The organism is Heyndrickxia acidiproducens DSM 23148, assembly GCF_000374345.1.
In the GTDB taxonomy this organism is placed as follows: domain Bacteria; phylum Bacillota; class Bacilli; order Bacillales; family Bacillaceae_C; genus Weizmannia; species Weizmannia acidiproducens.
The window spans coordinates 57,672-110,012 of record NZ_KB893979.1; the positions used below are offsets into that span (position 1 = coordinate 57,672).

Annotated in this window: 48 protein-coding genes, 1 other RNA gene, 1 pseudogene and 1 other annotated feature; of the genes and pseudogenes, 42 read left to right on the plus strand and 8 right to left on the minus strand. The window is 46.6% G+C overall.

The annotated features are described in order from the left end of the window. The first annotated feature begins 434 nt into the window (after nt 1–434). The 9 genes from C232_RS0102730 to yajC all read left to right on the plus strand — a co-directional run bounded on the left by C232_RS0102730 (nt 435) and on the right by yajC (nt 7,592). A complete protein-coding gene (locus C232_RS0102730; RefSeq protein WP_018661020.1) occupies nt 435–1,421 on the plus strand; it encodes an aminoglycoside phosphotransferase family protein in 987 nt (328 codons plus the stop codon). A gap of 200 nt (nt 1,422–1,621) precedes the next feature. Further along, nucleotides 1,622–2,344: a YebC/PmpR family DNA-binding transcriptional regulator gene (locus C232_RS0102740; RefSeq protein ID WP_018661023.1), complete on the plus strand. Its 723-nt coding sequence runs from the start codon at nt 1,622–1,624 to the stop codon at nt 2,342–2,344. A 143-nt stretch (nt 2,345–2,487) separates the two neighbouring features. Beyond that, entirely contained in the window at nt 2,488–3,036 is a 549-nt protein-coding gene (locus tag C232_RS18355; protein WP_018661024.1) for a BofC C-terminal domain-containing protein, read from the plus strand. Between the two features lie 93 nt (nt 3,037–3,129). Next, a complete protein-coding gene (gene ruvA, locus C232_RS0102750; RefSeq protein ID WP_018661025.1) occupies nt 3,130–3,735 on the plus strand; it encodes a Holliday junction branch migration protein RuvA in 606 nt (201 codons plus the stop codon). Nucleotides 3,736–3,757: 22 nt separating this feature from the next. Then, the gene (gene ruvB / locus C232_RS0102755; protein ID WP_018661027.1) at nt 3,758–4,756 is read left to right on the plus strand and encodes a Holliday junction branch migration DNA helicase RuvB; all 999 of its coding nucleotides are present in this window, start codon (nt 3,758–3,760) and stop codon (nt 4,754–4,756) included. Beyond that, nucleotides 4,753–4,959, plus strand: coding sequence for a DUF2905 domain-containing protein (locus C232_RS0102760; protein WP_018661029.1), 207 nt, complete (start codon nt 4,753–4,755; stop codon nt 4,957–4,959). Before ruvB ends, C232_RS0102760 begins: the two co-directional genes overlap by 4 nt. A gap of 62 nt (nt 4,960–5,021) precedes the next feature. Further along, on the plus strand, nt 5,022–6,050 hold the full coding sequence (gene queA, locus C232_RS0102765) for a tRNA preQ1(34) S-adenosylmethionine ribosyltransferase-isomerase QueA (RefSeq protein WP_018661031.1): 1,029 nt from the start codon (nt 5,022–5,024) through the stop codon (nt 6,048–6,050). 30 nt (nt 6,051–6,080) lie between these two features. Continuing rightward, nucleotides 6,081–7,220, plus strand: a complete 1,140-nt coding sequence (gene tgt, locus C232_RS0102770) for a tRNA guanosine(34) transglycosylase Tgt (protein ID WP_018661033.1) — start codon at nt 6,081–6,083, stop codon at nt 7,218–7,220. A 30-nt stretch (nt 7,221–7,250) separates the two neighbouring features. Further along, nucleotides 7,251–7,592 (plus strand): preprotein translocase subunit YajC, encoded by a 342-nt coding sequence (yajC, locus tag C232_RS0102775; RefSeq protein ID WP_018661035.1) that lies wholly within the window; start codon nt 7,251–7,253, stop codon nt 7,590–7,592. 60 nt (nt 7,593–7,652) lie between these two features. On the opposite strand, the gene C232_RS0102780 is transcribed toward yajC, so the two are convergent. Then, nucleotides 7,653–8,036 (minus strand): TIGR04086 family membrane protein, encoded by a 384-nt coding sequence (locus tag C232_RS0102780; protein ID WP_018661037.1) that lies wholly within the window; start codon nt 8,034–8,036, stop codon nt 7,653–7,655. Between the two features lie 179 nt (nt 8,037–8,215). Here C232_RS0102780 and C232_RS0102785 point away from each other — a divergent pair, with 179 nt between their 5' ends. Beyond that, nucleotides 8,216–8,863: a DUF421 domain-containing protein gene (locus C232_RS0102785; protein WP_026314451.1), complete on the plus strand. Its 648-nt coding sequence runs from the start codon at nt 8,216–8,218 to the stop codon at nt 8,861–8,863. Between the two features lie 241 nt (nt 8,864–9,104). Here the strand turns inward: C232_RS0102785 and spoVB are convergent, their stop codons facing one another. After that, entirely contained in the window at nt 9,105–10,649 is a 1,545-nt protein-coding gene (gene spoVB / locus C232_RS0102790) for a stage V sporulation protein B (protein ID WP_018661043.1), read from the minus strand. A 104-nt stretch (nt 10,650–10,753) separates the two neighbouring features. On the opposite strand from spoVB, the gene C232_RS0102795 reads away from it, so the two are divergent. From C232_RS0102795 to C232_RS0102835, 9 genes are all read left to right on the plus strand, one after another. Beyond that, a complete protein-coding gene (locus C232_RS0102795) occupies nt 10,754–11,077 on the plus strand; it encodes a post-transcriptional regulator (RefSeq protein WP_018661045.1) in 324 nt (107 codons plus the stop codon). Nucleotides 11,078–11,189: 112 nt separating this feature from the next. Then, nucleotides 11,190–13,457, plus strand: a complete 2,268-nt coding sequence (gene secDF, locus C232_RS0102800; RefSeq protein ID WP_018661047.1) for a protein translocase subunit SecDF — start codon at nt 11,190–11,192, stop codon at nt 13,455–13,457. A gap of 161 nt (nt 13,458–13,618) precedes the next feature. Further along, nucleotides 13,619–15,982 (plus strand): single-stranded-DNA-specific exonuclease RecJ, encoded by a 2,364-nt coding sequence (gene recJ / locus C232_RS0102805; protein ID WP_018661049.1) that lies wholly within the window; start codon nt 13,619–13,621, stop codon nt 15,980–15,982. Then, the gene (locus C232_RS0102810) at nt 15,973–16,494 is read left to right on the plus strand and encodes an adenine phosphoribosyltransferase (RefSeq protein ID WP_018661051.1); all 522 of its coding nucleotides are present in this window, start codon (nt 15,973–15,975) and stop codon (nt 16,492–16,494) included. Before recJ ends, C232_RS0102810 begins: the two co-directional genes overlap by 10 nt. Nucleotides 16,495–16,718: 224 nt before the next feature. Next, a complete protein-coding gene (locus C232_RS0102815) occupies nt 16,719–18,908 on the plus strand; it encodes a RelA/SpoT family protein (protein ID WP_018661053.1) in 2,190 nt (729 codons plus the stop codon). 14 nt (nt 18,909–18,922) lie between these two features. Then, complete coding sequence (gene dtd, locus C232_RS0102820) at nt 18,923–19,363, plus strand: D-aminoacyl-tRNA deacylase (RefSeq protein WP_018661055.1); 441 nt, start codon at nt 18,923–18,925, stop codon at nt 19,361–19,363. 172 nt (nt 19,364–19,535) lie between these two features. Beyond that, nucleotides 19,536–19,976 carry a MarR family winged helix-turn-helix transcriptional regulator gene (locus C232_RS0102825; RefSeq protein ID WP_018661057.1) on the plus strand — a complete coding sequence of 147 codons (441 nt, stop codon included), beginning with the start codon at nt 19,536–19,538 and terminating at the stop codon, nt 19,974–19,976. Nucleotides 19,977–19,984: 8 nt separating this feature from the next. Continuing rightward, the gene (locus C232_RS0102830) at nt 19,985–20,638 is read left to right on the plus strand and encodes a beta-barrel domain-containing protein (RefSeq protein WP_026314452.1); all 654 of its coding nucleotides are present in this window, start codon (nt 19,985–19,987) and stop codon (nt 20,636–20,638) included. Nucleotides 20,639–20,647: 9 nt separating this feature from the next. After that, nucleotides 20,648–22,507 (plus strand): DHA2 family efflux MFS transporter permease subunit, encoded by a 1,860-nt coding sequence (locus C232_RS0102835; RefSeq protein WP_018661060.1) that lies wholly within the window; start codon nt 20,648–20,650, stop codon nt 22,505–22,507. 46 nt (nt 22,508–22,553) lie between these two features. Here the strand turns inward: C232_RS0102835 and C232_RS0102840 are convergent, their stop codons facing one another. Next, on the minus strand, nt 22,554–23,834 hold the full coding sequence (locus C232_RS0102840) for an N-acetylmuramoyl-L-alanine amidase family protein (protein WP_018661062.1): 1,281 nt from the start codon (nt 23,832–23,834) through the stop codon (nt 22,554–22,556). A 167-nt stretch (nt 23,835–24,001) separates the two neighbouring features. Between C232_RS0102840 and C232_RS19955 the strand changes: the two genes are divergently transcribed. The 7 genes from C232_RS19955 (at nt 24,002) to C232_RS0102880 (ending at nt 30,676) form a co-directional block, all read left to right on the plus strand. Further along, entirely contained in the window at nt 24,002–24,178 is a 177-nt protein-coding gene (locus tag C232_RS19955) for a hypothetical protein (RefSeq protein ID WP_018661065.1), read from the plus strand. 90 nt (nt 24,179–24,268) lie between these two features. Next, nucleotides 24,269–24,503, plus strand: a binding site (T-box leader). A gap of 67 nt (nt 24,504–24,570) precedes the next feature. Continuing rightward, nucleotides 24,571–25,854, plus strand: coding sequence for a histidine--tRNA ligase (hisS, locus tag C232_RS0102850; RefSeq protein ID WP_018661067.1), 1,284 nt, complete (start codon nt 24,571–24,573; stop codon nt 25,852–25,854). Then, nucleotides 25,854–27,623, plus strand: coding sequence for an aspartate--tRNA ligase (aspS, locus tag C232_RS0102855; RefSeq protein WP_018661069.1), 1,770 nt, complete (start codon nt 25,854–25,856; stop codon nt 27,621–27,623). Before hisS ends, aspS begins: the two co-directional genes overlap by 1 nt. A gap of 75 nt (nt 27,624–27,698) precedes the next feature. Then, a non-coding RNA gene (ssrS, locus tag C232_RS19195) (6S RNA) lies at nt 27,699–27,886 on the plus strand. Nucleotides 27,887–28,057: 171 nt separating this feature from the next. Further along, nucleotides 28,058–29,059 (plus strand): bile acid:sodium symporter family protein, encoded by a 1,002-nt coding sequence (locus C232_RS0102865; protein WP_018661073.1) that lies wholly within the window; start codon nt 28,058–28,060, stop codon nt 29,057–29,059. Nucleotides 29,060–29,125: 66 nt separating this feature from the next. Continuing rightward, nucleotides 29,126–29,893 carry a tRNA threonylcarbamoyladenosine dehydratase gene (locus tag C232_RS0102870; RefSeq protein WP_018661075.1) on the plus strand — a complete coding sequence of 256 codons (768 nt, stop codon included), beginning with the start codon at nt 29,126–29,128 and terminating at the stop codon, nt 29,891–29,893. 288 nt (nt 29,894–30,181) lie between these two features. Then, nucleotides 30,182–30,676, plus strand: a complete 495-nt coding sequence (locus C232_RS0102880; RefSeq protein ID WP_018661078.1) for a hypothetical protein — start codon at nt 30,182–30,184, stop codon at nt 30,674–30,676. A 14-nt stretch (nt 30,677–30,690) separates the two neighbouring features. On the opposite strand, the pseudogene C232_RS20510 reads toward C232_RS0102880, so the two are convergent. Beyond that, nucleotides 30,691–30,762, minus strand: a pseudogene (locus C232_RS20510) (hypothetical protein); the annotation flags it as partial. Between the two features lie 213 nt (nt 30,763–30,975). Here C232_RS20510 and C232_RS0102890 point away from each other — a divergent pair. The 3 genes from C232_RS0102890 (at nt 30,976) to C232_RS0102900 (ending at nt 33,857) form a co-directional block, all read left to right on the plus strand. Then, entirely contained in the window at nt 30,976–32,061 is a 1,086-nt protein-coding gene (locus tag C232_RS0102890) for a CotH kinase family protein (RefSeq protein WP_018661082.1), read from the plus strand. A 140-nt stretch (nt 32,062–32,201) separates the two neighbouring features. Further along, complete coding sequence (locus C232_RS18360) at nt 32,202–33,131, plus strand: hypothetical protein (RefSeq protein WP_018661085.1); 930 nt, start codon at nt 32,202–32,204, stop codon at nt 33,129–33,131. Nucleotides 33,132–33,182: 51 nt separating this feature from the next. Further along, a complete protein-coding gene (locus tag C232_RS0102900; protein ID WP_018661086.1) occupies nt 33,183–33,857 on the plus strand; it encodes a hypothetical protein in 675 nt (224 codons plus the stop codon). A 49-nt stretch (nt 33,858–33,906) separates the two neighbouring features. Here C232_RS0102900 and C232_RS0102905 read toward each other — a convergent pair whose 3' ends face one another. Together C232_RS0102905 and C232_RS0102910 are read right to left on the minus strand one after the other, a co-directional pair. Continuing rightward, complete coding sequence (locus tag C232_RS0102905; protein ID WP_018661090.1) at nt 33,907–35,265, minus strand: arsenic transporter; 1,359 nt, start codon at nt 35,263–35,265, stop codon at nt 33,907–33,909. 252 nt (nt 35,266–35,517) lie between these two features. Further along, nucleotides 35,518–36,795 (minus strand): replication-associated recombination protein A, encoded by a 1,278-nt coding sequence (locus tag C232_RS0102910; RefSeq protein ID WP_018661092.1) that lies wholly within the window; start codon nt 36,793–36,795, stop codon nt 35,518–35,520. Between the two features lie 344 nt (nt 36,796–37,139). Between C232_RS0102910 and C232_RS0102915 the strand changes: the two genes are divergently transcribed. Continuing rightward, nucleotides 37,140–37,883, plus strand: a complete 744-nt coding sequence (locus C232_RS0102915; protein WP_018661094.1) for an SDR family NAD(P)-dependent oxidoreductase — start codon at nt 37,140–37,142, stop codon at nt 37,881–37,883. Between the two features lie 87 nt (nt 37,884–37,970). Here the strand turns inward: C232_RS0102915 and C232_RS0102920 are convergent, their stop codons facing one another. Beyond that, entirely contained in the window at nt 37,971–38,483 is a 513-nt protein-coding gene (locus C232_RS0102920) for a MerR family transcriptional regulator (protein ID WP_018661096.1), read from the minus strand. A gap of 438 nt (nt 38,484–38,921) precedes the next feature. Between C232_RS0102920 and C232_RS0102925 the strand changes: the two genes are divergently transcribed. The 6 genes from C232_RS0102925 to recD2 all read left to right on the plus strand — a co-directional run bounded on the left by C232_RS0102925 (nt 38,922) and on the right by recD2 (nt 45,579). Further along, entirely contained in the window at nt 38,922–39,593 is a 672-nt protein-coding gene (locus tag C232_RS0102925; RefSeq protein ID WP_018661098.1) for a YczE/YyaS/YitT family protein, read from the plus strand. Next, complete coding sequence (cymR, locus tag C232_RS0102930) at nt 39,590–40,009, plus strand: cysteine metabolism transcriptional regulator CymR (protein ID WP_018661100.1); 420 nt, start codon at nt 39,590–39,592, stop codon at nt 40,007–40,009. Before C232_RS0102925 ends, cymR begins: the two co-directional genes overlap by 4 nt. Nucleotides 40,010–40,026: 17 nt before the next feature. Next, on the plus strand, nt 40,027–41,172 hold the full coding sequence (locus C232_RS0102935; RefSeq protein ID WP_018661103.1) for a cysteine desulfurase family protein: 1,146 nt from the start codon (nt 40,027–40,029) through the stop codon (nt 41,170–41,172). A gap of 16 nt (nt 41,173–41,188) precedes the next feature. After that, a complete protein-coding gene (gene mnmA / locus C232_RS0102940) occupies nt 41,189–42,304 on the plus strand; it encodes a tRNA 2-thiouridine(34) synthase MnmA (RefSeq protein WP_018661105.1) in 1,116 nt (371 codons plus the stop codon). 152 nt (nt 42,305–42,456) lie between these two features. Next, complete coding sequence (locus C232_RS0102945) at nt 42,457–43,125, plus strand: tetratricopeptide repeat protein (protein WP_018661106.1); 669 nt, start codon at nt 42,457–42,459, stop codon at nt 43,123–43,125. Nucleotides 43,126–43,152: 27 nt separating this feature from the next. After that, nucleotides 43,153–45,579, plus strand: coding sequence for an SF1B family DNA helicase RecD2 (gene recD2 / locus C232_RS0102950; protein WP_018661108.1), 2,427 nt, complete (start codon nt 43,153–43,155; stop codon nt 45,577–45,579). A 20-nt stretch (nt 45,580–45,599) separates the two neighbouring features. Here the strand turns inward: recD2 and C232_RS0102955 are convergent, their stop codons facing one another. Next, nucleotides 45,600–46,055, minus strand: coding sequence for a YndM family protein (locus C232_RS0102955; RefSeq protein ID WP_018661109.1), 456 nt, complete (start codon nt 46,053–46,055; stop codon nt 45,600–45,602). Between the two features lie 426 nt (nt 46,056–46,481). Between C232_RS0102955 and C232_RS0102960 the strand changes: the two genes are divergently transcribed. The 6 genes from C232_RS0102960 (at nt 46,482) to C232_RS0102985 (ending at nt 52,020) form a co-directional block, all read left to right on the plus strand. After that, a complete protein-coding gene (locus tag C232_RS0102960; RefSeq protein WP_018661111.1) occupies nt 46,482–46,670 on the plus strand; it encodes a hypothetical protein in 189 nt (62 codons plus the stop codon). A gap of 92 nt (nt 46,671–46,762) precedes the next feature. Beyond that, on the plus strand, nt 46,763–47,854 hold the full coding sequence (locus C232_RS0102965) for an AI-2E family transporter (RefSeq protein WP_018661113.1): 1,092 nt from the start codon (nt 46,763–46,765) through the stop codon (nt 47,852–47,854). 354 nt (nt 47,855–48,208) lie between these two features. Further along, on the plus strand, nt 48,209–50,854 hold the full coding sequence (alaS, locus tag C232_RS0102970; protein ID WP_018661115.1) for an alanine--tRNA ligase: 2,646 nt from the start codon (nt 48,209–48,211) through the stop codon (nt 50,852–50,854). Nucleotides 50,855–51,011: 157 nt separating this feature from the next. Next, nucleotides 51,012–51,281 (plus strand): IreB family regulatory phosphoprotein, encoded by a 270-nt coding sequence (locus C232_RS0102975; protein ID WP_018661117.1) that lies wholly within the window; start codon nt 51,012–51,014, stop codon nt 51,279–51,281. After that, nucleotides 51,282–51,698 carry a Holliday junction resolvase RuvX gene (gene ruvX, locus C232_RS0102980; RefSeq protein WP_018661119.1) on the plus strand — a complete coding sequence of 139 codons (417 nt, stop codon included), beginning with the start codon at nt 51,282–51,284 and terminating at the stop codon, nt 51,696–51,698. It begins immediately after the preceding gene. A gap of 13 nt (nt 51,699–51,711) precedes the next feature. Further along, the gene (locus tag C232_RS0102985; RefSeq protein WP_018661121.1) at nt 51,712–52,020 is read left to right on the plus strand and encodes a DUF1292 domain-containing protein; all 309 of its coding nucleotides are present in this window, start codon (nt 51,712–51,714) and stop codon (nt 52,018–52,020) included. Nucleotides 52,021–52,341: the final 321 nt, after the last annotated feature.

A 52,341-nucleotide genomic window follows, 5' to 3' on the forward strand; every position in this document is an offset into this window, starting at 1 on the left:
ACCACCCTGTTACAAGCGGCGGTTACCCGATGCAGACTCCGCAAATGTACCCGCAGCCAATGCCCGGTATGGAGGATATGCCGGAGATGCAAGAGATGGAGGATATGCCGAATATGCCGGGAACACAAGGCATGCCCGGCATGCAGCATGGGGGAGCATATGGCGCAAATCCTGAAACGCTGCCGTATCTGCCGCCATATGGTATGCAGCAAAATGTGCAGAGCTATGTACCGTATCAAAATCCATACCAGCCAATGCCGTACCAGGCGCCATACGGCTACGGACAGCAGCCATTTGGCGGTTATGGTATGCAGCCTTATTACGGGGGCCACGGGGGCTGGAGCCAATACCCGACGCCATCCAGCCCGCAGCAGCCTTACAGGGACCAAAATCAGGCCGGCAAAAATCCAAATCCGTCAGGCGAAGATCAATAAATGGGCGGACGGAATAAAAATGAAGGGGACGATTTTCAAAAACGTCTCCTTCTTTATGCAGAAAAACGGCTGGATGAACCGGTAACCAAAATAAAACGGCTTCGAAAGCAGGTTTGGTTCGTTGAAACGAAACGAAAAAAATGGGTACTGAAAGAATTTTCGGATCTGGAGCGCCTGAACAGGCAGATCGTGCTGACGGAAGCGCTGCATCAGGCAGGGTTTAAGAGGACGTACCGGTTTTTGCCTGCTGAAGAAGAGGCTGTTTTTATGTTTGGCGGCAGGGTATGGGGCATCATGGAATACATTGAACCCGGGGCTGTCCCGCTTCGATACGAATCCGAAAAAGAGATTTTAGCAGCATACCGCCTGCTTAAAATCTACCATGGGGTGACTGCCCGGTTTCCGCGCGCTTTACAAACCGAATTTCCCCGTTTCTTTCAAATTAAAAAATGGCAGCAAAGGTACCGGGAATTTGCCGAACATGAGACAGAACTGCTGCAATACATGCCGGCCTATTATTTTGAATCCTATTTGTCCTGGGCGGAAACGGCATTAGAAGAATTGGAGGCAAGGCAGCGCGTTTTCCATCTGCCGCCGTATTGCATCACGCATGGGGATGTTGCCCACCATAATTTTTTAAAAGGGAAAGACGGGAAGCTGTATTTGATAGATTTTGACCTTGCCCGCATGGCCCCCGCCTGGACGGATGATTTACAATTTTGCAACCGTATCCTGCCCTCAATTTCCTGGTCGCTTCGGAAACTATTAAGCTGGAATATCGTTCAACAGGCCGCAGATCCGAACCTGTTCCTCAAAGCCCTGGCCTATCCGACCGATGTCCTTCGCGAATGGAACCGGTTCTTAAAAAGCGGCAGCCGGGAAAAGGAAAAACAATGGCCGGAGCTTCATGACCTCACCTTTTCGCAATTTGAAGAAAGAAAAGCATTTGTGAAGGAAATGAAAAGGCTGGGCGGATCAGGCGCGTAAATCGCACATCATAAGCCGGAAAAACTTGTAAAGAAAAATGCATGCATTTTGGTGCATAAACCAGATGAAAAAATTGGTGCATAAAACCGGATGAAAAAAAGGAATCGCAAGTTTACCAGGCATTTTCGTTTTCTTCCTATTTATGATATATTACAAATGTATGATTTTGTTTTTTGATTGAATGGAGAGGAGAATGAATTATGTCTGGCCATTCTAAGTGGAAAAATATTCAAGGCAGGAAAAACGCGCAGGATGCCAAACGCGGAAAGATTTTCCAAAAATTAGCGAAAGAAATCTATGTTGCGGCAAAAAACGGGCCGGATCCGGAAATGAATCCATCGCTCCGCCTCGTTATCGATAAAGCAAAAGCGGTAAATATGCCGAATGATAATATTAAACGCGCCATTCATAAAGCAAGCGGCAACCAAAATGCTGAAAACTACGAAGAAATCACCTATGAAGGTTACGGCCCGGGTGGTGCGGCGATCATGGTAACCGCGCTTACGGATAATAAAAACCGGACAGCTTCCAATGTACGCGTTGCATTTTCAAGAAATGGCGGAAACCTGGGCGAAACGGGCTGTGTTTCCTATCTGTTTGACCGCAAAGGCTATCTTGTCATTGAACGGGAAAATCTCGACATCGACGAAGATGATATGCTGCTGCAGGCCATTGAAGCAGGCGCCGAAGAAATGGAAACAAGTGATGAAGTATTTGAAATTTATACCGAACCGGAAAGCTTCATGGAAGTGAAGAAAAATCTGGAAAACAGCGGCTTTACTTTTGTTACTGCTGAAATCACAATGGTGCCGCAAACCTATATCACATTAGACGAAGAACAATCAGATAAAATGGAAAGATTATTGGACAGGCTTGAAGATGATGACGATGTCCAAAATATTTACCACAATGTCGAAGGATAATTTCAGGGCGATGTTTTAAAAAAGCATTTTCTGCAGGCAAGCTCCTGCAGAAAGTGCTTTTTTTGCTGCAAGAGGATATGCCTGCCAAAAACTGGCCACACTATAAACAGCCTTTTGATTTTTTTAGTAGGGGTGATTTGAAAATGTTGGCCTTGATCATTCGCACCGGTTTTATCATGGCATTGATTTTTGGATTATGGAATATTCCTGCCCGGGAGCAAAGCCATCCGCAGCCGTTCACCACAGATCGGGGCCGCTCTCATCCCGCAGCCGCTGCGGATCAGAAACCGTTCACAATTCTTTTGGAGCGTGTCTATTTGGACGGCGAAATGAGTGAAGAAGTGATTAAAACCAAAACATCCCTGGAAGAAGCACTCGATGCCTATCCTGACTGGCAAATTGCGGATATAGAAGAAGACCGGCTCGTGCTGCAGAAACAATTGAATGATATTTCACCGCTTTTAAAAGCAAATGGGTATTTTGGCGTGACAAAAGACGGGGTGTTGTCGATTTTTCAAGGCAAGCCGCAGGACAAAGACATTATCCATTCTTTTTTTCAGCTCAATATGAAAAAGCTGGAAAGCCGCCGCCAGCAAGAACTGAAAAACGGCATTCCAATTAAAACAAAGGAAGATTATCAAAAGCTCCTGAAGACATTCAAACCCTATTCCGCGTCCAAAAAGGAAAATTAAACAGCGGGCAACGGCGGGGCGCGATTCCCCAAAATCGGTGTGATCTATGGTACAATGATTGATAGCAAGTTTTTGAGGAGCGTGTGGAAAAATTTGTATGAATATATAAAAGGAACGATCGACAGCGTCTGTCCGGATTATGTTGTCGTTGATAATCAGGGGATCGGCTACCAGATTTTAACGCCAAACCCGTTTGTTTTTACAAAAAATATCGGGAAAGTCTGTAAAATATATACGTATCAGCATGTGCGCGAAGATATGATTGCACTGTTCGGTTTTGAAACGGCAGAAGAAAAAATGCTATTCAAAAAGCTTTTAAATGTTTCCGGAATCGGACCAAAGGGTGCGCTGGCAATTTTGGCGTACGGCCAGCCTGCGCAGGTGATTGAAGCGATTGAAAACGAAAATGAATCGTTTTTGACAAAATTTCCGGGCGTCGGGAAAAAGACGGCGCGGCAAATGATTCTCGATTTAAAAGGAAAGCTCTTGGATATCGTATCGGATCTGCCGGATCTGTTTAACCAGGAACAAACGGCTTTGAAGGCCGAAACCAACCGTAATTTGGAAGAAGCCATGCTTGCATTGCAGGCGCTCGGCTATTCGGAAAAAGAAATCGGCAAAGTATCCGCCGGGCTGCAGCAGGAAGGGCTGTCTACGGATGAATATATTAAACTAGCTTTAAAAGCCATGGTAAAATAGCTTGATGCAAGGAGGGGAGAACATGGATGACCGTGTTGTATCCGGCGAGACGAATGAACAGGAACTTTCGTTTGAAATGAGCCTGCGCCCGCAAACCCTGGCACAGTATATCGGCCAGGAAAAGGTGAAAAACAATCTCGCTATATTTATCGAGGCGGCAAAGCAAAGAAGCGAATCGTTGGATCATGTGCTGCTGTACGGTCCGCCGGGGCTTGGAAAAACCACGCTGGCGATGGTGATTGCCAATGAAATGGGCGTGAAAATCCGGACAACCTCGGGACCGGCAATCGAGCGGCCGGGGGATCTGGCGGCGATCCTCGCTTCTTTAGAACCCGGGGAAGTATTGTTCATAGATGAGATACACCGCCTGCCGAAAGCGATTGAAGAGGTGCTGTACCCGGCTATGGAAGATTTTTGCCTGGATATTGTCATTGGCAAGGGACAAGGCGCGCGCTCCATCCGGCTTGATTTGCCCCCGTTTACATTAATCGGGGCAACAACAAGGGCCGGGTCGGTTTCAGCGCCTTTACGGGACCGGTTCGGCGTAATCTCAAGGCTTGAGTATTATGACCAGGCACAGCTGACGGAAATTGTGTTGCGGACGGCCGATATTTTACAAACCGATATTAAGCCGGACGGGGCCGGGGAAATTGCCAGGCGTTCACGGGGAACACCGCGGATTGCCAACCGGCTATTAAGGCGTGTCCGCGATTTTGCCCAGGTCAAAGGCGACGGCACGATCACGCTTGAAGTCGCAGAGTATGCCCTCGGGCTGCTCCAGGTCGATCAGCTTGGACTTGACCATATTGACCACAAACTGTTGAAAGCGATTGTTGAACGTTTCCGCGGCGGACCGGTCGGCCTGGATACGATTGCCGCAAGCATCGGGGAAGAAGCGGGTACCATTGAAGACGTGTATGAGCCGTATTTGCTGCAAATCGGCTTTCTGCAGCGGACGCCGCGGGGCAGGGTTGCCACCCACTTGGTCTATGAGCATTTTCATTTGGAGGTGCCGAAATGAGCGGATTTGGAAAAGTGCTGATGACGATTGCGGCCGTTCTTTTTTTTATCGGCCTGCTCATGCAGTTTACAAAAATCGGGCGGCTCCCGGGCGATATTTTCATAAAAAAAGGAAATACCACCTTTTACTTTCCCATTGCGACTTCAATCATTTTAAGTATTGTCTTGTCTGTGATACTATATATAATCGGGCGTATGAAGTAATGTACGCTCCATGAAACGGAAACGAAAGCGTGCTCAACTAATCAATGAAGGGGAACCAAAGCATGAAACTGGATTTATTTGATTATGAACTGCCGGAAGAATTAATTGCCCAAACACCCTTAAAAAACCGTTCGGACAGCCGGCTGATGGTACTCGATAAAAAAACGGGGGAAATCGAACATACTGTATTTAAAAACATTACATCATACCTTCGGCCGGGCGACTGCCTTGTATTAAATGACACAAAAGTGCTGCCGGCAAGGCTGTTCGGCACAAAGGATGATACGGGTGCAAAAATTGAAGTGCTGCTTCTCAAACAGCAGGAAGGCGACCAGTGGGAAACCCTTGTTAAACCGGCAAAACGCGTAAAAGCCGGGGCAACGGTCCATTTTGGGGACGGGCGCTTGAAAGCGGTCTGCGTCAAGGAACTGGACCACGGCGGCCGGATCATGGAATTCAAATATGACGGGATCTTCTATGAAGTATTGAATGAACTGGGAAGAATGCCGCTCCCGCCTTATATTAAAAAACAATTGGACGACCAGGACCGCTATCAGACGGTGTATGCGAAAGAATTGGGTTCTGCCGCTGCGCCGACAGCCGGGCTGCATTTTACCGAATCCCTGCTGAAAGAAATTGAAGAAATGGGCGTGAAGATTGTTTTCATCACACTCCATGTCGGGCTGGGTACATTCCGCCCCGTCAATACGGATGATATTGAAAAACATGATATGCATGCGGAATTTTACCAGGTTTCCGAGGAAGCGGCGCAAACGATCATGGATGTGAAAAACAGCGGCGGGCGTGTCTTTTCTGTCGGGACAACATCAACACGGACGCTTGAAACGGTTGCGGCCGCCCATGACGGAAAGATTGTTGCTGCAAGCGGCTGGACCGATATTTTTATTTATCCCGGTTTTGAATATAAAGCGATTGATGCGCTGATTACGAACTTCCACCTGCCAAAATCCACACTGATTATGCTCGTGAGCGCACTGGCGGGCAGGGAGCATGTGCTGCATGCCTATGAGACAGCGGTGAAAGAAAAATACCGTTTCTTCAGTTTCGGGGATGCGATGTTAATCAAATAAAAGAGGTTATGCAAGGAAGGAGCAAAGTTTTTGGCTGCGATTACTTATGAATTAATTAAGACGGACAAGCAGACCGGCGCCCGTCTTGGCAAACTGCATACGCCGCACGGGACATATGATACGCCGATGTTTATGCCGGTCGGGACGCTGGCAACCGTGAAAACGATGTCCCCGGAAGAATTAAAAAGCATGGGGGCCGGTACGATTTTAAGCAATACCTATCATTTGTGGCTGCGGCCCGGCCATGATATTGTAAAAGAAGCGGGAGGCCTGCACCAATTTATGAACTGGGATCAGGCCATTTTAACCGATTCAGGCGGGTTCCAGGTCTTCAGCCTCAGTAAAATCCGCGAAATTAAAGAAGAAGGTGTCCATTTCCGGAACCATTTGAACGGGGACAAATTATTCTTGTCTCCTGAAAAATCAATGGAAATCCAAAATGCGCTTGGTTCCGATATCATGATGGCGTTTGACGAATGCCCGCCATATCCGGCAAGCCACGAATACATGAAGCAGTCAGTTGAAAGGACATCGAGATGGGCGGAGCGCTGCCTGCAAGCACACAGGCGCGCGGATATACAGGGGCTGTTTGGGATTGTCCAGGGCGGGGAATATGAAGATTTGCGGCGCCAAAGCGCACAGGATCTTGTCTCGCTTGACTTTCCGGGCTATGCGGTCGGCGGTCTATCTGTCGGCGAGCCGAAAGAAACCATGAACAAAATGCTGGAATTCACGACACCGCTTTTGCCGGGCAATAAACCGCGTTATTTAATGGGGGTGGGTTCGCCTGACTCATTAATTGACGGAGCAATCCGCGGCATAGATATGTTCGACTGTGTACTGCCGACGCGGATTGCACGTAACGGCACGGTGATGACAAGCAAAGGCCGGCTCGTCGTGAAAAATGCGCAATATGCCCGCGATTTCCGCCCGCTTGACGAGCATTGCGGCTGTTATACGTGCCGCAACTACTCCCGTGCGTACATCCGCCACTTGATTAAATGTGACGAAACTTTCGGAATACGCTTAACTACTTATCATAACTTGTATTTTCTGTTAGAATTAATGGAAAATGTAAGACAAGCAATCAGAGAAGACCGTCTTGGTGATTTTCGTGAAGAATTTTTTGAGCAATACGGATTTAACCGTCCGAATGCAAAAAATTTCTAATAAATACTGGACTGGAAAGGAGGAAGAAACATGGGGCAAAATATCGCCGGATTACTGCCGATTATTATTTTATTCATCCTGTTCTATTTCTTATTGATCAGGCCGCAACAGAAGAGGCAGAAAAATATTCAAATGATGCAAAACAATTTGGCAAAAGGTGACAAAATTGTGACCATTGGCGGATTGCATGCGATCATCGACTCCATCGATGAAAACAAAGTCGTGTTAAAATGCGGAGACGGGTCAAGGTTGACGTTTGACCGCTCAGCCATTCGCGATGTTGTGGAATCATCAGCCAAAAAAGCTGAACCGAAAAAACAGGAAGAAACAAAGACTGCGGAAAAAGCAGACAGTACGGCAAAATCAAAATAATAATGAATCACAGCACCGCCATTCAAATGGCGGTGCTGTGTTGTATAAACATCCTCTTCTTTATGCCTCCCGTGAGTGTCCGGAAAAAAGATTGACGCCTAATATCCCGCCCATCATTGCGGTTAAAATATAGCAAATATGGTAGATCAGCTGTTCAAAAGAAAAAATTTCATCATATCCCAGATATTGGACAAGAAAGACAATTCCGGTATAGATGATTCCGGTTAAAGTTCCGAGCAGCCAGCCTTTCTTCTTGCCTTTTCCGCCGCCAATTAAACCGCCGGTAAATAAAGCGATAAATGAAATCACTGTGACAAGGGTGTGCAGGGACTGTTCCGCCATATCCGTAAACTTTAATATAAGAGAAATGGCTAAACTGGCAATGGCGAGCAGCACAAAGATCACGCCGAGTCCATATAGCAGGCTTATACTTAATTTTTGCATTCCAATCAATCTCCCCTTCCCGTTCCATCAAGATTCACTATAGTACAAGCATATTCAAGCCAATGAAAAATAGAATGAAATCAAAAAGATTTAATTTCATTTCTTTTCGAGAGTTTTTGCGGGGATTGCGCATACTAAGACAGGAATAGCGAACTTTTATTGGTTAGGGGATGGTGAGACTGGAAAATCTTCTCATTATTTTTTTACGTACGATTTTGATTTACTTTATCATTCTGGTGATTTTCCGTTTAATGGGAAAACGGGAAATTGGAGAGCTGAATGTCCTTGATTTAGTTGTGTTTATTATGATCGGGGAAATGGCAGTTGTCGCCATAGAAGACCATCACGAACCAATTATCAATACCGTGCTGCCAATGGCGGTTCTCCTTGGCATTCAAATTATGCTGGCGCTTATTTCGCTCCGCAGCAGCCGGGTCCGGCATTTAATAGATGGAAGCCCGAGCATTATCATCAATAAGGGAAAAATTGATGAAAAAGAAATGCGGAAACAGCGCTATAATTTTGATGATTTGCTGATGCAGTTGAGGTCAAAGGATATCGACAATATTGCGGATGTTGAATACGCGATTCTTGAAACCTCCGGGCAGTTGTCGGTTGTTCAAAAAGCGAACAAGAAAAATAAAACTGCCAATTATACCGAGCCATTGATCGTGGATGGGAAGATTCAAACCGCCAATTTAAAAAAATGCAACAAAACGGAAGAATGGTTGAGAAGGGAATTAACAAGGCGCGGGTATCACAATTTGGATGTGATATCTTTTTGCAGTTTCCAGGACGGGCAATTTTTCATCGACCTGAAAGATTAGGGGCGGATCCGTTTTATCCCAACATACCGGGCAGTAGGATATTTCCTGCTGTCTTTTTAAACAGCTGCCTGCCTAGGTTTTATCCCAACATACCGGGCAATAGGACTCCCGCCTCAACATTCAAGGTACGAAGAGTTCTTAGCCCTTGTTCATTTTCTAATCAGTGGGGGAAGAAGGAACCCCCCACTGATGGAAGTTTCACTTTGTCCTCTTACAGTACAAAACGGATTCCCGCTGTTTTTTATAGCAGCTTCTTTAAAAACGGAATATGCATGAAATCGGAGCGGTGGAGCAGCCTCGTCAAGAGCAATAGGAACAGATATACTGCAGCCGTCAAGGAAATCCCCATTAATAATTGCATAAGTGAGCTGCCATGTGTCATCACGGTATTCAGCCACTTATATCCGACAGCGCCGGAAATCAGTGAAACCGCCGCCAGTTTTATCCATTCATTCACATACAGGGTAAACTGGATCTTTTTCAAAACCGATGCAAAATGCAGAAAAGTGACGAGCACGGTGCTGGTCATGATCCCAATTGCCGCGCCGTTAATGCCGAATTCGGGGCGGGAAGCCAGTACAAAAATAACCGCCAGTTTCACGATGGCGCCGATTATACTGTTTATCATCGCGGCTTTTGCCAGATCCAATGCCTGCAATGTGGCCGCAAGCGGGGCCTGGACAGCCTGAAAGATGAAAAACGGCGCCATAATTTTTATAAACTGGGAGCCGCTTTCTGTCCCATACATAAAAGACATGAGCGGTTCTGCAAATACATATAAAATCACCACCGAAATTCCCCCGGTTAAAAGCGAAAAGCGCAATGCCTGCTGGAGGCGGTGTTCAACCAGTCTGTAATTTTTTCGCGCATTTGCTTCACTGATAGCCGGCACCAGCGCAGTTGACAAGGAAATCGTGACAAAAGAAGGCAGCATCAAAAGCGGCAGCGCAAAACCGGTCAGGGACCCGTATTGTTTGGTGGCAATATGCGAAGCCACACCTGCAAGCGCGAGACAGTGGGCCACGACAATCGGCTCGAGAAACCAGGAAATATTTCCGATCAGCCGGCTCCAGGTTGTTGGAATCGCCACGCGCATTAATTCATGGTAAGTATCTTTTCCGGCTTTTACCGCCTTGAAAAAATTTTTGCGTACCGGGATTTGCTTCTTCATTTTAAACATCGTAAACATATAGAGAAGGGAAATGAATTCGCCCAATATTGATGCGATCATTACGCCTGCTGTTGCATATTCAATGCCATAAGGAAGCAGCAAATGCGCGAAGAAAGCGATGAGCATGATCCGGACGCTTTGTTCAATCACTTGTGAGATGGCAAAAGGCTTCATATTTTGTTTGCCCTGGAAATATCCGCGCAGCACAGCGGAAACAGCGACAATCGGAATGATCGGCGTAATCGCAACAAGCGGATAATAGACCCGGTTATCTGTAAAAAGCGTCTCAGCCAGGTAGGGGGCGAGCAAGATTAAAGCCGGCGTAAAAATGATTGACAATGAGATCGTGAGGGTTAAAGAAATCACAAGGATTTTTTTGATTTTTACCCTGTCCCGGGCCGCATCCGCCTCGGCAATGCATTTGGAAATGGCAACCGGAAGCCCGAGCTGCGTTACCGTAACCACCAGCATGAGGGTCGGAAATGCCATCATATGGAGGCCGACACCGGTTTCCCCCAAAGAGCGGGCAATCACGATCCGGTTTACGAAACCGAGTACTCTTGTCACTAAACCCGCCGCCAGTAATATCATCGTTCCTCTCAAAAACTTGGACATTTTGTAACCTACCTTCTCAAATACGCTAATTTCCTATACAATGATGTATATGCAGTGAAAAGGACAAACCATGACCAGTTTTTTTACGAAAGGAGAAAACGATAATGCAGGAGAAGAAACATCCTTATGCGATATACTATGATGAGCTGCTTCCGGTTTTGGAAAGCAAAGCGGAGGAATTTAAAGTTGTCGGGTACGGCGCTGTCGGTGTGCGGGAACTTTGGCGCTACCTTGAAAAAAAAGTATGGAAAAAAGTACAAAATGGAGATGCCCGTATGTATTCGCTTGTTTCCGATATTTTGTCGATTAAAGCCGGCGATTTTATGAACTTTATGACGATGGAAGCCTACCGTTCGCCCAATTTGTTTGCCGAGATGAGCGAAGCGGAACTTGACGGATTGCTGCATCCGAATCAGGCCAAATCATAATAAAAATTGACACGTTTTTTTCCTTGCATCATAATAAAAAGAGTATGTTTGCCTGCGTTTGAAATTTTCTGTTTTTGAGACGTTGTGATTTTGCTAGGAGGATATTAACATCATGATCAAAAGAAGCCGTATCGTTGCTTTCTTTCTCATTGTCCTTTTATTTGCGGGATTAATGGGAGGAACGACGGATAAGATTGTTAAAAAAATTAATCTTGGCCTTGACTTGCGGGGCGGGTTTGAAGTCCTGTATAAAGTGGAGCCTGTCAAAAAGGGCCAGAAAATTGATAAAGAGGCGCTTGCCAATACAGCCGAAGCACTTGACCGCCGGATCAATGCGCTCGGGGTAAGCGAACCGTCTATTCAAGTAGAGGGAAATGACCGGATCCGCGTCCAGCTCGCGGGCGTTACCAACCAGAATGAAGCGAGAAAGATGCTGTCCACAACAGCAAATTTGAGCTTTCGCGATGTGAATGACAAGTTGATGATGGACGGGACAGATTTGGTCCAGGGGAAAGCAAAGCAATCCTTTGACCAAAACAACAAGCCTGATGTGGTTTTGCAGTTAAAAAGCCGCAAAAAATTCGCCGATGTGACCAGAAAGATCATGAATATGGCACCGAATAACCAGCTTGTCATTTGGATGGATTTCCAGGAAGGCAAAGACTCTTATAAAAAAGAAGTTGCAAAGAAAAACCCGAAATTCTTATCGGCTCCGAATGTCAATGAAGTTTTAAATACAGATTCCGTGATGATTACCGGGGATTTCACGGTGAAAGAAGCGCAAAACCTCGCAGCGCTTTTAAATGCCGGGGCACTTCCGGTCAAACTGCATGAGATTTACTCGACATCTGTCGGCGCGTCTTTCGGGCAGGAAGCACTGCATGATACGGTTGTTGCCGGTATAATCGGGGTACTCGCAATCTTTATTTTTATGATCGCATACTACCGTTTTGCAGGCGTGATCGCTTCCATCTCGCTTGCCGTTTATATCTTTTTCATTTTGCTGGTTTATGAATTAATCGGCGCAACACTTACGCTGCCCGGGATCGCCGCGCTTGTTCTCGGGGTCGGGATGGCGGTTGATGCCAATATCCTGACTTATGAACGGATCAAAGAAGAACTGCGCGTCGGCAAAAGCATGAAGTCCGCCTTTAAAGCGGGGAACAAATCATCCTTTGTGACGATCCTTGATTCGAACTTAACAACGATTCTGGCAGCCGTGATCCTCTTTTATTTTGGGACAAGTTCCATCAGAGGGTTTGCAACGACATTAATCATCAGTATTTTAATGAGCTTCCTGACGGCTGTTTACGGGTCAAGATGGCTGCTCAGCCTTTGGGTTTACAGCAATTTCCTGAAAAAGCGCCCGCACTGGTTCGGCGTGAAAAAATCAGCAATCCATTCTATTACGGAAAATATAGATACACATGATTTGAAAACGAAATTTGACTGGTATGACTTTGTGAAACACCGCAACATCTTTTTTGTCATCTCAACGGTTTTAATTATCTCGGGATTTATTATTCTTTCCATCTTTAAATTAAATCTCGGCATTGATTTTTCAAGCGGTACAAGAATGGAAATCAATGCAAACCGGACACTCACCCAGGAGCAGATTCAAAATGACCTCGACCATTTGAATTTGAAGTCTGAAGATATTGTACTCGCCGGTGACAATCACCATAAAGCCGTTGTCAGAATTAAGGGCTCTTTCAGTGATAAGGAAAAGAGTGCACAAATTCACTCGTATTTCACAGAAAAATACGGGAAAGACCCAAGCATCAGTTCCGTGTCGCCGACCGTCGGAAAAGAACTGGCCAAGAGCGCAATTTATTCACTTATTCTTGCTGGAGCCGGCATTATCATTTACGTAGCCTTCCGGTTTGAATGGTCAATGGGTGTTGCTTCCATAGCAGCATTGTTCCATGACGTCTTTTTCATGATCGCCTTTTTCAGCTTCACAAGGCTTGAAGTTGATGTTACGTTTATTGCAGCCATTTTGACGATTGTCGGTTACTCCATAAACGATTCGATTGTGACATTTGACCGGATCCGCGACAACTTAAAACGCAGGCGCCGGATCAAAACTGCAAATGAAATCAAAGAGATCGTTAATGCCGGGATCCGCCAAACACTTGGCCGGTCTGTCAATACTGTGTTAACCGTACTCATAACAGCAGCAGCCCTGGCCGTCTTTGGAAGCGAGTCGATCCGCAATTTCTCAATCGCCTTGATTGTCGGCCTGTTAACCGGTACTTATTCTTCCGTCTTTATTGCCGCCCAAATCTGGTATGTTTTGAAAAAACGGCAATTGAAGAAACACGGTTCCATCTTGACCAAAAAAGCAAAACGTGTACGTTCAAATGAGCCGCAGGTTTAAAAAGAGCGCGCTAAGGCATACAGCCTCAGCGTGCTTTTTCCGGTCTGTGCAGTTTTTTGCAGCTTACAGTATAAAAGATGGAGGATCCGCATTCATGCAGGTTTGTAATGACACAACTTTTTCAAAACGTTATAATTAGATATTGTGAAAGAGGTGGAGACATGCTGCAATCAAAAACAAGATGGCAAGTGCCGGAAATCAACCAGGCTGCTGCCGAAACACTCGCACAACAACTGAATATTTCACCACTTGTTTCCAAACTATTGGTAAGCCGCGGAATTGAAGACGCAGAAGAAGCGCGGCCATTTTTATTTCATAATGATACAGGCTGCCACGACCCTTTCCTGATGCATGATATGGAAAAAGCGGTCGAGCGGATCAAAACAGCGGTTCGGGAAGAAGAGCCGATTCTCGTATTCGGCGATTATGACGCGGACGGGGTCACGAGTACTGCAATCATGATGACGGCATTGCAAGAATTGGGTGCCCGCGCGGAGTTCTACATACCTGACCGCTTTAAAGAAGGATATGGCCCGAATGAAGCAGCTTTCCGCCGGGCTGCTTCAGAAGGCTTTCAACTGATCATCACGGTGGATACGGGGATTGCCGCAGTACATGAGGCGGCAGTCGCGGAAGAACTGGGCTTAACGCTGATCATCACGGATCACCATGAACCCGGCCCGGTTTTGCCGGAAGCCTATGCGATTGTCCACCCGAAACATCCGGATGGCAACTATCCTTTTCAAGACCTTGCCGGTGCCGGTGTGGCTTTTAAAGTGGCACATGCTTTATACGGAGAAGCCCCGGTTGAGCTTTTAGACCTTGCCGGCATTGGGACTGTCGCAGATTTGGTGCCGCTGTTGGGGGAAAACCGGCTGATTGCAATCAACGGTATCAAACAGCTGCAAATTTCAAAGCGCCCCGGGATCCGGGCATTATGCCGGTGCGCGGAGATTAACCAGAGCGAAATTGACGAAGAAACGATCGGATTTGCCATTGCCCCGCGCCTGAACGCGGCGGGGCGCCTGGAACACGCCGCCCCTGCTGCCCGGCTGCTGCTTACGGAAGATGAAACGGAAGCTGCAAAATGGGCTGCAGAGATAGATGAACTGAATAAAAGGCGGCAAAAAATTGTCCAGGAGACCACAAAAGAAGCCATTCAATTGGCCGAACAGGACATGGATGCAAATAGCCGCGCTGTTGTTGTCGGCAAAGCAGGCTGGAATGCCGGTGTGATCGGAATTGTCGCTTCCCGTCTCGTCGAACGGTTTTATAAGCCTGCCATTGTGCTAAGTTTTGACGAGGAGAGCGGCCTTGCAAAAGGATCGGCAAGAAGTATCGAAGGATTTCATATGTTTAACGAGCTGTCAAAATGCCGTGATATTTTGCCCCATTTCGGCGGCCATCCGATGGCAGCCGGCATGACCCTTGCGATCACTGATGTGGATGAATTACGAAGGCGGCTGAATCTTGCGGCGCAGGGACTTCCTGAAGCAGTGTTTCACCCGGTTACCAAAGTGGGGGCCCGGATTTCGCTTGAAGATGCCGGTTTGGAGCCGATCCGGCAAATGGCGCTGCTTGCACCATTTGGGACAGGCAATCCAAAACCGCTGTTTCTGGTGGAAGACATCCATTGTACACAAATTCGCCAAATCGGCGCAGACCGCAAGCACTTGAAATTCCTTTTTACAAAAGCGGACAAGCAGTTGGACGGTGTCGGCTTTGGATTGGGAGATTTGGCACATCATATTTCGCCCGGTTCAAAGGTCTCCATTGTCGGGGAACTGTCGGTCAATGAGTGGAACGATATCTGCAAACCGCAAGTTATCGTCAGGGATATCCGGATCAGGGATTGGCAGTTATTTGATATCAGGGGCCATAAGCCTTTCAAACAGTGGGTACCGCAAGTGCCGGTTCAGGACCAGGCGTTTATCGTTTTTCAAAAAGAAACGCTGCAAAACTTGCCGGTGCGCGATTATCCAATCCATTTGGTGCCGATTTCCACTATTGAGGAGGCAAAAGCGTTTCAACCCGCGCACAAAAATATCGTTTTGCTGGATCTCCCGCCATGTGCGGAGATTTTGGAAGCTTTATTGGAAGGGGAGGCGCCAAGCAGAATTTATGCGTATTTTTACCATGCCCAGGACCATTTTTTCAGTACCCTTCCGACAAGGGAGCATTTTAAATGGTTCTATGCTTTTTTGGCGAAAAGAAAATCGTTTAATTTAAAACAGCACGGGGATGAGCTTGCGAAGTACCGCGGCTGGTCAAGACATACCATTGATTTCATTTCGCAGGTGTTTTTTGATCTGGACTTTGTTACAATAAAAAATGGGATGATTTCTCTTAATTCGGTAAAACAAAAGCGCGACCTGCAGGAATCTAAGACCTATCAGCGAAAACAAGCGCAATATCAAATGGAAAAGGATCTTCTGTACTCATCTTTCCAGGAATTGAAGATGTGGTTTGACCAGTTGATCAAACCGGCCGTACAGTATGAGGAGGAAACAGCACAATGGATTTAAAACAGTATATTTCAATTGTTCCGGACTGGCCTAAAAAAGGCGTTATTTTTAAAGATGTTACCCCGCTTATGAATGATGGTGCGGCTTTTAAATATGCAACAGACCAGATTGTCCGGTATGCAAAAGATAAGGATATTGATTTGGTAGTCGGACCGGAAGCGCGCGGATTTATTATTGGCTGCCCTGTCGCCTACGAAATGGGCGTCGGCTTTGCCCCGGTCCGCAAAGAAGGGAAACTGCCGCGCGAAACAATCCGCGCTGAATACGACCTTGAATACGGCAAAGCGGTATTAACGATTCATAAAGATGCCATCAAACGCGGGCAGCGTGTTTTAATTACGGACGATCTATTGGCAACCGGCGGTACGATGGAGGCTACCATTCAATTGGTGGAAGAGCTGGGCGGTGTTGTGGCCGGGCTGGCATTCCTGATCGAACTGAATTATTTGCATGGGCGCCAAAAGATCCAGGGATACGATATTTTGACGCTGATGGAATACGAAGAAGAATAAGCAAGCTGAAATCGGCAATTTTTGTCGATTTCTTTGTATATAGAACTGTTTTTCATATGTTTCGTGCAGGTGTTTAGGATCAAAATTCGACACCGTTTTTCTTTTTTTTATAAAAACAGCCGATTTACTTTACAATCCTTGCATTTTTCACGATAATAATTACAAAATGATTTATATTTCTTAAACTAATTTATACATTCCATTAATATAAAGGTGATTTTTTTATGGCGAATGATCGAATTTTGACCGCCGAGGATGTAATCGAACGAACCACTAAATATCTGAATGCTGAGCATGTGGAAGTCGTACGGCATGCATACGAGTTCGCCAGGCGCGCGCATATTGACCAAAAGCGCAAGTCCGGTGAGCCGTATATTATCCATCCGATCCAGGTGGCCGGGATACTGGCAGATTTGGAGATGGACCCTTCCACCGTTGCTGCCGGTTTTTTGCACGATGTTGTAGAAGACACAGAAGTCACGCTTGAACAGCTGAAAGAGGAATTTAATGAAGAAGTGGCGATGCTTGTTGATGGCGTGACAAAACTGGGAAAAATCAAATATAAATCGCATGAGGAGCAGCAGGCGGAAAACCACCGCAAAATGTTTGTGGCGATGGCACAGGATATCCGCGTCATTTTAATCAAACTTGCTGACCGCCTCCATAATATGCGCACGCTGAAACATCTGCCGGTTGAGAAGCAGCGGAGGATTGCAAACGAAACCCTTGAAATTTTCGCCCCGCTTGCCCACCGCCTCGGAATTTCTAAAATCAAATGGGAATTGGAAGATACTGCACTTCGATATTTAAATCCCCAGCAATATTACCGTATCGTAAACCTGATGAAGAGAAAACGCGCTGAACGCGAACAATATTTAGATAATGTGATCGAAGAAGTAAAAGAACGGCTCCAGGACATTTCGATCAAAGCCGAAATTTCAGGGAGGCCGAAGCACATCTATTCGATTTACCGGAAAATGGCGCAGCAGCATAAACAGTTCAATGAAATTTATGATTTGCTGGCTGTCAGAATTATCGTAAACAGCATTAAGGACTGTTATGCGGTTCTCGGTGTAATCCATACCTGCTGGAAGCCAATGCCCGGCCGCTTCAAGGATTATATTGCAATGCCAAAAACGAATATGTACCAATCCCTCCATACGACAGTTATCGGACCGAAAGGCGATCCTCTGGAAGTGCAGATCCGCACCTTTGATATGCACCGCATCGCTGAGTACGGGGTTGCCGCGCACTGGGCCTATAAAGAGGGAAAAACCGTGAACGAAAAAACCTCGTTTGAGAAGAAATTGTCCTGGTTCCGGGAAATTCTCGAGTTTCAAAACGATGCGGCGAATGCCGAAGAATTTATGGAATCATTGAAACTCGACTTGTTCTCCGATATGGTGTTTGTATTCACGCCAAAAGGGGATGTCATCGAATTGCCATCCGGTTCCGTACCGATTGACTTTGCTTACCGGATCCACTCCGAGATTGGCAACAAAACCATCGGGGCAAAAGTCAACGGCAAAATGGTCACACTGGACTATCATTTAAAAACGGGGGATATCGTTGAAATTTTAACCTCCAAACATTCTTACGGGCCTAGCCTTGACTGGGTGAATCTGGCACAAACATCCCAGGCAAAAAATAAAATCCGCCAGTTTTTTAAACGCCAGCGCAAAGAAGAAAATATTAACAAAGGCAAAGAACTGGTCGAAAAAGAAATCAAAGCCATGGAATTTGATTTAAAAGAAATCCTGACAGCGGAGAATGTCAAACGGGTGGCGGACAAGTTCAATTTTGCCAATGAAGAGGATATGTATGCCGCCGTCGGGTACAACGGCATCACAGCCATTCAAATTGCGAACCGGCTCACGGAAAAATGGCGCAAACAGCGGGATTCCGAAGAGGCCATCAAAGAGGTCATCACCGAACAGAAGGAGCCTGTGCGGCATCGGAAAAGGGATGCAGGCGTTACGGTAAAAGGCATTGACAACCTGTTGATCCGGCTTTCAAAATGCTGCAGCCCTGTACCGGGCGATGAAATTGTCGGTTTTATTACAAAAGGGCGCGGCGTCTCTGTCCACCGTGCTGACTGTCCGAATGTTCAGAATGAAGAAGCGCAAAAACGCCTCATTCCTGTTGTGTGGGAAACAGATACAGCAGACCGCAAAGAGTATAACGTTGATATTGAAGTCACGGGTTATGACCGCCGTGGGCTTCTTAACGAAGTGCTGCAGGCCGTCAATGAAACGAAAACCAATATCTCGGCGGTCAGCGGGCGAACAGACCGCAATAAAATGGCGACGATTATCATGTCCATTTCCATCCAGAATATCAGCCATCTTCACCGCGTAGTCGAAAGAATCAAGCATATCCAGGATATTTATTCAGTAAGAAGGATTATGAGTTAAAGGGGTTAAAAGCAATGAGAATTGTTTTGCAGCGCAGCAAAGAAGCAAGTGTTACGGTGAACGGGGAAATAACCGGCAGGATTGACAGCGGTTTTGTCCTTCTCGTCGGTGTTACCCATGAAGACACTGAAAAAGATGCAGCCTGGCTGGCAGAAAAAATTGTCCATCTGCGTGTGTTTGAAGACGAAGAGGAAAAAATGAACTTCTCACTTTTGGATAAGGGCGGACAAATCCTCTCGATTTCCCAGTTCACATTGTACGGGGATTGCCGAAAAGGCAGGCGTCCGAATTTTATGGAAGCGGCAGGACATGAGCATGCTGAAAAAATTTATGAACAATTCAATCGCTTTTTAAGAGAAAAAGGTGTCCATGTGGAAACCGGTGTTTTTGGCGCCATGATGGATGTCCAATTGGTCAATGACGGGCCGGTTACCTTGATTCTGGAAAGTAAATAAGCAACTCTCAAACCCCGGTATACCGGGGTTTTTTAGTGTAAGCGCATCACGTATTTTTTGGAGAAAAATAAGTTGACATAAAACTTCGGATATGTAATGATAGACTCCGTTAATAATTCGTATGCAAATTATTTTCTAACAAAATTTTAACCGGGAGAAGAAGGGGGGAAATATGGAACGCTTTACAAATGAGTTGGTGCGATCGCTTTTTCGGTTAAATAAAGAAATACTCAGGATTGCAAGCAGAGATGCGGAGAGGCACGGTCTGACCGTCGCACAAGTACTTACCCTTTACACGCTTGCAAGTAATCCGAACATGCGATTAAGCGAACTGGCGGATACACTTACCTTGACAAATAGCACGGTTAGCGGCATCGTAGACCGGCTTGTCAATCAGGGACTGGTGAGCAGGGTTGCATCATCAGAAGACCGGCGCGCCATCGGATTGCGTCTGACGGAAAAAGGGAACGGGAAGCTTGAAGAATTGAAGGCTTCTGAGTCTGCCCTCAAACAAAAAATAGACATCGTGGAAGAAAAATACGGTGAAGACATGAAACTTGCTTTAAAGTTTCACCGGAAACTATTAGAGATATTAACATCTGAGGAGGAATGATGATTTTTATGAGTGCACGAAAAATGCTTTTATTAAATATTATTGTTTTGATCATTTTAGTAGGCGGCGGTTTTACAGGCTACTACTTCTATAACCGTTCGATCAGCTATATTACAACCGATAACGCCATGATTGACGGCCAGCAAGTTACAATTGCCGCACCCGCCACAGGAAAATTGGTTTCATGGAACGGGCGTGAAGGCAAAACTTTTCATCAAGACGAAAAAATGGGTACCCTTCTGGTGACAAGCGATAAAGGTGCCCCGGTTAAAATGGATATTAAAGCACCGGCTGATGGCACGATTGTAAAATCTTCCGCTGTGCAAAACACGTATGTTTCCGCGGGGTCATCTCTGGCGCAAAGTTATGATATGGATGCTCTCTTTGTTACTGCTAATGTAGAAGAAACAGATATTCATGATGTAAAAACCGGCCAGGAAGCAGATGTGTACGTCGATGCCTATCCAAACACAAAAGTGTCAGGAACGGTATCATCAATCGAAAAAGCTGCTGCCAGCACGTTCTCACTGATGCCCGCAGACAGAAGTTCAGGCAACTACACAAAGGAAACACAGGTCATTCCAGTGAAAATAGAACTTGACAGCTATGGCGGATTGGAATTGGTCCCAGGTATGAATGTGACTGTGCGTATTCATAAGTAGGTGAATCAGATGACAAAATTTATCGCAGGTTATGTTCTTTTGTCGATTATAATACTTGTAATCGTTAATTTAGTCTTCAGGAATAGAGGCAAAAAGAAAGCAGGCATGGCGGCGGGACACACGGCCGTACGCCGCCGCCAGCCAGGGAAAAAGCCGGCCCGGCCGGCAGAAATGGCTGCAAAAACAGTTACGAAGAATGACGGATTGGAGCCGTTTGAAACAGCTAAAGAGGCCGGATCAGGCCAACAGTTAAAAAATGAAGTGGATGATATGCATGCAAGTTCAGAGGCTTCCGCTTCACAGCCTTCCAAGCATACGGACGCAAGCCGCACAGATAAAGAAGAATCTAACGGCAGGGGTAAAATCATATTTGCGATGATGCTTGGCGCATTTGTGGCCATTTTGAACCAAACATTATTAAATGTGGCGATTCCACATATTATGAATGATTTGAATATCACAGCCAATACGGTTCAATGGCTTTCAACCGGCTACATGCTTGTAAACGGGATTTTAGTTCCGGTTACCGCATTTATGATTAATAAGTGGGGCACGCGGAAAATGATGCTCACAGCCATTTCCTTATTTACAGCCGGATCTGTATTATGCGCACTCTCGACGAATTTCTCAATACTGATGCTTGGACGCATTGTACAGGCAGCCGGCGCCGGGATCATTATGCCGCTTATGATGACCGTATTTCTGACAATTTTCCCGCCTGAAAAACGCGGTACGGCAATGGGCATGATGGGGGTCGCCATGATCTTTGCCCCGGCAATCGGCCCGACGCTTTCAGGCTGGCTGATCGGCCACTACAATTGGCACATTCTTTTCTGGATTGTTATCCCATTTGGCATTATTGACATTCTTTTCACGTTGTTCTGGATGAAAGATGTCATGAAAACAACAAACCCGAAAATCGATATTCCAGGCATTATTTTCTCGACACTCGGTTTTGGCTTTCTGCTTTACGGATTCAGTGAAGCGGGAAATGACAGCTGGGGAAGCGTAAAGGTTGTCCTTTCCCTGATTATCGGGGCTGTCTCACTTATTTTATTCGTATGGCGTGAGCTGACGACAGATAAACCGATGCTGGATCTGCGCGTATTTAAATATGATATCTTCGCATTGACGACAGTCGTCAGCATGGTCGTCAATATGGCGATGTTTGCCGGGATGATCCTGCTGCCGATTTATTTGCAGAATATCCGCGGATTTACGGCGCTTGATTCCGGTTTGCTGATGCTGCCCGGGGCAATCGTCATGGGGATCATGTCCCCGATATCCGGATGGCTGTTTGATAAAATGGGAGCCAGGCCGCTTGCCGTTTTCGGGCTGATCATTACCGTCTGGACGACTTATGAGTTTACGAAGCTCTCCATGACGACTTCCTACGGCCATTTACTGCTGTTGTATGTGCTTCGCAGTTTCGGCATGTCTTTCATCATGATGACCATTATGACAGAAGGCATGAACCAGCTTCCGGTCCATCTGACAAGCCACGGAACGGCTGCGGCCAATACCGCGCGGACAGTTGCCGGAAGCATCGGGACGGCATTTCTTGTGACGGTCATGTCGACACGGACAGACTTCCATACAGCCAACTATGTAAATGCTTTTTCAAACATTCATCCGGAAGTGGCCGGTAAAATTACGGCAATCGGCCAGGGGCTTGCACATGCTGCCGGTCTGCCGGCGCAATACGGGCAGGTGCTCGGAACCTATATTGTTTACGGGAAAACAGTGGTCAACGCGACCATCAGCGGCATAAATGATGCCTTTTTCGTAGCAACCGGAATTGCGGCATTTGCTTTGATTCTTTCCTTCTTTATCAAGCGTGCCATGCCGGAGCCGACCATCAAGAAATAACCGGATACCGAAAAAAGCCGGGGGCAAATGCCCTCCGGCTTTTTTCTTACTGGAAATACTCCTGCAGCCCGTTATAAATACCGGCTACAGCTTTTCTTTGAAATGCCTTTGAAAGCATCATCTGCTCTTCCTGCGGATTGCTTAAGTAACCAAGTTCGAGCAAGATGGCAGGCTGCTTGTTTTCGCGGATGACATGATAGTCGCCGAATTTCACGCCCCGATCATGGGTACGGATGCTGTTGCTTAATTGTTTGTCGATGATATTGGCTAATGAAAGGCCGCGCCTATGGAAATAATAGGTCGTATGTCCGCTGATATAAACCTCCTGGGAACTGTCAAAGTGGATACTGACAAATGCATCAGCCCGGTTCGTGTTTGAGATTTCCACCCTTTGTGGTAATGATACATATGAATCATCACGGCGTGTCAAAATGACCCGGGCACCCGCCTTTTTCAGCTTTCCGTACAAAGCGTCCACTGTTTTAAGGGTGATTACTTTTTCAAGTGTACCGCTGTAACCGGTTGTGCCATGGTCCTCACCGCCGTGGCCCGGATCAAGTACAATGGTTTTTCCTTTTATTCCGGGTTTTTTCTGGTTTGCGCGCCCTGCAGCTGTGCTTTTTTGGACAAGCCATGAAGCCACATAGGCATGGGTGCCGCCGTTGATTTGGATTTCGTACCAATCCCCTGATTGTTTAAGGACAGGATATGTTTCACCCGCATCACCGGTGGCAAGAACGGAAGCACTCAGGGAAGGGCTGCTGCGCAGATTGGTTTGATCCTGCAGCAGCATTACTTGATCCCCTTTTGCTTCTTTTTGGGCTTGCTGTTCCTGTTCAACATAGTAACCGGCAACCCATCCAAGGGTGCCATCAGCAAGCCTGACCTGGTACCAGCCGCGCTTCGTATCGACAATTTGCAGGCGGGTACCATAGCTGGTTGAAGCAATCGTCGCACTGGAAAGCGAGGGGGACTCTCTTACATTTAGTTGTGACACAGCGACAATGGCAGCACTGATACTTTCGGAATTCGTGTCTGCAGCGTTTCCGGAGCGGTTTTTTTCAACAAGCCACCCGGCAATCCATCCGCTTTTGCCGGCGGACAGCTGGATTTGGTACCAGCCATTTTTTTCATCCAAAACATTAAACGTATCATTCAGCCCGGCCTGCCCGGCAATCCCGTAATCAAGCCCGGGCCCGCTGCGGATGTGGGCCATCTCCTGGTTCACGGTTATGGTTGTGCTTGCTTTGGCTTCGGTTTTTACGGCCGCAGCAGAAGCAAGAAACACAAGCAGGCAAAACAGAATCACGCATATTTTTTTCTTCACCCATCCACCTCCTGTAACCGCTTTGCCCGGGAAAATTTTTAAGCATAGATAGTTATTCTTGATAAAAAGAAAAACTCCTTTTTCAGGGGAAGAAAAAATAAAAATAGGAAAAAATAACGAATAGAGCCATCCCGATAACCAGACTTCGCAAAAAGGAGTGACCGGCAATGAGAGCAACAGACAAAAACGAGACCGTAAATAAAGGGATCCATCAAATCTATGGTGTGAATTTCCGCGACTATTCAAGCAGCGAATCAAACGCCGTCAGTGCTGAACTGGCAACGGAATTCGGCTTATCATCCGGAGAAGCCAAACTCTTGAAGAAAAAATTAGGCAGAAATTAATGCAGGATTGGTAAAACAACCATGAATTTTGTCCAGTCCCTTGACAATGGGAGAACTGCCACGTATCATAAACAAATAGATGTAAAAATTAAAAAACCGATGACAAAGCAAAGTAATTAAGATTCAGGTGTAAAGAGAGGAAATGCCCGGGCTGAAAGCATTTCTACATTCTGGCTTAATGAACGAACACTTTGTAGGTTTCAACCTGAAAGAGGAACGGCTTCAGCTTGAGTAGGGTCTGAACGTTTACAGGCGTTAACTGTAAAAGTGGAAGCAGATAGCTTCAATTAGGGTGGCACCACGGGAATCAACTCTCGTCCCTTGTTTTCGAACAAGGGATGGGAGTTTTTTATTTTACATACAGAAGTTTTTTCCAAAAGGAGGATGACGATATGGCCATTCAAATTCCGCGCGGCACCCAGGACATTTTGCCTGGTGAAGTGGAAAAATGGAACTATATTGAAAATAAGGCAAAAGAAATCTGCCAAAATTACCAGTACCATGAGATCCGGACGCCGATCTTTGAACATACAGAGCTGTTCCAAAAAGGTGTCGGCGATACAACCGATATTGTCCAAAAAGAGATGTACACCTTCACTGACCGCGGCGGCCGCAGCCTGACACTGAGGCCGGAGGGAACCGCATCGGTTGCACGCTCTTATATTGAGCACAAAATGTTCGGCAATGCCAACCAGCCGGTGAAACTTTATTACAACGGTCCGATGTTCCGCTATGAGCGTCCGCAGGCAGGGCGTTTCCGCCAATTTGTCCAATTCGGGGTCGAGGCGCTCGGCAGCGAGGACCCGGCAATTGATGCCGAGGTCATTTCTTTGGCGATGGAAATTTATAAGCAATTCGGGTTGAAAAATTTAAAACTCGTGATCAACAGTTTGGGCGACAAGGAGAGCCGGATTGCGCACCGCGAGGCACTGATCAACCATTTTAAACCGCATATCGGCGAATTCTGCTCCGATTGCCAAAACCGCCTGGAGAAAAACCCGCTGCGGATTCTTGATTGCAAAAAAGACCATGACCACCCGCTTATGAAATCCGCGCCATCCATTATAGATTACTTAAATGCGGGCTCAAAAGCTTATTTCGACCAGGTATTGTCATTCTTGCAGGCGCTCGACATCGAATATGAAGTCGATCCGGCATTAGTGCGCGGGCTCGATTATTATTACCATACCGCATTTGAAATCATGAGCAATGCTGAAGGGTTCGGCGCGATTACAACGCTGTGCGGCGGCGGGCGGTACAACGGTCTGATCCAGGAAATGGGCGGGCCGGAAACGCCGGGGATCGGGTTTGCCTTCAGCGTTGAGCGTTTGATCGCTGCTTTGAATGCGGAAGGCGTAGAACTTCCGGCAGCGCATGATGTCGACTGCTATGTGGTTTCCATCGGGGACGAAACCAAGATGGCTGCTTTCAACATGCTGCATGCATTAAGGGAAGCGGGATTTTCGGCGGATAAAGATTTTCTTGGCCGGAAAGTCAAAGCACAGTTTAAGGCAGCTGACCGCGTCCATGCGAAATTCGTTGCGATCATTGGGGAAGATGAAATCAGGCAAAACAAAGCGAACGTCAGGAACATGGCGACAGGCGAGCAGAAAGCACTGCCGCTTGACGGATTTGTTGAGGCATTCAAAAAATTAGCAGTTTTGGGGGAATCATGATGGAAGGCCGTTCATATTATTGCGGAGATGTAACTGAGAAACATGTCGGGGAAAAAGTCACGTTAAAAGGCTGGGTGCAAAGGAGGCGTGACTTGGGCGGCTTGATTTTTGTCGATCTGCGTGACCGCGCAGGGATCGTCCAGGTCGTCTTTAATCCGGCTAACTCTGAAGAAGCGATGGCACTTGCGGAGAAAGTAAGAAACGAATACGTTCTTGAAGTAAAAGGCACCGTCGTGGAACGCGCAGCCAGCACCGTGAATGAAAATCTGAAAACCGGAAAAATTGAAATTCAGGCTGAACAGCTCACCATCATCAATGGAGCGAAAAACCCGCCGTTTGTAATTGAAAACGAAACGGATGTCGCCGAAGATGTGCGTCTCAAATACCGCTACTTGGATTTGCGGCGCCCGGTGATGTTAGAAACGTTTAAGATGCGGCATGCGATTACGAGATCGATCCGCGGATTTTTGGATGAAGAAGGCTTTATCGATGTGGAAACACCGGTATTAACGAAAAGTACACCGGAAGGCGCCCGTGACTATCTTGTACCGAGCCGTGTACATGGCGGGGAATTTTACGCGCTGCCGCAATCGCCGCAATTATTTAAGCAGCTGCTGATGGTTTCCGGCTTTGACCGCTATTACCAAATTGCGCGGTGTTTCCGCGATGAAGACCTGCGCGCGGACCGGCAGCCGGAATTTACACAGATTGATATTGAAACGAGCTTTTTGAACCAGGAAGAGATTTTGGCCATGACCGAAAGAATGATCAAGCGCCTGATGAAAGAAGTAAAGAACATTGATATCGATACGCCGCTGCCACGTTTGACATATGCAGAAGCGATGAGCCGTTATGGTTCCGATAAACCGGACACCCGTTTTGCCATGGAACTGGTTGATGTATCGGACATTGCTAGGGATTCCGGTTTCAAAGTGTTTGCTTCTGCAGTCGCAAACGGCGGCCAGGTGAAGGCACTGAACGCAAAAGAAGCGGCAGGCAAGTATTCGCGCAAAGACATCGATGCCCTCGGAGAATTTGCATCCCGCTACGGCGCTAAGGGCTTGGCATGGCTAAAAGCCGAAGCAGAAGGGCTTAAAGGCCCGATTGCGAAATTCTTCTCTGCCGGCGAGCAGGCACAGCTGGCTGAAAAGCTGGATGCCAAACCAGATGATCTGCTGCTCTTTGTTGCCGATAAAAAGTCTGTCGTTGCGGACGCACTCGGCGCCTTAAGAAATAAACTTGGGAAAGAACTGGATTTGATTGATGAAAGCAAATTCAATTTTCTGTGGGTAACCGACTGGCCGCTTCTTGAATATGACGAAGCAGAAGGACGTTATACGGCAGCCCACCATCCATTCACGATGCCTTTCCGCGAAGATATTGACAAGCTTGAAACAAATCCGGCTGACGTCAAAGCGCAGGCCTACGATATTGTATTAAACGGCTATGAACTGGGCGGCGGATCACTGCGGATTTATGAGCGGGATGTCCAGGAAAAGATGTTCAAGGCGCTCGGTTTTTCAAAAGAGCAAGCACAGGCACAATTCGGTTTCCTGCTTGATGCCTTTGATTACGGGACACCGCCGCATGGGGGCATCGCACTCGGCCTTGACCGCATCGTCATGCTGCTTTCAGGGCGTTCCAATCTGCGTGATACGATCGCCTTTCCGAAAACGGCCAGTGCAAGCTGCCTGCTGACAAAAGCACCGGGGCCGGTCAGCCAGGCACAACTGGATGAGCTGCAATTAAAATTAAATTTAAAAAAATGAGAAAAATTCTGCTGCCTGTGAAACTTTTTCAATTGAAAATCACATGAAAAAGTGATAAGATAAATACAAGTTGAATGAGTCCTGATGTGTTCGTACATGTACCTTATCGTTTTGACCGAACACTTCATTACCGGGAGCCCGGAGTTCCCGGGGCGGCGTACATGCCCTTATTGGAGGGACGTATAAAGCCCGGGGCAGGGCACCCACCTGCTTTAAGCGGGATCAAAACAGAGGATAACAACAACGGCACGATCGGGACTCATTCCACTCTTCTTTCATAAAAATTTCCCTCTTTCAAAAAAGAGGGTTTTGTTTTTTTCGCTTTTGCATTTGCTGTTGATGATGTTTTCAGCTGCAAGAAAGAGAAGAAAAGGAATTATTATTTTTTTCATGCCTGAAGTGAGCCTGAAATTGATTAAAAAGAAGGAATCACCGTGGACCATTCGATTTTTGAACGTGCTAACCAGTTTTTGGGCAGAATGATGCCGGTTTTTATCCCTGGAAGTCTGATAATTGGAATTTTTTTAGGGCGCCATGTCACGCCTTTTTTGTTTTTGGTGCCATGGTTGTTTGCTTTTATGACTTTTACTGGCAGCATCGGGTCAACGTTCCGGCAACTGGGGCTGGTTGTCCGCCATCCTTTCCCCGTTTTGCTGGCATTTATCGTGCTGCATATTTTAATGCCGGTTTACGCATTTTGTGTCGGGCATCTGTTTTACCATAATGCCCCTTTAACAGTTACCGGATTTTTGCTGTCTGCCGCGATACCGACCGGGGTGACAAGCTTTGTCTGGGTCATGATGCAAAAAGGAAATATCCCGCTCGTATTGACGGTGATTTTAATTGACACGCTGCTTTCGCCCGTTGTGGTCCCGCTCACCTTAATGATATTCGCCGGAAAAAGTGTTGATATAAACGTATGGTCTTTGATGTCTGATTTATTTACGATGATCGTGATCCCTTCACTGCTCGGAATTCTTTTCAGCCAGCGGACATCTGTTAAAACCCAGAAAAATGCGGCTACCATCCTATCGCCGTTTTCGAAAATCGGAATGTTTGTGGTTGTCTTGATCAACGGCGGGGTCGTGACGCCTTATCTTCAGCATCTGGATATTCAAATTCTGTTTATTCTTTTAACCGTGTTGTTTATCTCTGCATCCGGCTACTTATTAAGCTGGCTTTCCGGCGCGCTCTTCCATTTAAAACAAGATATGGTTATCACCCTTACGTATAGCGGGGGGATGCGCAATATCAGCGCCGGTTCAGTGATCGCCGTATCATTTTTTCCTGCCCAGGTTGTGCTGCCGGTTGTAGCCGGCATGCTGTTTCAGCAAGTGCTGGCTTCCTTCTACGGTCAAATGCTGGCGAAATTCTACAGCAGGCCGAAACAACAGGGGCATGCAGGAAAAGAAACGGGGCGCGAACCTCTTCATTAAGTATTGCTTTCCGGTCCGATTTTGTATAATCTAATGAAGAAGTCAGATCGTTTGGAGATGATACATATGCTTCACCAGTTTTCCAGGAATGAACTGGCAATTGGGCAGGAAGGCTTGCAAAAACTGAAAAACAGTTCGGTAGCAGTTCTCGGAATTGGGGGAGTAGGGTCTTTTGCAGTTGAAGCACTTGCCCGCTCCGGCATTGGGAAACTCATTCTTGTCGATAAAGATGACATCGATATTACCAATGTCAACCGCCAGATTCCCGCACTGCTCTCGACTGTCGGCCGGTCAAAAGCAGACCTGATGAAAAAAAGAATTGCGGATATTAATCCGGAATGTGAATGCATTTCGTTAAAAATGTTCTATACAGAAGAAACCTATGAAGCATTTTTTCAATACAATCCGGATTATGTGGTGGATGCTTCCGATACGATTATTTATAAAGTGCATTTAATGAAAGAATGCCTGAAACGGAAGATTAACATCATTTCAAGCATGGGCGCTGCGAATAAAATGGATCCGACCCGGCTAAGGATTGCTGACATATCCGAAACGCATACGGACCCGATTGCCCGTGTCGTTCGTTTGAAATTGCGCAAAGAAGGTATCCGTAAAGGAATTCCGGTTGTCTTTTCCGATGAAAGCCCGATTATTATCCGCGAAGAAGTCCGGAAAGTCGTCGGAAATGACCAGGCTGAAACCAGGAAAGCGCAGATGCCGCCGTCATCGAACGCTTTTGTACCTTCCACCGCAGGCTTATTTATGGCGAGCTATGTTGTGCGCGATATATTAAAGGATATCCCGATCAAACGGGTGAAGGATGAAAAATAATAACGCTTTATCAAGTCTCCGGTTCCGGAGGCTTTTTCAAATTTGTCAGCGATTCGTTTGGGTAAGTGAGAGTTCCGGCTTTTTTACATGGAAAAGGGAAGCAGCAGCGGCTTCCCTTTTTTAACGCGCACGTTTCCCTATTAATCCCGATTATGGTAACGGACAGACCACAAGCTTCCGTCACGCCACTGTTCTTCAACAACTTGGTAACCGCCGCGGCTATTGTTCCGCTCTTCAAAATCAGAGAAACGGTCCATACTGCGATTTCTTGAAGTAAAGCGGCATTGTTTGCGTGAAGTATTGCGATTTCTGGAAGTGGAACAGCTCCGCTTGCGTGAAGTGTTACGGTTTCTTGAAGTACGGCGGCATTGTTTGCGTGAAGTATTGCGGTTTCTTGAAGTAAAGCGGCTCCGCCTGCGTGAAGTATTACGGTTTCTTGAAGTACGGCGGCATTGTTTGCGTGAAGTATTGCGGTTTCTTGAAGTAAAGCGGTTCTGTTTGCGTGAAGTATTGCGGTTTCTGGAAGTAGAGCGGTTCTGCTTGCGTGAAGTATTGCGGTTTCTTGAAGTAAAGCGGTTCTGCTTGCGCGAAGTATTGCGATTTCTGGAAGTAGAGCGGTTCTGCTTGCGTGAAGTGTTGCGATTTCTGGAAGTAGAGCGGTTCTGCTTGCGTGAAGAGCTGCGGTTACCGGAAGAAAAGCGGCAGCAGCAATTGCACTGGCAGCAACAATTACAGCAATCTTTACGTCTGCGTTTATGGCCCGGATCCTGGTACAAATATTGATCGAGCCCGCTCATGTTTGCCTGGTCCACCCCCGCTTGGATATCTTCTCGTGAATAATGACTCATAGATTTCTCCTCCTTATCCATTTTTAGAACCAAACCTATTGAACAATCTGGCTCTTTTTACTTTACTATCTTATGTATTTACGATTTCGCCGCATAAGACAAACATGTATATTTTCAAAAAATAGGTAAGGGCAAATAGCGGATTGAAAGGCAGCCGTGCAGGTTTATACCAAATGGACCGTGTCATCCAAAGCATCCCCCACATACGAATAAGTAAAAAACGGGGGGAGACAAATGAAACCCATGAATATACCTATTTACCAGCTTTATATTCACCCGCAGCAATTTCGGGAATTAAAAAAGGATATTTGGAATGATGAACCGCTTCCGGCCTCGCTTATCATTCAAAAAAAACGATATGACATTGACATCGCCTATCGCGGCTCCCATATTCGCAAGTTTCCAAAGAAGTCTTATTTTATTTCTTTTTATGCGCCGAAAATGTTCCGGGGAGCAAAAGCCATCCATTTAAACGGCGAATATAAAGATCCATCGCTGATCCGCAACAAACTGTCACTGGACTTTTTTTCGGATATCGGTGTCCTGTCACCAAGGTCCAGGCATGTTTTCTTAAAAGTAAACGGCAAAAATGAAGGGATCTATTTGGAACTTGAATCGGTTGATGAACAATTCCTGCAAAAAAGGGAACTGCCAAACGGCCCCATCTACTATGCGGTAAACGGGGATGCTAATTTTTCATTCATGAGCGATCTTGATCATGATGTGAAGTCTTCCCTGCTGTCAGGCTATGAAAGAAAAACGGGAACGGAAGAAGACAGCCATAGATTGGAAACATTTATCTACCGTCTCAACACGATGCTTGAATTAGAGTTTGAACAGGAAATCGGGCACCTATTAAATGTGGACCGCTACTTGCGCTGGCTTGCAGGCATCATCTTCACACAAAATTATGACGGTTTTGTCCATAATTATGCACTCTATGAAAATCATGATACAGGCCTTTTTGAAATCATTCCCTGGGATTACGACGCAACATGGGGACGGGATGTCAATGGCAAGCGGATGAGTGAAGATTATGTTGATTTGTACGGCTACAATACATTGACAGCGCGTCTTTTGGGCATTGGTACATTTCGAAGGCAGTACCAGGCTATTTTAAAGGAAATTCTTGCCAACCAATTTTCCATTGACATGATTAAGCCGAAAGTAGAAACGATGTACAGCACGCTTTCAAACTGCATCAGCCTTGACCCGTATAAAAACCGTGAGAAATGGCTTGGGGAGCCTGCCTTGATCTATCAATATATTGAGGCAAGAAGCGCCTATATCCGCAGCCAACTCGAAAAGTTGAATATTTAGGCTGATAGGTATCCGTTGATTTTAAAAAGAATAGGGAGAACGCCAATGCCAAAACATGTCGTGATACGTATGTATATGATGTATCTACCTTCTAAAGATAAATATTCTGGCGGGTAAACTATCTATCAAGGGGGAACATCATGGGTAAAGATTTTATTCCATCATCGTTGTTAGGACGGAATGTCACAATTTACCGTGGGGGTCCGGAATCTAAAAATGGCATATTGCTTGATATTCAGGACGATTACGTGGCGCTCCAGTCGGAAAAGGATGTCATTTATTACCAATCCCGGCACATCCAGAGCATTAGTGAAAATTCAAAGCATAATGCAAGGCTGCAATCGAAGCTGGAAAGCGAAATGGACTGCCGGCATGCACAGGATTTCCTGGCGCTTTTGGAATCAATGGCCAATCACGCCATCCAAATTAACCAGGGCGGGCCGGAATCAAGGCTTGGCCTGCTGCTTGCAGTCGGTGAAGACTATCTCGTGCTTTGGACAAAAGAAGACGGCGCTGTGTATTACAATTTGCAGCACATTAAAAGTGTGGTCGAACGAAAAATTCCGAAGCATTTAGAAAACCAAAAGCCTGACTTTATTCTTGCACCCCGTTTCGATTCTTTATTTAAAATTTTTAACCACCAATGGGTATCCATCAATAGGGGCGGCCCGGAAGCACTGGAAGGCATTTTAACGGAAAATTCAAGCGGTTTGTACACGCTTGTCCATCATGAAGAATTATTCAGGATCCATCCTTTCCATGTCAAGAGCATCAGCATTGGGGCAAAAGGCGCGGACAAACAAGACAAAAATAAGGACGGCAAACAGCAATCCGGCAAAAACGAAAAAGATGGCAGAAAATCCGGAGACAATTCCGGAAACGAGTCCAGTTCTTCCTCCTCATCCTATTATGAAGATACGGAATCCTTCGACTATGGTGAAGGTGAATCTTTCTCTACCGGAGATTCCAGAATGACGCCATATGAAAGAAGGACATCCGGATCTTCTTACCGGCCACCGGTTCGGGAAACCGTCACCCAGTCAAGAAATTATGTGTGGAAAAGAAAATAACGGTTGCAGCCGGAAATTGCTGCATGCTGCACATAAAAAAGGAGGTGGCGTATGGGAATAGAAAAACTGCTGGATCGGGAAGTTGACATTGAGTTATCGGGCAGTCTGATGATATCCGGCATGCTTATAGATGTTGGGACAGATCTGTTGGTCTTATACGACGGAAATAACTATCATTATGTTCCTTTTATTCATATCCACAGTTTAAAAGAAAAGCAGGATAAGGAAATATCGGAAGAGTCAGCAGCATCGGAACAAGAACTGGGAAATAACGATCCCGTTTCCTACCGGAAGATCCTGACGAATGCAAAAGGCAGGTTTGTCCGGCTCACATTGTCTGACAAACAAATTTTATATGGTTATATTGCGAGCGTATTAAACGATTATCTTGTTTTTTATTCCCCGGTCTTTAAAACCATTCTTGTTGCAATGCAGCATGTAAAATGGCTGACGCCTTACCCTGCCAAACAAACTCCGTATGGGCTTGCGGATGAAGATCTGCCTGTTAAACCCATCAATCAGCCGTTTGCGCGCTCTTTTGAAGAACAATTGAAAAAGTATGAAGGCACATTGCTTGTGTTTGACCTTGATCCTTCCACAGAAAAAACCGGCGTATTGCAGAAAAAGGATCAAAATATGCTTGAACTTTCGGATGCATATGGCGAAACGGTTTTTTTAAAACTGTCCCACATAAAATGCGTCTATGTCGCAAACCATCAGCCATGATTCGGAAAATATCCCCGTGCATTCAACAGAATCGCCGGGGATATTTTTTTTAATAAAGTAAGTGGAGCCAGCCGTAAAGAAAGAGCAGGGTGGCCAAAACGGCGGGCGGAATGACCACAAATGTCACGCGGATATACTCGCGCCAGTGGAACTTAATATGGTGCTGCTTGAGAATATGCATCCATATCATGGTCGCAAGCGTTCCGATCGGCAGGATCAGCGAGCCGATGTCACTGCCGATAATACTGGACAAATAAGCGGTTTGAAGATGAAATGGCTGTAAATCCATATGGGTAATGGTAAGGGTGCTGATCATTAAAGCAGGGTGGTTATTGGATAAATTTGAAAGGAGTGTGACAAGCGCCCCCATTGTAATGGTGCTGTGCATTGCATTTCCGGTCAGCAGCGGTTCAAGCGCCGCGACAAGCAGGCGGGTCAGCCCGATATGATGCAGGCCGTAAATCATCATGTACATACTGAATGCAAAGAGAAAGATGTGCCAGGGCGCTTTTTTTAATACATCGAGCGGCCCGATTTTTAAAACGGCAAATCGCAAGGCCAGAATGGCGGCAGATCCGGTTGCTGCAATGGTCCAAATTGGAATCCCGGCAAGAGAAGCCGCGAAAAGCCCGAGCCGGAGGATAAATACAAATATCAGTACCCCAATCATGATACGCTGTTGCTTTTTTTCGGGCGGGTGAGGTTCCGCTGGTTTATCGTGGAGCGGGTGGACGCGTTTATGCGGGCGGGGAGGCTTTTTTGCATCATGAGTTGGCAGGGTTTTGGGAAGTGCCCTGTAGAGAACTATATACAGTAGAAGCGCCAGAAAAAGCAGGCCTGCCATACACGGAATGAGCATCATTCTGGTCTGGGTGTATAAACCAAGGCCGATCATGTTTAACGCAATCAGGTTGACGACATTGCTGACGCCGATCGGGGCGCTTGAAGTGGTTGCAATTAATGCGCCGCTGATCAAATAAGGAATTTGTTCATGTTTCTTTAAGCCGATTTGTTTAAAAAGCAGAATAAAGATCGGTGTTGTAATTAAGATGCTGCCATCGTTGTTAAAAAACAGCGTCATGCAGAAACTGAGCAGGTTTATCAACCAGAACAGCCTGATGCCGGAGCCTTTTGTATAGGATTGCAGCTTCATGACAATCCAATAAAAGAAGCCAAAACTTTCGAGCGCAATTGCCATCACCATCGTGGCTATAATTGTAACCGTCGCCCCCGACACATTTTCTGCAATGGAAGCAAGATCAGACAACTGCACACTTCCGATCATCAACATGAGAATGCCGCCAGCCATAGCAGGAATCGCTTCGTTTAACCCATTCGGACGCCACAGGATAAAAATCATGGCGGCCATAAAAGTGAATACTGTTGCAAGAGTAGTGAAAAGATCCATCCTTTCACCCCGTTTCTCTCGTGAACTCTATTACCCGCACCACTCTTATCAATATCCGGTATATATTATGTATACGTTACAGGCGGGAACTTGTACTGCACGAACAACTATGCTTTGTGAAAATCCACGGCTGTCATCGGAGAAGAAATGACCAGAATTAATCGCTTCCGCCTATTCAGTCGCACAGAAAGATCATTCGGGCAAAAAAAAGAGCCCGCCCGCCATTTTGCAATCAAGCTGCAAAATGACAAGTCAGACCCCTTTGTTTCTCTCAATTTTTTCATAGACAGCGGCCAATGCCTGTTCAAACTTGCCCGTCTGTTTTGGTTCGTAATAATGGGCATCTTTTAATGCATCAGGCAAATACTGCTGTTTCACCCAGCCGCTTTGAAAGTGATGCGGGTACTTGTAATCGATCCCTCTGCCTAATTGTTTGGCGCCTTTATAGTGGGCATCTTTTAAATGGGCGGGGATTTCACCGCTTTTTCCGGCGCGGATATCGGCAAGTGCCGCGTCAACCGCCATGATGGCCGAATTGGATTTCGGCGACAGACATAATTCAATCACAGCTGCCGAGAGCGGAATGCGGGCTTCCGGAAAGCCGATTTTTTCTGCGGTCTGCACAGCGGCAAGTGTCCGTGCACCGGCCTGCGGGCTTGCCAGGCCGATATCTTCATAGGCGATCACCAGCAGCCTTCTGGCAATGCTCGGCAGATCCCCGGCTTCGATCAGCCGGCCCAAATAATGGAGGGCGGCATTGGCATCACTGCCGCGGATTGATTTTTGAAAGGCGCTCAACACATCGTAATGGGCATCGCCGTCTTTATCATGGGCGAGGCTTTTTTTCTGCAGGCACTCTTCGGCAACCTCCATGGTAATATGGATTACCCCGTCATCAGCGGGCGGGCTCGAAATGACGGCGAGTTCAAGTGCATTCAAGGCGCTGCGGACATCTCCGTTGCTCGCCTGTGCAAAGTGTGCGAACGCTTCTTCATCCATTTTTACATGATAGTTGCCCAACCCGCGGTCTGCATCATCAAGGGCGCGCTGTAAGGCCAGCTTCATTTCATCCAGCGTCAGCGGAAACAGCTCGAAAATCTGGCAGCGGCTGCGGATCGCGGGATTGATGGCAAGATACGGATTGCTGGTCGTCGCCCCGATCAAAACGATCATGCCGGACTCCAAATACGGCAGCAGAAAATCCTGCTTGGCCTTATCCAGGCGGTGTACTTCATCGAGAAGCAGGATCACCTTGCCGCTCATTTTTGCCTCTGCCGCAACAATTTCCATATCCTTTTTATTATTGGTGACAGCATTCAATGTCCGGAAGGCGTACTGGGTACTGCCCGCAATTGCGCTTGCGATTGATGTTTTCCCAATGCCGGGCGGGCCGTAAAGGATCATTGAAGACAGCTGCTTTGCTTTGACCATCCGGTAAATAATCCGATTTTCCCCGACCAAATGTTTCTGCCCGATGACCTCTTCAATTGTCCTCGGGCGCATACGGAAAGCCAGTGGTTGATCTTTCATTGCATTCTCTCCAAACTTAGATCTGTGTACCTTTATCTTATCAATTTTCCAGTTTCATGGAAAGCAAGGTCTCTTTTTTCACTGCCGCTGGTTTGAACGGCCCTGTATACATTGCATTTTTATTCGAATTAAATTATTTGCTTTGTTGTTTTTTGCTATAATGATGGTAAGGCGCAAATATGCGCGGATGATACATATTGAATGGGTACGGGCAGGATTCTGTCCGGATCTTTCCTGAAAAGACATGCCATCGTGATCTGGCTGTGAAGCATCTCTCTTTTCAGCAGTAAGCGGTTATATTATGATAACAGAATGAGAGAATTTTGGATTGGAGGAGGAATACGATGCTATTAGAAAATAAAGTAGCTGTGATTACCGGTGCTGCTTCAGGAATTGGCGAAGCAGCTGCCAGGCTTTTTTCAAAAGAAGGGGCGAAAGTTGTGATCGGCGATGTCGCAAAATCCGAGATAACGGTTGCCGATAAAATTAATCAAGCAGGCGGGGAAGCGCTGTTTGTCCATTGTGATGTAGCGGACAAATACAGCGTGCGCCACCTGATGGAAAGGGCGACGGATACTTACGGAAAAATTGACATACTGGTTACCTGTGCCGGCATTCCGGAAAAGCACGGGCCTGTCCATGAACTGGATCTCGCGTACTGGCAGAAAGTATTGGATATTAACTTAACCGGTGTTGTCCTTTCCAATAAATATGCAATTCAATATATGCTCAAAAACGGCTCAGGCGCTATTGTGAATATGGGCTCGTTTATGGCCCATGTCGGTGTGACCAACAGTGCAGCCTACTCCGCTGCAAAAGCCGCGGTTGTCAATTTGACACGTGCAGAGGCAGTGACTTATGCAAAGCAGGGCATCCGCGTTAACAGCGTCTCGCCAGGCAGTGCAGATACACCGGCTTTGGCCTATTTCACTGATGATCAAATCCGTGAAGCCATCGAGAAAAATCCAATGGGCCGGCTCGGAAAACCGGAGGAAATTGCCAATGCCGTTTTGTTCCTTGTCAGCGACCAGGCCTCCTATATTACCGGCACCGATCTGCACGTTGACGGCGGCTACACGGCACAATAAAGCTTTTTAGCCCTGACACCATCTGTTTTTTGACGGATGGTGTTTTTGGATTGGGAAAAACCTCTGTCGTAAGAATTGTTTTAGCCGCTAAATACCAAACAGCATAGTAAATATGCCTTTCTTTTTTGTCCTGCTTTCTTGTCTCATTTTTACAGCGTATGCCGTTTCAAATTGGTTGTTCATTATCTGAATCTGCTTTTCCAAAAAAGCGATTTTTTGATTAAGCCGGTTGATCTCTGTTTCCAGATCATCCAATTCTTTTCGATGTGTCATTAATTGATAGGAAACAACATCATCCGCTTTCTTCTCTATCTTTCTTTCTAACATTTTCATTTTATCCAATAACTCATCTTGTGCCGTTTCCTTTTTCACCAGTACAATTTTTCCTCTCCTGCCGTCTTTTTGCTTTATCCTTATGTCGGAAAGCAGCACCCCGTTTTGGATTTTCTTCTGTATTTGTTTGAGCACCGCAATATCTTCTTCACAAAAATGGAAGTGGCCCAATTCGTTCAGCTGAATTTCAAGGCCAAGTTGTTTAATCCAGCGCTTGATTGTGCTTTGCGACACACCCAGTTCTTTTGCCACATGGGATGTATTCAAAAGAGATTCCTCCTTTTTCATTGTAATGGTTATTCTATGAATTCAACATGGGATATTGAAATCCTTTCTGAATGACAAAACTAGAACTTCTGCGATAAAGATCGTGCAAATTCAACGGATGAATTCAACAAAATTTGCATGCCAATCTATTCTTTTTGAAGAAGGGAGCGTTTTAAAGAAACTGTGGAGTCCCGCATCACAAAAAAACTCTGCTTTTTTGAGATAAAAATAAGCGAACTATGCATGTGTTTAAAAATAAGGTATGGCGCTAACCGTACTTTCACAGATTTCATAAGCGCCTTTTTTCTGCACGGCTTAGTGCGATGGACTTTGTCTTCAGTTCAGCAGCCGGCCGCTTCCATTTCACATCATCCTTATATATATGCTATAATATCTTAAGCTCAATCCAGTATGCTATTCGAATAGGGGATCGAATAAGTGGAATACAAAGGGGATATTTATAAGCGGTTGGCGGTATTTACGGCCGGGCTTTTGGTGATGTCTTTTGGCATTGATTTATTTATTGTTTCAGGCCTCGGCGCAACACCTTGGGATACACTGCATGTAGGGCTATATGAGCATCTTGGCTTGTCAATTGGTTCATGGTCGATCATTGTCGGCTTTTTTGTTTTGGGGTGTTCTGCACTTTTCATGAAAGAATGGCCGCAATTCGGGGCCTACTTAAACATGATATTATGCGGGTTATTTATTGACCTGTTTTTAAAATTGCCGTTTATGGTTACGCCAGATACGCTGATGGGAAAAATGATCATGTTTGCCGGCGGTTTGGTCATTAACGGCTATGGAATGGGCATTTATATTTCAGCCCGGCTTGGAGCGGGACCGCGCGACAGTTTTATGCTTGCGGTCAATGAAAAAACAGGATGGAAGGTATCAAATGTGCGGCGCGGCATGGAAGTGCTCGTCTTACTCGCAGGGTATTTACTTGGCGGCCCTGTTTACATTGGAACCATTTTGTACTCGCTTGTCATCGGTACGATCGTCGGCTTTGCCCTTCCGGAGTGCCAGTGGCTGACAGATAAATGGCTGAAAAAAGCCGGTATAAAAAAACAAGGGGGAAAAGATGTGAAAAGAGGTGCGACGTTTTGAAAATTTCAACGAAAGGACGTTACGGATTAACGATTATGATTGAACTGGCGAAGCGATATGGCGAGGGTCCGACTTCGCTGAAATCCATCGCCCAGAGCCAGAACCTATCCGAGCATTATCTGGAGCAGCTGATTTCTCCGCTCCGGAATGCCGGTTTTGTCAAAAGCATCCGCGGCGCTTACGGCGGCTACTGTTTGACAAGGAAACCTTCCCAAATCACAGCCGGCGACGTCATCCGCGTGCTGGAGGGGCCGATCACTCCGGTGGAAGGCATTGAAGATGAGGAACCGGTCAAACGCCAATTATGGATCCGAATCAGGGATGCGGTCAAAGATGTACTGGACAGCACAACGATTGAAGATCTGGCGAAATACCGTGAAGACGGTGAAACAGATGCGTATATGTTTTATATCTAACATTCGAGGTGTGAAAATTGGATAGAATTTATTTAGACCATGCGGCAACATCTCCGGTCCATCCGCATGTAGCGGAAAAAATGATTCAGGTGCTGACAGACTCCTTTGGGAATGCATCAAGCATTCATTCTTTCGGAAGGGAAGCACGCCGTATTTTGGATGAGAGCCGGCAAACGATTGCCGATAGCATCCATGCGCGCTTTAACGAGATTATTTTTACAAGCGGCGGAACGGAAGCCGATAATTATGCGATTCTCGGCACGGCGGAAGCAGCAGGCGGAAAAGGCAAACATATTATTTCGACGGCCATCGAGCACCATGCTGTTTTGCATACGCTGCAATACCTCGAAACAAAAGGCTATGAAGTGACCTATTTGCAGCCGGATGAAACCGGGCGTATTGATGTGGAGGATGTCAAAAAAGCGCTCCGGGATGACACCATTTTGGTCAGTGTCATGTATGGCAATAATGAAGTGGGGACGGTACAGCCGATCGCGGAAATCGGCGCACTCATCAAACAACACCAGGCCTATTTCCATACCGATGCTGTCCAGGCTTACGGATTGGTAAAACTGGATGTTGACGCCTTAAACGTGGACATGCTTTCGGTATCTGCCCATAAAATCGGCGGGCCAAAAGGAATCGGCTTTTTATATGCGCGGACAGGGACAGTGCTGAAAAATCGCAACTTTGGCGGGGAACAGGAACGAAAGCGGCGCCCGGGTACGGAAAATATCGCCTCCATTGCGGGATTTGCGGAAGCGGTCCGGATTGTGCAGCAGACACTGCCTGACAAGCAAAAACAATATCAGGCGTATAAAAAACGGTTTATAGAAATTTTACAGCAGGAAAAAGTCAATGTTATTCTGAATGGCAGTGCAACGGCATCCCTGCCGCATGTCCTTAATCTAAGTTTCCCGGGAACAGATGTGGAATCCATGCTTGTCAATCTGGACCTGGCAGGGATTGCGGCCTCGAGCGGTTCAGCATGTACAGCCGGGTCAATTGAACCGTCGCATGTGCTTGTCGCGATGTTCGGCAAAAAATCGGAAAGGCTGCGCAATTCGATCCGATTCAGCTTCGGCATTGCCAATTCGATGGAACAAGTGGAAACGGCCGCCCGCAAAACTGCGGAAATTGTACGGCGTTTCCAGGAAAAATAGAAAGCAGGGAGGCATTATGAAAAAAGCACCAAAAGATACCAGAGTCGTCGTCGGCATGTCGGGCGGCGTGGATTCATCCGTTGCCGCCTACCTGTTAAAGCAGCAGGGATACGATGTAATCGGCATTTTTATGAAAAACTGGGATGATACAGATGAAAACGGTGTCTGCACGGCGACGGAAGACTATAATGACGTGATCCGCGTCTGCAACCAAATCGGCATTCCTTATTACGCAGTCAATTTTGAAAAACAATACTGGGATAAAGTTTTTACTTATTTCCTTGATGAATACAGAGCCGGGCGCACACCGAACCCGGATGTGATGTGCAATAAAGAAATCAAGTTTAAAGCCTTTCTTGACCATGCCCTGAATCTTGGCGCGGACTATTTGGCAACGGGCCATTATGCACGGGTGGCTGATCGCGGCGGTGAGTATAAAATGCTGCGCGGATTGGATGGAAATAAAGATCAAACTTATTTCCTGAATCAGCTCAACCAGGATCAGCTTTCACGTGTAATGTTCCCGATCGGTGACCTGGAGAAGCCGCGCGTGCGCGAAATCGCGAAAGAAGCCGGGCTTGCAACCGCTGCGAAAAAAGACAGCACCGGCATCTGTTTTATCGGCGAACGGAATTTTAAAGAGTTCCTCAGCAATTATTTGCCGGCACAAAAAGGCGTAATGATGACATTGGACGGCAAGGTGATGGGCGAGCACGAAGGCCTGATGTACTACACAATCGGCCAGCGCCATGGCCTTGGCATCGGCGGCAGCGGTGAACCGTGGTTTGCGGTCGGCAAAAACCTCAAGGACAATATCCTGTATGTGGAACAAGGTTTCAATCACCCTTCCCTTTACTCTGATTACATGACAGGGGTCAATGTAAACTGGGTATCGGATCACAAGCCTGATGCTGAATTTACATGCACGGCGAAGTTCCGCTACCGCCAGCCGGATCAGAAAGTAACGGTTCAATGTATTGGGGATGATGAAGTCAAAGTCATTTACGACGAACCGGTGCGTGCCGTCACTCCGGGGCAGGCCGTCGTTTTTTACAATGGCGAAGAATGCCTTGGCGGTGCTACAATCGATAAGATTTATAAAAATGAAGAACAGCTGATGTATGTAGGATAAGCTTACATGCCGGCATGCTCACTTTAACAGGGTGGGCATGTCTTTTTTTTGTGGAAAAAGGCACGGGTGAGCTGTCTGGATCGGCGCGTGCCACAGGTTTTGGCGTTTTATGCTATAATGCTAGTATCATCAAACAGGAGTGTAGCAAGAACATGGACAACAAACAACAAGGGCTGGAAGCATTCCGGCAGAAAAAATATGACGAGGCGTTGAAGTGGTTTAATGAAGCAATTGAAGAGAACCCGGACGATCCGCTTGGTTACATCCATTTCGGCGATGTGCTTTTAGCGGCGGGCGAAGCGGAAAAAGCCCTGAATTTCTATAAGAAAGCACTGGAATTAAAAGAACTGCCGGCGCCGTATTACAGCTTGGGGACTATACATTATCAGCAGGGCCGCTATGAAGAGGCGGCAGGCTGTTTTGAAAAAGCGCTCCGGCTCGGGCTTGCGGATAAGGATACGCATTTTATGCTTGGCATGTGCTTTGTGATGCTGAATCATCCGCGGTTTGCGATTCCGTATTTGCAAAGGAGCACTGAACTCGATGAAACGGATGCAGAAGCGCGTTTCCAATATGCGCTTGCACTTGTCAAATCGAACATTGCAGAAGAGGCGCTGAAACAATTCCGGCAAGTACTTGCAGCCAATCCGGAACATGCCGATGCCTTGTATAATACGGGCGCGATTTATCTGCAATTTTACAGGCAGCCGGACGAAGCGCTGCAATATTTTGAACAAGCCGTGAAAATCCAGCCTGACCACCTGTTGGCCGGGTACGGGATTAAAGTGGTTGAAAAATTAAGGGAAAATGGCGTGCAGTAGCCTCCCGTGTTGTAAGAGGTGGTTGGAATGGAAAAACAGCATGCGATGGATTTGTTCCAGGATCAGGAAAAGTATATTAAGGGGAAGCATCTGGTCACCATCTTCCACAATGAACAAAACCTATATTCCGTGATACGTGTACGGATTGAGGAAACAAATGAAGAACTGCATGAAAAAGAAGCAGTGATAACCGGCTACTTTCCGCGCATCCATGAGCAGGAAACGTATACCTTTTTTGGAAAAATGCAGGAGCATCCAAAATTTGGCCCGCAATTTCAAGCCAGCCGCTTCCAAAAAGAAATTCCGAATACAAAACAGGGGGTTGTCGATTATTTATCAAGTAACCTGTTTAATGGAATCGGCAAAAAAACCGCGGAGAGAATTGTGGAGGCGCTCGGGGAAAATGCGATCAGTAAAATATTGGAGAATCCTTCCGTCCTGGAAAAGGTGCCGAAGCTTGCCGCGGACAAAGCACAGCTGCTCCATGAAACACTGATGGAGCATCAGGGCCTGGAGCGAGTCATGATTGGCTTGAACCAGTTCGGTTTCGGCGCGCAGATCGCGATGCGCATTTATCAGGTATATAAGGATGAAGCGCTGGAGACGATCAAGAAAAACCCATACCAGCTCGTGGAAGATATCGAGGGGATCGGCTTTGGGCGCGCTGATGAACTCGGCCGCAAGCTTGGCATCAGCGGTAACCACCCGCACCGCATCCAGGCCGGTTGCCAGTACACGCTCGAAACGGAAAGCATGCAAAACGGCCATGTTTATTTAGAGGCCGATGAACTGGCCCGTGACGTAAAAACACTGTTGGAAGAGTACCAAAATATTGAAATCCCGATTGACATGGTAAACACCGAACTCCTCAAATTACAGGAAGAAAGTAAAGTGGTCATGGAAAACGGCAAAGTATACCTTCCGTCGCTTTATTTTTCTGAAAAAGGCATTGTCTCAAATATTGAGCGCTTGATGTCGCAAACCGAATACGAAGAACAGTTTCCCGAATCCAAATTTCTGCTTGCACTTGGTGAACTGGAAGAAAGAATTGGCGTCGAATACGCGCCGTCGCAGCGGGAAGCGATCCAAAAAGCGCTGATGAGCCCGATGATGATCTTAACGGGAGGACCCGGCACCGGAAAAACAACCGTCATTAAAGGAATTGTTGAACTATACGGGGAACTGCACGGCTGTTCGCTTGATCCGGATACTTATAAGAAAGATGAGACATTTCCAATTGTGCTGGCTGCGCCAACAGGACGGGCTGCCAAACGGATGGCGGAATCGACGGAACTGCCGGCAATGACAATTCACCGCCTGCTTGGCATGAACGGACAGGAAACATTGGACAATGATGAAAAACGCGAGGTCGAGGGGAAACTTTTAATTGTTGACGAAATGTCAATGGTCGATACATGGCTTGCCAACCAGCTGTTAAAAGCACTGCCTGATGACATCCAGGTGATTATGGTTGGCGATGAAGATCAGCTGCCTTCTGTCGGACCCGGCCAGGTGCTGAAGGATTTGCTCAAATCAGGTGTAATCCCGACTGTCCGGCTCACTGATATTTACAGGCAGAAAGATGGCTCCTCAATCATTGAACTGGCCCATTGTGTAAAAGAAGGCATCATACCCGAAAACGTCATGCAGCAGCAGGCGGACCGTTCCTTTATCCGCTGTTCGGCAGGCCAGATTCCGGAGGCGGTTGAAAAAGTTGTCGAGAGTGCGAAGCGGAAGGGCTACTCGGCAAAAGACGTCCAGGTTTTGGCGCCGATGTACAGGGGGCCGGCGGGTATTGACCGGCTGAACAGGCTGTTGCAGGATCTGTTTAATCCAAATGAGACAGGTACCCGCAAAGAAATGAAACACGGCGATGTTGTATACCGGATCGGCGACAAGGTGCTGCAGCTGGTGAACCAGCCGGAACATCAGGTGTATAACGGTGACATTGGTGAAATTATTTCAATTTTTACGGCAAAAGAGAACACGGAGAAGCAGGATATGATGATCGTTTCTTTTGAAGGGATTGAAGTCACCTATACACGCCCGGATTTTAACCAGATTACGCTTGCCTATTGCTGTTCTATCCATAAATCGCAGGGCAGTGAGTTCCCGGTCGTAATTTTACCGGTGGTTAGAAGCTATTACCGGATGCTGCGCAGGAACCTGCTGTACACTGCGGTTACGAGAAGCAAAAAGATCTTGATTCTGCTTGGTGAAGAATCAGCTTTCCGGATGGGAATTGAACGGGAAGACGATCAAAAACGGAAGACGACGCTGTGTGAAAAACTCCAGGCATTAAAACCTGCCGAAAAAATCCCCGGCAGCACCAACGGGGATAGGCTGTTTTTAACAGAGGAAAATTGGAACCAGGTGGACCCGATGATCGGGATGGAAGAGATTACTCCCTATTGTTTCATGGCAAAAAATGAAAAAGAAACTACCAATGCTTGATGAATTGGTAGTTTTTTTCATTACTGTTTATTGCCGTTAGATTTATCTGCGCCGATATCCGGCCTGATTTCTTCACTGCTTTCCGTCTGGTAGTTCATACCCGGGCGGGCGCTTCGCCGCGGTACATCCTGCCTGAGCACATAATCGGACAGATATTGGTGGTAAAAATGTTCAAAAACAGTGATGACAACGGCAGCCCCGAGCGATACATACACAGCCGGGAGCTGGTTATGGATAAAGAAACGGCTCAGCCCCCAGATGATCGAAAAAGAAAGGCCGAGGTCGCATGCTAAAGCAAACCACTCGTTGGAGCGCGGCAGCATTCCTACATCCAAAAGGAAATAGGAGAGCAGCCCGAGGGTGACGGCCGTAATCAGAATGCCCGCCGTGGACATGCCAAAAATAAGGCCGAGCGCCAAATATAAAAGGATAAAATAGCCAAACAATTTGATGGCCAAAGGTTTAAGATGATTCATCATTTCACTCCCTGCAAATGGCAGCTGCCATTAAATTTTCTTTTTGGGGGACCGCTTTTCATCCAGTCGAAAGGCAATGGACGCTTCACGTGCTTTTTGACAAACCGGAGACGGCTTGTGTCTGCTGCTGTTTTTCATTTTCTTATCTCCACCTCCTCATTATTTTGCATTGTAGAACGTCAGATATGCGCAGACTTCCGCCTAAAATCGTTGTCCCGGAGAAAACCGGCCATACGAACAAGGACGGGCCATCCAAACCGGACCGGCCGGGATGGATTTTACAGATACAATGTATAGCGATTGGAAAAAATGGGCATATTGGTAAGGAAATATGAGGATGGCTTTCTTTTATTTGTTTTCAAAAAGCAAACCTGAATGGGTTTCTTCGTGAGCCATCGTCGGTAATCTGTAGCGAGGTGGCTTAACATGATGAAATGCCCGAACTGCCAAAGCAAAGACATCGGAAAAATCGGCATCAACCAATACTATTGCTGGAACTGCTTTATTGAGTTATCAATCGCAAATGACACAATTCATACCCATCAAGTTGAAGAAGATGGCACTTTAAGTTCATTGGATGATTTATTTGACGAAAATTCACGCAAATTAAGCTGAACCATAATAGCGGGGCAGGGCTGAACTTATTGTAAAAAAACTTTTCATAAACTTTCTTCTTTCGCAGAAACTTGAAAGAAGGAGGTTTTTTTATGCACCGGACAAAAAGGGATTGGCTTTATAAAATGGCGTGGTTTTTGTTTATTTTGATCATTTTATATGTCTTGCTGCTGCTGAAACCGTTTTGGGCACCAATTTTGCACGTAGCCATGACGATTCTGGTCCCTTTGCTGATCGGCGGTTTTATCGCCTATATCCTCCATCCCCTTGTTGAATTTCTGCATGAAAAAGGGCTGCATCGCGGTATCGCCATCTGCATCATTTATTTTCTGTTTTTCGGCGGCATCGGATACGGGATATACCGCGGGCTGCCGCTTGTTATTGCGCAAATGACAGATTTATCCGAACATATCCCGCAGTTTGCCGACCAATACCGGGATGGCGTCACCTATTTGCAAGCGTCGATGAAGCATTGGCCGGACGGGCTGCAGGATCAAATTGATGAACGTATCGAGCGCTTTGAATGGTGGCTGTCTAAAAACGTCTCCAATTCCATTAATGTGCTGATGAAGCTGGTCAATTATGCTTTGGCGCTTGCAGTCATCCCATTTATTTCATTTTACCTGCTGAAAGACATTGAAGTGGTGAAAAAAGCGGCATGGGCTGGCGTCCCGAAAAAATGGCGCAGATCCGTTCTGCGGTTTATTCGCGATGTTGACTATTCGATTGGCGGTTATATCCGCGGGCAGCTGCTCGACTGCCTGATTATCGGATTTCTCTCGTTTATCGCATTTGCCGTCCTTGGAATTAAATATCCGATTTTGCTCGGTATCATCATTGGTGTGACGAACGTCATTCCGTATTTCGGCCCGATTTTAGGCGCGATCCCGGTTTCTGTTATTGCCGCCACGATTTCATTAAAGTATGTGGCATATGTCATTGGGATTGTCTTTGTTTTACAATTTATCGAGAGTTATATTTTATCCCCCTTGATTGTCGGAAAGTCGCTCCATCTCCATCCGCTGTTTATTATTATGGCGTTAATCGCCGGTGAAGAGGTTGCCGGTGTTGCGGGGCTGATCCTTGCCGTTCCTGCACTCGCGATCCTGAAAGTAGCCGCCATCCATGCAAAACAGCATTTGCTCCATCTGTACCGGGCAAACCAGGTTGACAAAGTGGAATAAACTTTTTTATAATGCGGATATAGTCAAATAGCGAAAATCGAAGAAAGATCGAGTATGTTATAGGCCATTTACCCCGCATTAGCGCGGTGCAGAGAGGAATTTCCGCGGCTGAAAGAAATTCCAAATGAAGGATAACAGAAGGCTAATCTGGAGAGCAGGAAAACCCTGCCGTTTTGCCCCGTTACCGGCACTGGAGAGAAAGGCGTTTTTTTGCCTTTAATCAGGGTGGTACCGCGAGCAAGCCCCTCGTCCCTGTCCTTAGGATGGGGGCTTTTTTGCGTTCAAAAATAACAGGCGGACGAAATGGTAAGCGTTCATGACCATCGATTTTTAAATTGCATAGGAGGTTTTTATATGAAAAAAAGAACAAGTGCTGAAATCCGCAGCATGTTTTTGGAGTTTTTTAAAGAAAAAGGGCATAAAATTGAGCCGAGTGCATCGCTGGTTCCTGTAAATGATCCGACTTTATTATGGATCAACAGCGGAGTCGCAACGCTGAAGAAATATTTTGACGGGACGGTGGTGCCGCAAAATCCGCGGATCGTGAATGCCCAGAAAGCGATCCGGACCAATGATATTGAAAACGTAGGAAAAACCGCACGCCACCATACATTTTTTGAAATGCTCGGGAATTTTTCGATCGGCGACTATTTCCGCGAAGAAGCAATTTCCTGGGCGTGGGAACTGCTCACATCCGATAAATGGTTCGGCATGCCGAAAGAAAAACTGTATGTAACAGTTTACCCGGATGATAAGGATTCCTACAACTGCTGGATTAAACTCGGGGTTTCACCTGACCATATCATCCTTCTGGAGGACAATTTCTGGGAAATCGGCGAAGGCCCATCCGGACCGGACACCGAAATCTTCTTTGACCGCGGCGAAACATATGACCCTGAACATCTGGGCATCAAGCTGCTGGAAGAGGATATCGAAAACGACCGCTATATTGAAATCTGGAATATCGTATTGTCGCAGTTCAACGCAACGCCGGGCCTCCCGCGCAGCGAGTACCCTGAATTGCCGAAGAAAAACATTGATACCGGAATGGGCCTTGAACGGATGGCGTGCGTGCTCCAGGGCGTGGACACGAACTATGACAGCGATTTGTTTATGCCGATTATTGAACAAGTAGAGAAAATTTCCGGCAAAAAATACCGCAGTGGCGATAAGACAGAGACAATGGCGTTTAAAGTCATTGCCGATCATATCCGCACGGTTGCGTTTGCCATTGCGGACGGCGCCCTCCCGTCGAATGAAGGCCGCGGTTATGTGCTCCGCCGTTTGCTGCGCCGCGCTGTCCGCTATGCAATCCAGTTAAATATTAACGAGGCATTTATGTACAAGCTTGTGCCGACGGTCGGGCGCATTATGAATTCGTACTATCCCGAGGTCGAGCAAAAAGCGGCATTCGTCCAGAAAGTGGTACGCTCTGAAGAAGAACGCTTCCAGGAAACATTGAACGAAGGTTTGTCGATTTTAGAGGAACGGATTGCTTCTGCAAAAGCGAATAACCTGAAGAAACTGCCGGGAGCAGATATTTTCCGCTTGTACGACACATATGGCTTCCCGGTTGAACTGACAGAAGAATATGCGCAGGATCAGGGCCTTGAAGTCGATCATGAAGGCTTTGAGAAAGAAATGGAACGGCAGCGTGAACGCGCCCGCAACGCACGCCAGGAAGCGGAATCGATGTCCGTGCAGGGCGGGGTGCTGCGTGATATCACAGTTGAAAGTCAATTTATCGGCTACAGCCGGCTGCAGGCAACAGCCCGTGTCCTCGTACTGATCAAAGATGATGAAGTGGTTGAATCTGCCCGGGCCGGGGATGAGATCCAGTTTATTTTGGACCAGACGCCGTTTTATGCTGAAAGCGGCGGCCAGGTGGCGGATGAAGGCATCTTAACCGCTGATGGCCTTGAAGTACAGGTGAAAAACGTACAAAAAGCGCCAAATGGGCAAAATCTTCATCAGGCTGTTGTAGGATCCGGGAAGATTACGGCCGGCCAGGAAGTTTTTGCACAGGTCAATGAAACAGAACGTAATCACACGACGAAAAACCATTCTGCAACCCATCTGCTTCACCAGGCATTGAAAGACGTGCTCGGTGCGCATGTCAACCAGGCCGGATCATTGGTAGAACCAGGCCGGCTGCGTTTTGACTTCTCCCATTTCGGCCAGGTCACAGAGGAAGAATTGGAAAGAATCGAAACCATTGTGAACGAGCAAATCTGGGCCAGCCTGCCGGTCAAAACGGAATTGAAAAAACTGGACGAAGCGAAAGCAATGGGCGCTATGGCATTGTTCGGTGAAAAATACGGCGATATCGTACGGGTCGTCTCCATGGGCGATTTCAGCCTCGAACTTTGCGGCGGCTGCCATGTTTCCAATACGGCGCAAATCGGTTTGTTTAAAATTGTCTCTGAAACCGGAATCGGCGCCGGCACGAGACGGATCGAAGCTGTCACCGACCAGGCTGCGTACCAGTTCATGCAGGATCAGATTCACTTGCTGAAAGAAGCAAGTGATCAATTAAAAGTCAAACCAACAGAACTTGGCAGCCGAATTGAGGCTGTATTGCATGAAGTAAAAGAACTGCAGCGGGAAAATGAATCGCTGGCAACAAAACTGGCCAATATTGAAGCGGGTTCGCTCGTCGACCGTGCCAAAGATGTTGACGGGATTCAGGTGCTGGCTGCAAAGGTAGAAGCAGGCGATATGAACCAGCTGCGGAATATGGCTGATGATTTGAAACAAAAATTGTCAAGCGGTGTTATTGTATTAGCCGCGGCCCAGGAAGGCAAAGTGAACATCATTGCCGGCGTAACAAAAGATTTGGTCGAAAAAGGTTACCATGCCGGAAAACTTGTCAAAGAAGTGGCAACACGCTGCGGCGGGGGCGGCGGCGGCCGTCCGGATATGGCGCAGGCCGGCGGAAAACAACCGGAAAAAATCGAATCCGCCTTACAATTTGTAGAAGAATGGGTAAAATCCGTTTGAATCGGGATTAAAGTAGTGTACAATGGAAAAAAGACAGTGGTTTGCATGGATGAAGATTTTTCATAGAATGTTCCAGCACCTTAGATATAAATCCATGATCGTGTAACGTATTTTTCACTGACAAAAAAGCCAATCTCTAAAGAGAGGTGCTACTTTAATGAGCTCATTTGATAAAACAATGAGGTTTAATTTTTCAGAAGAACCAATGGAGCATGAAGTGAAAGAAGTGCTGCTGCATGTGTACAGCGCGCTCCAGGAAAAAGGCTACAACCCGATCAATCAAATTGTAGGTTATTTATTGTCAGGCGATCCGGCTTATATTCCGCGCCATCAGGACGCCCGCAATATGATCCGCAAGCTTGAACGGGATGAAATTATCGAGGAATTGGTGAAATCCTATTTGAAACAGCATCGCGAGGGATCATAATTGAAAATCATGGGTCTTGACGTTGGCTCAAAAACCGTTGGCGTGGCTGTCAGCGATGAGCTGGGGTGGACTGCTCAGGGCATCGAGACAATTGCCATTGATGAAGAGAAAAGAAAATTCGGCTTCGACAGGGTGGCTGAGCTGGCCAAAACCTACAACGTTGAAAAAATTATCGTCGGTTTTCCGAAAAACATGAATAACACCATCGGGCCAAGAGCCGAGGCAAGCAAAGCGTATGCTGAAGAACTGAAGAAACGTTTAAACCTCCCTGTTATTTTATGGGACGAGCGTTTAAGCACAATGGCTGCGGAAAGAATATTACTGCAGGCCGATGTCAGCAGGAAAAAAAGGAAAAAAGTAATTGACAAAATGGCTGCAAGTGTAATTTTGCAAGGATTTCTTGACAGCCAAAACTAACGAGGTGACTTTAATGGCAGATAACCACAATCATGATCATGAAAATCATCAGCATATTACCGTTGTTGATGAAGAAGGCAACGAACAATTATACGAAGTCCTGTTTACGTTTGAATCCGAGGAATTTGGAAAATCGTATGTTCTCTACTATCCGATTGGCGCTGAAGAAGATGGGGATGAAAGCATCGAAATCCATGCTTCTTCTTATTTGGAAAACGGAGACGGGACAGAAGGCGACCTCCAGCCGATTGAAACCGATGAAGAATGGGATATGATCGAAGAAATGCTTAACACTTTCCTCGATGAAAAAGAGGCTGAATAATGAAAAAAGATCCGGCACAGACACTGCCGGATCTTTTTTGCTTGTGCGCCGTGCATGGCGATTCGCTTGGCGGTGAAAGTCCGCTATGGGGGTAGATAGCAACCAACCATTAGCCAAAAGCAAAGGTGTCCATCGTGAGGTGGAATCTGAAGGAAGCCGGAGGCAAAATTCTGACCCGAGGAACACGAACATCATCAGGCGTTCTTTCACAGGGTGAGACTGCAAGACAAGTCAAAGCCCAAAAGCTATCCGGATGTGAAAGCGTAAATGGTGCGGGTGCATGGAATGAAAGTGAATCGCCTTACCACGGGAGGTCTCACG

What these genes read in the sequence shown, in the direction of transcription:
- C232_RS0102730 (WP_018661020.1), top strand. Translation starts at nt 435, where the DNA reads ATGGGCGGACGGAATAAAAATGAAGGGGACGATTTTCAAAAACGTCTC.
- C232_RS0102740 (WP_018661023.1), top strand. Translation starts at nt 1,622, where the DNA reads ATGTCTGGCCATTCTAAGTGGAAAAATATTCAAGGCAGGAAAAACGCG.
- C232_RS18355 (WP_018661024.1), top strand. Translation starts at nt 2,488, where the DNA reads ATGTTGGCCTTGATCATTCGCACCGGTTTTATCATGGCATTGATTTTT.
- ruvB (WP_018661027.1), top strand. Translation starts at nt 3,758, where the DNA reads ATGGATGACCGTGTTGTATCCGGCGAGACGAATGAACAGGAACTTTCG.
- C232_RS0102760 (WP_018661029.1), top strand. Translation starts at nt 4,753, where the DNA reads ATGAGCGGATTTGGAAAAGTGCTGATGACGATTGCGGCCGTTCTTTTT.
- queA (WP_018661031.1), top strand. Translation starts at nt 5,022, where the DNA reads ATGAAACTGGATTTATTTGATTATGAACTGCCGGAAGAATTAATTGCC.
- yajC (WP_018661035.1), top strand. Translation starts at nt 7,251, where the DNA reads ATGGGGCAAAATATCGCCGGATTACTGCCGATTATTATTTTATTCATC.
- C232_RS0102780 (WP_018661037.1), bottom strand. Translation starts at nt 8,036, where the DNA reads ATGCAAAAATTAAGTATAAGCCTGCTATATGGACTCGGCGTGATCTTT.
- spoVB (WP_018661043.1), bottom strand. Translation starts at nt 10,649, where the DNA reads ATGTCCAAGTTTTTGAGAGGAACGATGATATTACTGGCGGCGGGTTTA.
- C232_RS0102795 (WP_018661045.1), top strand. Translation starts at nt 10,754, where the DNA reads ATGCAGGAGAAGAAACATCCTTATGCGATATACTATGATGAGCTGCTT.
- secDF (WP_018661047.1), top strand. Translation starts at nt 11,190, where the DNA reads ATGATCAAAAGAAGCCGTATCGTTGCTTTCTTTCTCATTGTCCTTTTA.
- recJ (WP_018661049.1), top strand. Translation starts at nt 13,619, where the DNA reads ATGCTGCAATCAAAAACAAGATGGCAAGTGCCGGAAATCAACCAGGCT.
- C232_RS0102810 (WP_018661051.1), top strand. Translation starts at nt 15,973, where the DNA reads ATGGATTTAAAACAGTATATTTCAATTGTTCCGGACTGGCCTAAAAAA.
- C232_RS0102815 (WP_018661053.1), top strand. Translation starts at nt 16,719, where the DNA reads ATGGCGAATGATCGAATTTTGACCGCCGAGGATGTAATCGAACGAACC.
- dtd (WP_018661055.1), top strand. Translation starts at nt 18,923, where the DNA reads ATGAGAATTGTTTTGCAGCGCAGCAAAGAAGCAAGTGTTACGGTGAAC.
- C232_RS0102825 (WP_018661057.1), top strand. Translation starts at nt 19,536, where the DNA reads ATGGAACGCTTTACAAATGAGTTGGTGCGATCGCTTTTTCGGTTAAAT.
- C232_RS0102830 (WP_026314452.1), top strand. Translation starts at nt 19,985, where the DNA reads ATGAGTGCACGAAAAATGCTTTTATTAAATATTATTGTTTTGATCATT.
- C232_RS0102835 (WP_018661060.1), top strand. Translation starts at nt 20,648, where the DNA reads ATGACAAAATTTATCGCAGGTTATGTTCTTTTGTCGATTATAATACTT.
- C232_RS19955 (WP_018661065.1), top strand. Translation starts at nt 24,002, where the DNA reads ATGAGAGCAACAGACAAAAACGAGACCGTAAATAAAGGGATCCATCAA.
- hisS (WP_018661067.1), top strand. Translation starts at nt 24,571, where the DNA reads ATGGCCATTCAAATTCCGCGCGGCACCCAGGACATTTTGCCTGGTGAA.
- aspS (WP_018661069.1), top strand. Translation starts at nt 25,854, where the DNA reads ATGGAAGGCCGTTCATATTATTGCGGAGATGTAACTGAGAAACATGTC.
- C232_RS0102870 (WP_018661075.1), top strand. Translation starts at nt 29,126, where the DNA reads ATGCTTCACCAGTTTTCCAGGAATGAACTGGCAATTGGGCAGGAAGGC.
- C232_RS0102890 (WP_018661082.1), top strand. Translation starts at nt 30,976, where the DNA reads ATGAAACCCATGAATATACCTATTTACCAGCTTTATATTCACCCGCAG.
- C232_RS18360 (WP_018661085.1), top strand. Translation starts at nt 32,202, where the DNA reads ATGGGTAAAGATTTTATTCCATCATCGTTGTTAGGACGGAATGTCACA.
- C232_RS0102900 (WP_018661086.1), top strand. Translation starts at nt 33,183, where the DNA reads ATGGGAATAGAAAAACTGCTGGATCGGGAAGTTGACATTGAGTTATCG.
- C232_RS0102905 (WP_018661090.1), bottom strand. Translation starts at nt 35,265, where the DNA reads ATGGATCTTTTCACTACTCTTGCAACAGTATTCACTTTTATGGCCGCC.
- C232_RS0102910 (WP_018661092.1), bottom strand. Translation starts at nt 36,795, where the DNA reads ATGAAAGATCAACCACTGGCTTTCCGTATGCGCCCGAGGACAATTGAA.
- C232_RS0102915 (WP_018661094.1), top strand. Translation starts at nt 37,140, where the DNA reads ATGCTATTAGAAAATAAAGTAGCTGTGATTACCGGTGCTGCTTCAGGA.
- mnmA (WP_018661105.1), top strand. Translation starts at nt 41,189, where the DNA reads ATGAAAAAAGCACCAAAAGATACCAGAGTCGTCGTCGGCATGTCGGGC.
- C232_RS0102945 (WP_018661106.1), top strand. Translation starts at nt 42,457, where the DNA reads ATGGACAACAAACAACAAGGGCTGGAAGCATTCCGGCAGAAAAAATAT.
- recD2 (WP_018661108.1), top strand. Translation starts at nt 43,153, where the DNA reads ATGGAAAAACAGCATGCGATGGATTTGTTCCAGGATCAGGAAAAGTAT.
- C232_RS0102955 (WP_018661109.1), bottom strand. Translation starts at nt 46,055, where the DNA reads ATGAATCATCTTAAACCTTTGGCCATCAAATTGTTTGGCTATTTTATC.
- C232_RS0102960 (WP_018661111.1), top strand. Translation starts at nt 46,482, where the DNA reads ATGATGAAATGCCCGAACTGCCAAAGCAAAGACATCGGAAAAATCGGC.
- C232_RS0102965 (WP_018661113.1), top strand. Translation starts at nt 46,763, where the DNA reads ATGCACCGGACAAAAAGGGATTGGCTTTATAAAATGGCGTGGTTTTTG.
- alaS (WP_018661115.1), top strand. Translation starts at nt 48,209, where the DNA reads ATGAAAAAAAGAACAAGTGCTGAAATCCGCAGCATGTTTTTGGAGTTT.
- C232_RS0102975 (WP_018661117.1), top strand. Translation starts at nt 51,012, where the DNA reads ATGAGCTCATTTGATAAAACAATGAGGTTTAATTTTTCAGAAGAACCA.
- C232_RS0102985 (WP_018661121.1), top strand. Translation starts at nt 51,712, where the DNA reads ATGGCAGATAACCACAATCATGATCATGAAAATCATCAGCATATTACC.